Raw genomic sequence first — 57,671 nt, forward strand, 5'->3', positions numbered from 1 at the left:
CGCTTTCTACTTTTACCGGTCGTTTGATCATCGTCACTGGTTCAAACGGTAAGACGACCACAACGACTTTGCTTGGTCACATGCTTCAACATGATGACAAGCAGGGCCGTGTGGTGATTGCTGGTAACATTGGAACACCGGTCTGCCAGGTAGTGGGGGACATGACAGCAAAGGACACGCTTGTCCTTGAATTGTCATCCTTCCAATTAGTGGGAATTCCGCACATCGCAGCAGACATCGCGGTCATTACGAACGTCTTTGCCAACCACTTGGACTTCCACCAAAACCGTGAGAACTACTTGGCTGCCAAGGAACGTGTGGCGCTCGGTCAAAAGGCCGGCCAGACCTTGATCTTGAACGGTAATGGACCGGACACGCCGGCCATCGCAAAATTGACGGCTGGTACGGTTTTGACTTTTAACCCTGACGACGAAAAGGCCTACGCGCACGAAGACGCCGAAGGAAACGTCGTCTTGAACGGTAAAATCTTGATGCCTTTTGAAGACGTGAAGTTGGTCGGACGACCAAACTTGGAAAACGTCTTGGCAGCGACCGCAGCTGCAAATGTCGCCGGTTGTGACTTTGACGCCATGAAGGCCGTGCTCACAACCTTCGCCGGAGTCAAGCACCGACTCGAATTCTTGTTCAAAGAAGACGGCGTGATTTACTACAACGACTCAAAGGCCACGGACATCGAAGCAACGCAAGCAGCCTTGTCCGCCTTCAAGCAGGATGTGATTTTGCTTGCCGGAGGATTGGATCGTGGGGATGACCTGGACCGCTTGGTTCCGGACTTGAAGAATGTCATCCAAGTGATTGCCTTCGGGGAAACGACCGACAAAGTCGTGGCGATGGCAAAGGAAGCAAACGTGCCCGTTCAAGTTGTGAAGAACGTTGAGAAAGCCGCACCGGTTGCTGTTCAAATGGCCAAGCCTGGCCAAGTGGTACTGCTCTCACCAGCAGCCGCTTCCTGGGACCAGTACCCCAACTTTGAAATTCGTGGTGACAAGTACGTTGCCGCATTGAAACAAGCTTTAGGAAAGAAGGACTAAGTTCATGAAGGTTATCTTATCTGGTGGTGGAACGGGTGGACACATCTACCCAGCGTTGGCATTGGCCGACGTCATTAAGGAAAAGGAACCCGAAACAAAATTCTTGTACATCGGATCATTCCGCGGGGTCGAAAAGAATATCGTGCCGAAGACGGGGATGCCATTCAAGCAATTGGCCGTCCAAGGATTCGCCCGTTCACTTTCAATGACAAACTTCAAGACGGTTTGGTTGTTCATGAAGGCGGTTAAGGAAGCCAAGAAGATGATTGCTGACTTCCAACCAGACGTTGTGGTTGGAACCGGTGGTTATGTTTCTGGTGCCGTTTTGTATGCCGCCCAGAAGATGGGCATTCCAACGGTCATCCACGAACAAAACTCCGTTGCCGGAATCACGAACAAGTTCTTGGCAAAGGGTGCCACAAAGATTGGAATCGCCTTTGAAAACGCGCGTTCCTTCTTCCCGGCTGATAAGGTCGAAATGATTGGTAACCCACGCGCCCAAGAAGTGGCCAAGATGTCATCGGACTTCTCATGGACCACTTACGGTTTGTCAGACGACAAGAAGACCCTGCTCATCTTCGGTGGTTCACAGGGTGCACCAGCCATTAACTTGGCAACCTTGGAAGCCATTCCTGAATTCAATAAGCGCGACTACCAAGTGGTTTTGGTTGCCGGACCAAAGCGCATCGATAACTTCATGAAGATGTTGAAGGAACAGGGCAAAACGCTTGGTGACCACATCAAAGTGTTGCCGTACATCGACAACATGCCAGCCGTTATGCAAAAAGCTTCTGTCTTGGTATCTCGTGCCGGTGCCACGTCAATCGCTGAATTGACAGCCCTTGGTTTGCCTGCCATTTTGGTGCCATCACCATTTGTTACCGGCGACCACCAAACAAAAAACGCCAACTCACTCGTTGAAGTTGGTGCTGCCTTGTCCATCAAGGAACCTGAATTGAACGGGGAATCCTTGGTGAAGGCGGCCGACGCTTTGCTGTTGTCAGACGAACAAGCAGCCGTCATGGAAGGTCAGTCTAAAAAGGTCGGGATTCAAGAAGCCGGTGACCGTTTCTACAACTTGTTGAAGTCCGTCATCAAATAAGGGGAGTAACTCGTGCAAGAAGAGAACATGACAATGGAAAAGAGAAATCCGTTGACCAGTGCCTGGTGGGCCCTGGCTTTTTTTGCTGTTCTCGCCTTGCTTCTGCTCATCTGGCAGCCCTGGGTTAAGATTCAAAAGGTGAACGTTGATTCTGGTAACATCCCAACGGAAACCATCGAAGAACAGATGGGCGTGAAGAAGGGAAGTTTCCGCTATCAAGTCTTTGGTCAAAGCCGTTTCCTCTCAAACCGCGTGACGCATAAAAACGCGAAGGTGTCTCGAGTGACGATGAAGCTCTCGGGTGACACCTTGAATGTTACGGTTGCCGAAAAGATTAACGCCGGTTTCATTCAGGAAAAGGATAAGTGGTACCAACTGGATTCAAACGGAAACCGTCAACCGGTCAGTGAACCGGATGGTCGTGGCCCTGTTTATTCTGGTTTTAAATCCAATGAACGTGTGCGAAAAGTTGCCAAGGCCATCTCTTCTTTGGATCAGATCATCCGTCAAAATATTGGTGAGGTGATTTTTGCACCGGACGATAACAACGATGAGAAAATCATCCTGGTCATGAACGACGGAAACACGGTCTACGCCAGTCAAAAAACAATGGCCAACAAGATGAAGTATTACGCCGGAATTGCCCAGGCAATGGACAAGCCGGGAGTCATCGATTTGCAGGTTGGTTCATATTCTTACACGTATGGAAATAAATAGGTGATTTTTTCCAATTAATTCCATTGGAATCCTACCGGACAGGCGTCCAATATGTTAAGATTATCTTTAGGTTTAGTTTCAAAAATTTTATTTTTAAAGGGGACAAGTGCATGACCCAAAATGGCGTGATAGTTGGATTAGATATCGGCACAACCATGGTGAAAGTGGTTGTGGCACAAAATAACGGTGGCCGATTCAACGTCATTGCAACGGGCTCTGCCGCAGGAGCTGGTTTAAAGCGTGGCGTCATTGTTGATATCAATCAAACCGCAGCAGCAATTCAGCAGGCTGTTTCACAAGCAGCCGCCAAGGCCAACCTGTCAATTGACGAAGTTGTCGTTGGTTTGCCTGCCAACCAGGTGAATATCCAAAAGATTTCCGGTTTGGTTTCGATTGAAAATCAAAACAAACAAATTACTGGTCAAGACGTTGTGAACGTAACGAACCAGGCGTTGAATTCCCTTTCACTGGCCGACCAAACGCCGGTCGAATTCCTGCCTTCACAGTTCATCGTCGACGGCTTCGACGGCATCAAGGACCCAACCGATATGATTGGTGTTCGCCTCGAAGTTCAAGGGCTCGCTTACCTTGCACCAAACAAGGTGGTTTCAGGAATTAAGACGGCTGTTAAAAAGGCCGGCTTGACCATCAAAGCGATGGACCTTGCCCCAATGGCTTTAGCACCGGCTTTCTTGTCCGATGCCGAGCAAGACTTTGGTGCCATCTTGATTGATTTGGCCGGTGGCCAATCAACCGCTTCTGTCATTCATGACCACAAGGTCAAGTACATGACGGTCGACTACGAAGGTGGTGTGAACGTGACCAAGGATATTTCCACGGTCTTAGGAATCGCCAACCAAGAAGCCGAAGCGGTCAAAATCAAGTATGGTTCAGCTGATCCAGCCCAGGCGTCAGAAGAACAAATCTTCTACGTTGATGCGGTTGGCCTTTCAGAAAAGAAACCAGTTGACGAAAAGTACCTCGCTTCCATCATGGAAGCCCGTTACGATCAAATCTTTGATCGACTTGACCAACAGCTTGATGAAATCGGTGCCGATGATTTGCCTGGTGGCTACATCATTACCGGTGGTAATTCCGCTGTTCCTGGACTTTTGGCAAAGGCGCAAGAACACTTTGGTCAAAACGTCCACATTGCCCGTCCAAACCAAATCGGTTTGCGCCACCCATCCTTTGCACGAGCGTTGGCCTTTGCTTCTTACGAAGCTTTCCAAACGGACTTGCAAAAGACGGTGAAGGCTGTCTTGATGGGACAATTAAAAGAATTCAAGCAAGAACAAGCACAAACGTATCACCAACCTGAAAAGGGTGAAAACCTAATTGAAACAGAAGTTGATGACGGTGCTTATCTTGATGAAGAACAGCCACGTGAAGGTCTCTTTAAGAAGATGAAAACTTCTTTGACCTCATTATTTGCAGAAACAAACGACGAAGACTAACCATTCCAAAGGAGTATGTTCATGGACTTTACAATCGACGAAACGCAGGCATCAACCGGCGCGGTAATTAAGGTCATCGGTGTTGGTGGTGGTGGATCAAACGCCATTAACCACATGATTGAAGATGACATCCAAGGAGTGGACTTCATCGTGGCAAACACGGATGTTCAAGCCCTTGATAAGTCATCAGCCAAGCAAAAGATCCAAATCGGACCTAAGTTGACTGGTGGACTCGGAGCCGGATCAAACCCAGAACGTGGTGCGAAGGCTGCCGAAGAATCAACTGAAGAAATTGAAGGCGCTTTGAAGGGTGCCGACATGGTGATTATCACGGCCGGAATGGGTGGTGGAACTGGAAACGGTGCCGCACCGATTGTTGCTAAGATTGCCAAGGACATGGGAGCCTTGACGGTTGCCGTTGTTACCCGCCCATTTGCATGGGAAGGTCCAAAGCGTTCAAAGTACGCAACAGAAGGGTTGCAAGCTTTGTCTGAACAAGTGGATTCATTGGTTGTGATTACCAACGAACGCTTGAAGGACCAAATCGATTTGAAGTTGCCAATCATTGAAGCCTTCCGCGTTGTTGACGACGTGGTGGCACAAGGTGTTCGTGGAATTTCAGAATTGATTACAAACCCTGGATTCATCAACTTGGACTTCGCCGACGTGAAGACAGTGATGGAAGATGCTGGTCCAGCCCTCATGGGTGTTGGAACGGCCACAGGTGAATCACGTGCCGTTGACGCAACGCGTTCAGCTATCTCTTCACCATTGCTTGAAGTTGATATGACGGGTGCTTCAGAAGTGCTTTTGAACGTGACGGGTGGTGCAGACCTCTCCGTCTTCGAAGCACAATCTGCCGCTGACGTGATTAACCAAGAAGCTGGTCGTGACGTGAACGTTGTCTTCGGTACTTCCGTTGACATGGACATGAACGACGGTATTCGTGTGACGGTTATCGCCACTGGTTTGCAAGACGGTAAGAAGCAAGGCCCACGTCGCCAAGCTGAGCAAAAGGTTGAACAAGCCACACCAAAGACGGAAGGCGCTAACTCACAAGCTGGCCTCTTCTCACGTACGGAAGGTGAAGCAAAGCCTGCTGATTCTTCTTCAAAGAATGATCCATTCGCTGACTGGGACATCACAACAAAAGAAGAACCAAAGCAAGCCGAAGAAGAACAATTCGATGGCGTTCAAAAGCAAGCCTTTGACCCCGTTGAACCAATGAATCAAAACATTGACTTAGATTTGTCAACGGAAGATGACGACCAGCCACCTTTCTTTAAGAAGCGCTAAGAAGGAGTTTTCTCATGGCATTCGATAAGATTAAGACCCTCTTTTCAGGGGATGATGATTACTACGAAGACGAATACGAAGAAGTGCAAGAAGAACCAGCACAAGCCACTGCTCCAAAGCCTCACCAAATGACGGCTGTTAAGAAGCAAAAGCAAGAGGCTGCCCGTCCGCAAACGACGGCTACTTCACGTATCGCTTTGTTTGAACCAAAGGTATACGCGGACTCACGTGCCATCGCTTCTCAAGTCATTGAAGGTGATGCGGTTATCGTGAACTTCTCCCAGTTGGAAGAAGATCCTGCCCGTCGTATTCTTGATTACATTGGTGGTGCAGTTTACGCTGTGAACGGTTCAATGGAACGTATCGGTGAGAAGATTTTCTTGCTCACGCCCGATGCATACGAAGTTGCCGGTTCAATGAGCGAAAACTTGGACAACCAATCACGGTACTAAACTATGATGTTAAGCCCAATCATCACTATTCTGTTATATGCGATTCAGTTTTACACGTACGCATTACTCATCTTTGTCTTGATGTCTTGGGTACCACGGTTGTATTCAACCTGGTTCGGTCGTGAGCTTGGAAAGTTGATTCGCCCATATTTGAATCTCTTTTCTTTTATTAAGCCTCTCGGCTTCTTCGACTTTCGACCACTCGCGGCGTTGATTGTTCTTCAACTCATTGAAACTGGGTTGACGATGTTGGTTTCCTGATGGCTGAGTTATCCAAAGTCGGCCAACATTTTGATCAAGAAGAACAGCCCTTCGTTGCGAAAGCGCTCGATTGGATTGAACGGGCAAGCCAGGATTACACGCTTTGCCTCACACCATTTTTAAATCCCAGAGAACGGCACATCGTGTCGATTCTGCTTGGTGATCGAGAAGATGTGAAGGTGAGTGCTTCTGGCATTTTTGCCCGGGCAGAAAAAGAACGCTTGGTGATTGCACCATCCTTCATGGAAATCGGTGAAGCCGACTATGAAATGGTACTTCTGCAAGTCACCTTCGCTAAGAAGTTTGTAACGCTCCGGCATAAAGATTTGCTCGGAGCGCTTTTATCAGCAGGACTCGAAAGAACCGTCTTTGGTGATATCGTGACCGATGACAATAAAGGGCTCGCCCAAGTTGCCATTGATAAAAGGCAAGTTCCTTATGTAATGTCTCAGATTGATTCAATCGGTAAGGTAAAAGCCGACTGGACGGAAGTCCCTTTCGATGATGCGTTGATTAAGGAAGTGGAAGGAAAAGAAGAATTCTTGCTCCTTTCTTCCTTACGTTTGGACACGGTTGTCGCAACGGCTTTCAACCTCTCACGGCAAGAAGCAAAAGACTTGATTTTAAGCGGTTTTGTTGCCGTCAACTGGGCTTCATCCGACCGATTAGACCGAATCATTCGGAGCAAAGATGTGATTTCTGTCCGGAAAAAAGGACGAATTAGCCTCCAGAGCTTGGCAGGACACAGTAAAAGGGATAAAATAAAGGCAGTTTTTCAAATCATTCACCGTTGAGTAGAATGAAAGGGAAAGGAAGACAAGATACATGGCATTAACACCTGATGAAATTTTGAACCACGAATTCACTCGCAAGGGATCGCGTGCATACGTTGCCCGCGAGGTCGATTCATTCTTGGACGAAGTGAACAACGATTACCGTTCACTCATCGCTGACTACGAACAATTGCAAAAGCAATCACGCCAGCAACAAGAACGTATCAACGAATTGGAAGGTCAAAAGGACCAAGTGAACGAATCAATCATGTTCGCTCAATCCGCTGCTTCACGCCTCCGTTCTGAAACGGAAGAAGAAGTAAAGGCCCAATTGGACAAGGCAAACCAAGAAGCAAAGGACATCGTTGATGAAGCCCGTCAAAAGGCTGAATCCGAATCAAAGCGCTTGGCTCAAGAAAACGTTGACTTGATTGACGAACAAAACCGTTTGCGTGAAAAGGTTACGTCATTCAAGGAATCATTCCTTGACTTGATTGAACAACAAAAGGCACTCTTGTCAGAAGACAAGTTGTCAGAAGCTGTTCAAGCCTTGCCAGCATCAGAATTGTCACAAGGTGTTTTGGACGAAGCTGCAAAACAAGAGGATGGTGAAAAGGCTTCTTTGCCCACGGACTTGGATTCCGTCCCTGACTTTGCAAAGGGCCCAATCCAAAAGAAGGACAACCAGGAAGACGCTTCTGAAGCTGAAAAGCCTGAAGACCCAACGGTCGTTGTTTTCCCTGACTCAGAAAAGAAATAAGTAATTAAACAAAAGACAAGTCAAAACTTGGATATTTGAAGCGAGCCACGTCCGGTGTAAGGTGGTAAATCCCTGCAAGTTGCGGTATCACTTTTGTTAACCATCGGCTGAATCAAGTAGGCTGGTGCGGTTAAACCCGTTATCGTTTTTCGAGCACTGATTCACTTCAGTGGAAGAATAGGTGGTACCACGTTAATTCGTCCTGTTTACCCTTTTGGGTAAGCGGGACTTTTTTATTTAGTTGAAATTTTAGGAGAAGAAGATGAAGTACAAAGACACCCTAAACATAGGAAAAACAGACTTCCCAATGCGCGGTTCTTTGCCAAAGACGGAACCAGTTCGCGAAGCAACTTGGTTTGAAGAAGACCTCTACGGTCAACGTTTGGCTCAAAACGAACAAAAGCCTCACTTTAACTTGCACGACGGCCCTCCATACGCCAACGGTAACATTCACCTTGGTCACGCCTTGAACAAGATCACAAAGGATATCATCGTCCGTTTCAAGAACATGAACGGTTACTACGCACCATACGTTCCTGGTTGGGATACGCACGGTTTGCCAATCGAACAACAATTGACGAAGGCCGGACAAGACCGTAAGGCCATGCCAAAGGCTGAATGGCGTAACTTGGCCAAGGATTTTGCCTTAGAACAAGTTGCTAAGCAAAAGAAGGACTTCAAACGTCTTGGTGTCTTAGCTGACTGGGACCACCCATACATTACGTTGCAACCAGAATTCGAAGCTGCTCAATTGCGTGTCTTTGGTGACATGGCTAAGAAGGGTTACATTTTCAAGGGGGCCAAGCCGGTTTACTGGTCATGGTCATCTGAATCAGCCTTGGCCGAAGCCGAAATCGAATACCACGATTTAAAGTCAACATCACTCTTCTACGCCAACCAAGTGAAGGATGGAAAGGGTGTCTTGGACAACGACACTTACCTTGTTGTTTGGACGACGACACCGTTTACGGTGACCGCTTCACGTGGTGTCACGGTCGGGTCTGACTTTGACTACGCCGTCGTAAAGCCTGAAGGTTCTGACAAGAAGTACGTTGTTGCTAAGGAACTTTTGGAAAACATCGCCCCTAAGTTTGGTTGGGACAAGTATGAAATCCTTTCTGAACACAAGGGTTCTGAACTAGAAAACATTACGGCTTACCACCCATGGGACAAAGACGTTTCGGAATTGGTCATGGTCGGTGACCACGTAACCCTTGAATCCGGAACTGGTTTGGTTCACACGGCCCCTGGTTTTGGAGAAGACGATTACAACGTCTCAAAGGAGTACGGCCTTGAAATCGCCGTGACCGTTGACGAAAAGGGAATGATGACCAAGTCAGCTGGTCCTGACTTCGAAGGTCGTTTCTACGACGACATTGTCGGAACGGTTATCACGAAGTTGCAAGAGGCTGGTCTCTTCCTTGCAAAGGAAAAGATCACCCACTCCTACCCATTTGACTGGCGTACGAAGAAGCCAATCATCTGGCGTGCCGTTCCACAATGGTTCGCGTCAATCGATGACTTCCGTCAAGACATCTTGGACCAGTTGGACGATGTCAACTTCTACCCAGCTTGGGGTAAGAAGCGTTTGGGTAACATGATTGCCGGGCGTGGTGACTGGGTTATCTCACGTCAGCGTGTCTGGGGTGTGCCACTTCCAATCTTCTACGCCGAAGACGGCGAAGCTATTTTGGATGCCGACGTCATCGAACACGTGGCACAATTGGTTGAAAAGCATGGGTCTAACATCTGGTTTGAAAAGGATGCCAAGGACCTCTTGCCAGAAGGTTACACAAACGAACACTCACCAAACGGCATCTTCAAGAAGGAAGAAGACATCATGGATGTCTGGTTCGACTCTGGTTCATCATGGAACGGTGTGCTCCGCACCCGTCCACAGTTGGACTTCCCGGCCGACCTTTACTTGGAAGGATCCGACCAGTACCGTGGATGGTTTAACTCATCACTCATCACGTCTGTTGCCGTAACGGGACAAGCGCCATACAAGAACTTGCTCTCCCAAGGATTTACTTTGGACGGTAAGGGAAACAAGATGTCCAAGTCCCTTGGTAACACGATTTCACCAGCTGAAGTTGGTGACCAACTCGGTGTTGAAATCCTCCGTTTGTGGACGATTTCCGTTGATACGTCACAGGACATGCCGGTTTCTCAAGAAATCTTGAAGCAGGTGGCGGATTCTTACCGTAAGATCCGTAACACGATGCGTTTCTTGTTGGCCAACACGTCTGACTTCGATTACGAAAAGGACGCCGTGCCATTCGAAAATCGCGCTGCTCACGACCAGTACGCAACGGTTCTCTTAAACGACCTCGTTGCTGGTTTGGAAGACGCCTACGACAACTACCGCTTCAACGACGTTTACTCAAAGTTGATCAACTTCATCAACGTTGACTTGTCCGCCTTCTACTTGGACATCGCCAAGGACGTTGTCTACGTCGAAGCACCAAATTCTGAACTTCGCCGTTCAATGCAAACTGTCTTCTACGAGACGGTTACGGCTTTGACGAAGTTGATCTTGCCAGTCTTGCCACACACGGCCGAAGAAATCTGGTCATACTTGCCAGACGATTCAACGAAGTTCGCCTACTTGCAAGACATGCCTGAAGTAAAGACGATTGCTAACGCCGAAGACATCAAGGCAAAGTGGCAAACTGTCATGGCCATCCGTTCTGCTGCTAACAAGGCAATCGAAGGAGCACGTTCAGAAGACCTCATCGGAAAGAACGCCGAAGCAGCCATGACGATTTACTTGGATGCTGATCAGAAGAAGACATTGGAAGACTTGAACGTCGACTTGCGCTTGCTCTTGATGGTGTCACAGTTGACGATTGAAGACGCCGCAAAGGCACCTGCCGATGCGCGCCTCTTTGACGACATCGCCATGGTTGTCGAAAAGGCCCGCGGTGGCTTGTCACCACGTGACCGTCGCTACCACGAAGACTTGGGTGCCGACGCTGCCTTCCCTGAATTGGCTGCATACGAAGCAAAGATCGTTCGCGACTTTTACCCAGAAGCCTTGGAAGAAGGCTTTGAAAAGTAAAAAAATGATTTTGGTCTTAAGCTAAAGCGGTTAAAGGAGTCGGCCAAATGGGCCTGACTTCTGTCGTGATCGCGGTTTGCGCGGTTCGCTTTTGACTTTTGGAAAAAGCGCCGACAGGCCGAAGATTAATCAAAAATAAAAACCGTGTCAAGTAAAAAGGCTTGACATGGTTTTTGCTATCTGGCATACTATAACAAGTAAAGAAATTCGGAGGAAATTAATTATGTCTGTAAAGATTCGTTTGAAGCGCATGGGTGCTAAGAAGCGTCCTTACTACCGTGTTGTTATTGCTGACTCACGTTCACCACGTGATGGTCGCTTTATCGAAACTGTTGGTACGTACAACCCAGTTGCACAACCACAAGAAGTAAAGTTGGACGAAGAAAAGATCATGTCATGGTTGGCCAATGGTGCACAACCATCAGACACTGTTCGTAACTTGTTGTCTAACGCTGGTATCATGGCAAAGCACGCCGAAACGAAGTCAGGTAAGAAGCCTGCTTCAAAGAAGGCCGCAAAGCCAGCCAAGAAGGCTGCTGCTAAGCCAGCTGCTAAGAAGGAAGCCGCAGCTTCATCTTCAAAGCCAACGACTAAGAACACGGTCGCTGAAATCAAGGCTTACTTGGATGCCCAAGGAACGAAGTACACGTCATCAGCTAAGAAGGCTGACTTGTTGGACTTGGTATAAGCTAACTTTTAAAAACTACCCTTTGGGTAGTTTTTTTGTTTTGGCAAAGTCAGAGACGGAAGAGGCCCTTTTTTTAGTGGTTTAGACCAAGAGTCCTTTGCGTCATTTTACTCGGTTTTCGAATAAGAAAATTTGCTATAATAGGTGCTATGGATAAGACAAATTACTTTAAAATTGGAACCATTGTGAACACCCACGGTATCCGTGGTGAACTCAAGGTAAAGGCCATCACCGACTTTGCAGAGGAACGCTTTGCAAAGGGGGCCGTTATTTACCGGAAGGACAATTCCGGTTACATCAAAGAAAACATGGAAAAGGCCCGGATGCACAAGGGAATGTGGTTGATCACCTTTGCCGGTGTCACCAACATCAACGACGTGGAACCCTTTAAGGGACAAGACCTCTTTGTTTCAGAAGAAGATCGCGACGATTTGGAAGATGGTGAGTACTATTACTCCGAAATCATCGGCTGTGAAGTACAAGACGAAGAAGGCGAGGTAATCGGTACCGTGAAGGAAATCATGGAAACGGGTGCCAACGACGTTTGGATCGTCAAGCGCGCATCCGGCAAGGACGCCTTGATTCCAGTTATTCCTGACGTTGTCAAAGACGTGAACGTGGAAAAGCAAACCATCGTGATTGATGTATTAGAAGGGCTGTTAGATTAATGAAAATCGACGTACTCTCACTCTTCCCGGACATGTTTGCTCCAATGAAGCAATCCATCATCGGTAAGGCCATCGACAAGGGGACCTTGGACTTTGATGTCACAGACTTCCGGGATTACACAACAAACAAGCATAACAATGTCGACGACTACCCATTCGGTGGTGGTGCCGGCATGCTGCTTACGCCGCAGCCAATCTTTGACGCTATGGAAGCCGTCAAGGATAATTCCGCTGATGGCAGCACCGGCCACGTGGTTCTTTTGGACCCGGCCGGTAAGAAGTTCGACCACACGGATGCCGAACGCTTAGCCCAGTACGACCACTTAACTTTTATCTGTGGTCACTACGAAGGCTACGACGAACGCATTAAGACCTTGGTCGATGAAGAACTCTCACTTGGTGACTACGTGTTGACCGGTGGGGAGCTCGGGGCCATGGTGATGATTGATGCCACCGTGCGCTTTATGCCAGATGTTTTGGGAAACCGGGAATCAGCCTCTGGTGATTCCTTCCAGGACAACTTGCTCGAGTACCCGCAGTACACGCGTCCCGCCGACTTTCGTGGGATGAAGGTGCCGGATGTTTTAATCTCCGGTAACCACGGTAAAATTGCCGAATGGCGGATGAAGGAGTCTTTGCGTAAGACCTACCTTCGCCGTCCCGACTTATTAGAAGGCCGCCCTTTCTCAAAGGAAGAACGCGACCTGTTAGATGATATTAAGACTGAAGAAGCAGACGACAACGAATAGTTGCTTCTTCTTGGGGGATGAAAGATGGAATTAGAATTTTTAGGGACCGGATCCGGTCAGCCATCCAAATTTCGAAACGTGGCAAGCATTGCCATGAAGTTGCTTGACGAGCGAAACGCCGTCTGGCTTTTTGACGTTGGGGAAGCAACCCAGCACCAAATCTTGAAGACGACCATTCGTCCTCGAAAAATCGAAAAGATTTTCATCTCTCACTTACACGGTGACCACATCTTTGGTTTGCCTGGTTTGCTTTCTTCTCGTTCCTTTCAAGGAGCAGACAAGAACGAACCGTTGACCATATACGGACCAAAGGGCTTGAAGTCATTTGTGAACACCGCCTTGCGCGTTTCCGAAACGCACTTGTCCTATCCGATTCACTTCGTTGAGATTGAAGAGGGAACCATCTTTGAAGATGACACCTTCAAGGTGATTGCCGAACCCCTTCGCCACCGCATGGAGGCCTGGGGCTTTCGTGTCGAAGAAAAGCCACACGCCGGTGAGCTCTTGATCGACAAGGTCAAGGCTGACAACATTCCGGCCGGTCCTGTTTACGGTCAGTTGAAGGCCGGTCAAACAGTGACCTTGGACGATGGCCGCACAGTGAATGGAAAGGACTATCTCGGTCCCGCCCAACCCGGACGTGTCGTTGCGATCATCTTCGATACGATGCCAACCGAAGGCGCTAAGATTTTGGCAAAGGACGCCGACGTCTTGGTGCACGAATCCACTTACGGTATTTCAAAGGACGAAGGCAAGATGGCCCGCGCCCACGGTCACTCAACGACCCGTGACGCTGCCAAGCTCGCCAATGACATGGGCGTGAAGAAGCTGGTCTTGACCCATGTCTCCGCCCGTTACATTGGTCCGTTGTTAAAGAAGTTTATCACGGATGCGAACAAGCTCTTTTCAAACACCTATGTCGCCCGCGATATGGACGTCATCGATGTGCCGTTTACAAAGGAGTCACATGAGTAGAAAGTGGCAAGAACAAGCAAAGCCAGACGGTCAGAAGATTCAAGCGTTAAAGGACGCTTTGAACCTTGGCCCCGTAACGGCAGGCTTCTTGGTGCAAAAGGGCATTGATACGGTGAAGAAGGCGGAAGCCTTCTTACACCCAAGCTTTGACCAGTTGCACGATCCAGCTGACTTTTACCAAATGGACCAGGCGGTCGAACGAATCCAAGAGGGTGTTTTCTCTGGTGAAACTATTCTGGTTTACGGAGACTACGACGTCGACGGACTGACGTCCACGACAATCATGACCGAAGCGTTGACCTCCCTTGGTGCCGACGTGGTCCCATACATTCCAAACCGTTTTGAAGACGGGTACGGTCCCAACCAGGAAACGTACAAGCGCTTGATTGAAGAAACCGGCGCAACGCTGATCATCACCGTTGATAACGGGGTGTCTGGGAAGGAGCCAATTGCCTGGGCAAAGGAGCAGGGCGTTGACGTGGTTGTCACGGACCACCACGCGCTTCCTGAAGAATTACCCGATGCGGTTGCCGTCGTGCACCCCCGCCACCCGGAAGGAAACTACGGCTTTGATGACTTGTCAGGGGCCGGCGTTGCCTTCAAGGTAGCCCAGGCCGTCTTGCAGGACGGGATGCCCGCCGAAGATTTGACGGACCTGCCAACCGAGTTCTTTGACCTCGTGGCCATGGGAGCGATTGCCGACGTCGTGTCGTTGACCGACGAAAACCGCGCCTTTGTGACCTGGGGACTAAAGGAAATTGAAAACAATCCTCGCCCTGGAATCGCGGCCTTGCTGAAGTGCGCCAAGCACCAATCAGGGGACCGCATCCTTGCTGAAACCGTCGGCTTTAAGCTGGCACCCCGCCTGAACGCCATTGGCCGTTTGGGGGATGGAAGCCTTGGACTCAAGTTGCTCATGACAAAGGACCCAGAGGAAGCCAAGACCTTGGCCAAGCAGGTCGAAGAAATCAACGACCAACGTCGTGAGATTTCAGACAGGGTGTTTAAGGAAGCAAAGGCACAGGCCTTGGCCCCTGAAAACGCTGACCAACCCGTCCTCTTTGTGGCCGGTGAAAACTGGCACCAGGGAATCCTTGGAATCGTAGCGGCCCGTTTGACGGACATCGTTTCAAAGCCGGTGGTCGCCCTCACAAACGTGGATGGCCTCTACAAGGGCTCAGGACGTTCCTATGGCGATTTTGATCTCCATGCCTTCCTGGGAGACTTCCAAGACGATTACGCCTCCTATGGTGGCCATGCGGGCGCTCTCGGGATTGCCATCGAAGAAGGCAAGCTCGAGACGGTTCGCGCACGGGTTAAGGAAGCTGGTGCGGGTCTGACTTTTGAAGAGGAACCACTGGCAGTGAACTTGATGGTCGAGCCTTCGATGTTGACCAAGAACTTCTACGAACAGCTAGAAGTCTTGGAGCCGTTCGGTCAGGGCAACGAACAGCCAATCCTTGGCTTGAAGCACGCGGCCTTGACCGCGACCGGAACCATGGGGAAGGAAAAGCAGCACTTGAAGTTGGCCTTCAACGGGGGACAAGGTCCGGTTGAAGCCCTGGTTTTCAACAACGCCGATGTGGCGGCCGAAGGTGAGGGCCAGAAGCAGGCCGACATGGCCGGTAAGCTCGGTGTGAACACCTTTGCCGGACGGACGCGCCTGCAACTACTGCTAGAAGACGTGGCCTTCCCGAAAGCGGGTTCAGGCGCTGATAACGGGGCAGCACAAGAAACGAACGCGCCAAGCCCCCAAGCTGAAAAGTCTTCTGGCCAGGCCAATCAAAAAAAGGCCACGACCCAGGCTTTGAAAGCAGGTCAGGCCGAGTTCGCCCTGGTCTACAAGTACTTGTACGGACACCAGGAACTAAACCTCGTGGAAAACCTCAATCGGGTTTTGCAAGAGGTCAAAATTGAAGAACAGCAATTTAAATTAATGATTCAGGTCTTTTTGGACCTCGGATTTGTTAAAATGGAAGCTGGACACGTCTTATGTCTCAAGCAAGCGCAGAAAAAGGCCTTGTCTGAGTCAAAGACATACCAACGTTATTTTGCCGGTTAAACCGGTTAGAAGGAAACACTATGACTAAGATTGATTTACATGACTACGTGGCCTCCGTTCAGGATTATCCTGAACCAGGCGTGACTTTCCGTGATATCTCACCTTTGATGGGAGACGGGAAAGCCTACAAGGCAGCAATCGACCAAATCGTGGACTTCGCTGAACACTTGGACGTTGACCTCATTGCGGGGCCTGAATCACGCGGATTTATCGTGGGTTCACCACTGGCTTACTCAATGGGCGTTGGCTTCGTGCCAGCTCGTAAGGTTGGTAAGTTGCCGCGTAAGGCGGTTTCAGCCTCATATACTTTGGAGTATGGTGGCGTGAATACCTTGGAGATTCACGAAGACGCCATTAAGCCGGGGCAACGGGTGATGATCGTCGACGATTTGTTGGCAACGGGTGGAACGATTAACGCCACGCGTAAGATTATTGAAGAACTTGGTGGTGTGGTCGCAGGTGTGGCCTTCATCATCGAGTTGGAAGACTTGCATGGTCGCGAAAAGATCATGGAAGCAGGCGATGTGCCATTCTTGGCATTGATGGAATACTAATTTAAAAGGATTAAGCGTTTAGGGAGTCGGCATGGACAACATCATCACAACCGTTATTTTAATTAACTCGGTGTTGGCCATTTTGACCGTCTTCCGCGAACCGCGTGATATTGCTGCGACATGGGCATGGATACTACTGTTGATGTTCATCCCGGTCGGAGGCTTTATCCTGTACTCCTTTGCGGGAAGAAAGCTGCCACAACGGCGGCTTTTTGCGTATCAGGACCAGGATGCGTCGGAGATGGATGGCTTGATTCAGCAATTGGTTGGAAAGGGGCCTGGACCTTCCGTGGAAAAACGCGCTGACGCGCTTCCAAGGTCCGCACGGTCGTTAGTCACACTTTTCCAACGGATCAACCAGACGCCGCTCGCCACGAACAATAACGTGTCTGTGTATACGTCCGGCCAACGTTTCTTTGATGAGCTCAAGGAAACCCTGCGCAATGCCAAGGAAACGATTAACATCGAGTTCTACACCTTTTACGCGGATGAGCTCGGTTGCGAGATTCGAGACATCCTTGTCGAGAAGGCCAAAGAGGGCGTGGACGTTCATGTCCTGTACGACTCCTTAGGCTCCGTCGGGACGACGGGCCGTTTTTTCAAGCCCTTGCGTGAAGCCGGTGGACACGCCAGCTCCTTTCTTCACCGTCGCTTTAACCTCATTAACTTCCAGTTGAACTTCCGTGATCACCGCAAGATTGTGGTCGTTGACGGTCGCATCGGTTTCGTCGGTGGGTTCAACATCGGTGACCAGTACCTCGGTCGCAAGAAGAAGTTTGGTCACTGGCGCGACACGCACCTGAAGGTGTCTGGTTCTGCCGTTTACTACCTTCAGTCCCACTTCCTCTTGGACTGGAACGCGTCGGCTGTGAAGGAACCGATGAACGTCACCAGGCGCCTCTACTTCCCAGATTTGGATGAGCGCTTGCAGGGCGACACGGACATGCAAATCGTGACGTCCGGGCCCGATTCGGACGACGAGCAAATCAAGATGGGTTACATCCGCTTGATTCAGCTCGCTAAAAAGCGTTGCTGGATTCAGACGCCTTACCTAATTCCGGACGATTCCACGATTGATGCGCTTCGAATCGCCGCCAACTCTGGTGTCGACGTGCGCATCATGGTGCCCTGCATGCCGGACCACATGTTCGTCTACCGCGCCACGCAGTACTTTGCGTCGCAACTGGTAAAAGACGGCATCAAGGTCTATTACTACCAGAACGGTTTCCTCCACGCCAAGACGATGGTGGTGGACGACCAGCTGGCCTCGGTTGGATCCGCCAACTTTGATTTCCGTTCCTTCAAGTTGAACTTCGAGGTGAACGCCTTCTTGTACGACCAGAAGGTGACGGAAACGTTGGCCGAACGCTACGAACATGACATTCAGCAGTCGGTTCTACAAAGCGAGGAGAGCTTCCAAAAGCAATCGCGCTGGATGACCTTCCGCCAGTATGCGTCACGCTTGCTAGCACCAATTCTATAAAAGATTCAAATACTGCCGGCTTCCGCCGGAAAACAAAAAGACCCCCGCGACATGCGGAGGTCTTTTTTTAATCGCCTTACTTGGCGCTGTAGATGGCGTCTTTGAAAGAGTCGAAGTTGTGGTAGTTTTGGTTCAGCACGTCCGGTTGATGGTAGTCGGCGTTCCGCCAAAAGGTACTTGAGTTCGTCGCGCCAAATTCTTCCCCAATCACGATTAATTCAAAGGGGAGGCCGGAGGAGCGAAGTTGCTGCAGTATCTGCCAATCCACCTCGTTTTCGTTTGGCACCCAGGCCATCAAGAAAACGGGAAGGGCGTCTTTGTCACCGGCCTTGACCGCTGCGATTTCTTCTTCCACCTTGTCGTCAACGGACGCCTTGGTCACGGCTGTCCAGGGGGTTGCCAGCTCAATGTCTTGGCCCTCCCAGTCGAGCGTGTCAACGGGTTCGGCCTTGACGCCAATGGCCTGCAGACCGGCGGAAAGGGCGGCGTTTCCTGAACAAAGCTCAACGAGTGGTCGCCCGTTCAGATAGTCCTTTAAGTCGGCTAAAAAGTCCTGGTTTGGCAAGAACCAGATGCCGTGCTCGATCACCAATGTCTCACGTAGATCCGACATCACCTCGTCAAAGGGGAGCCATTCCGGGTGGTGCATCAGCTCGTCTGCCGAATAGTCGATTCGAGGCACAGGGTGCATGGGCAATTGGCGTTTCGCCAGCCCCGCGAGGATGCTTTTAATTGTGGTCGTTTTTTCCAAAATTTCTGATTGGGAAGCGTAGCGTTTTTGGAGGGCCAGTAAATCCTTACTCGTTATCATAAAAATTTCCCTTCTTGTCACTGTTTCGACACGGTCCTCTGGTAAAGTAGATACAAAAGCTTTTCTAGGAGTAGTATACCATGGCCTCATTTTCACTCACACAATCCAGCTGGGACCAGGCCTTAGGCGCCTTGCTTCCAGCCGATTACCAGTCCCGTGCCGACGCCTTCTTAGACCAAGTTTATTCCGAAGAAACGCCCACCTATCCCGAACGAGAAAACGTCTTCAAGGCCCTCCAAGCCTGTCCACTCGAAGACTGCGAAGTCATCATCTTAGGCCAAGATCCCTACCACCAACCCGGGCAAGCCCAAGGCCTTTCCTTTTCGGTCCCCGACGGCATGAAAACCCCGCCTTCCCTTCGTAACATCCTACAGGAGTTAGGCGATGACACTGGATCCATCAAACTCGGCCAGGACCTCACGCCCTGGGCAAAACAAGGCGTCCTCTTGTTGAACGCCGTTTTAACCGTCAAGGATTCTTCTGCCAACAGCCACAAGGGTCAAATCTGGGAAGAGCTCACCGACGCCGTCATCAAAGCGGCCACCGCTGATCCCCGCCCCAAGGTTTTCATCCTCTGGGGCAAGTCCGCCCAGGCCAAAAAGAAGTTCATCGATACTGGTAAAGACCTCGTTTTAGAGTCCGTTCACCCAAGTCCCTTGTCCGCCTACCGCGGCTTCTTTGGTTCCAAGCCCTTCACCGCGGCTAACGCATTCTTGGAGAAGCACGGACAACGCCCAATTGACTGGCTCAGATAGCACAAGAAGCACCCGCTTTTTGTTATAATTTTAGAGTACGAAAAAGACATTTTTATTGAGAAGGAGCCTGCACATGGCATTATTTGATGAATTGAAAAACAAGGTCGCCGGGAAGAACCTCCACTTGGTTTTCCCAGAAGGTGACGATGCCCGCGTCTTGAAGGCCGCCGTTCGCCTGGTTGACGATGGCTTGATTCAAGCCACGCTTCTCGGTGACGAAGAAGCCGTTGCCCAAGTGGCTAAGGCCGAAGGCGTTTCCTTGGATCAGCTCACGGTCGTGAATCCAGCGAAGATCGACGCCGACCAAAAGAAAGCAATGGTTGACGCCTTGGTTGAACGCCGCAATGGTAAGACTGACGAAGAAACGGCCGCCCAGTGGTTGCAAAACGTCAACTACTTCGGAACCATGATGGTTCAAATGGGCCAGGCTGACGGTATGGTTTCCGGTGCCGCCCACGCAACTGGTGACACGGTTCGTCCCGCCTTGCAATTAATCAAGACGGAACCGGGCTCAAAGCGCATCTCCGGTGCCTTCTTCTTGCAAAAGGGCGACCAGCGCTACGTCTTTGCTGACTGTGCCATCAACATCGAACTCGACGCCGAAACGATGGCGACGGTTGCTATCCAATCCGCGAAGACCGCCAAGGCCTTTGGCGTTGATCCTAAGATTGCCATGCTTTCCTTCTCCACGATGGGCTCTGCCAAGGGCGAAATGGTCGACAAGGTAGCAGAAGCGACCCGTTTGGCCAAGGAAATGGCACCCGAATTAGCGGATAACATCGACGGTGAATTGCAGTTCGATGCCGCCTTCGTGCCTTCCGTTGGGGAAGCCAAGGCGCCTGAATCAAAGGTGGCCGGTCACGCCAACGTCTTCGTCTTCCCAAGCCTGGAAGCCGGAAACATCGGTTACAAGATTGCCCAACGCTTGGGTGATTTCGAAGCCATGGGCCCAATCTTGCAAGGATTGGCCAAGCCCGTTTCGGATTTGTCACGTGGCTGCTCTGAAGAAGACGTTTACAAGGTCGCCATCATTACGGCGGTACAAGCCTTGGACATGAAGTAAGCTTCTGTCCTGTAACTGGCGCCTGATGAAGGTCATGAAAAAGTCAAAACCGGACCAGATTGTTTAACTCGACCTTTAAGACTTTGGCTTTTAGCCGCATAAAATTCTGAAACAAATCGCTGTTTTTTGCAGCGTTTAAAACCCGGACCCGATGAAAGGAGGCCCTTATGAACATCTTTTTAAATAATGGCCTTTATGATTCAAACTCCGGTGTCGAGCACGCACAGTTTTACCGCTTGCGTGCCCTTAAGGAGGCGGGCGAACCAGTGAAGTTGGTTTACTCCGCACTCCTTCCAAAACTCCATGAACACATGAAACTCTTTGACCTGGAAGAAGAACAGGTCATCAATCTCTTCGAATGGGCCATGGCCGATGATCCGGTCTCGTATTTACGAACGGGTCTGACTGGGAAAACCATCCAGCCCTACAAAAAAGACATCCTCAAGGATTTCACGCAGACGAACCGAACCGTTGTTGAAGTGGCAACGGGTGGCTACACCATCACGCGTCGCAAGGAAAAGGTCTACAACGAGGCCAAGAAGCTCTACATCGTGAGCGACGCCCAGGTTGAACTTTCCCGTGGCGACCGCAAGTTGAGCTGGTCCTACGACCGTTTCTTGGGTGAGAAGGTGATGACGGCCATCCACCTCGAGAATTTTTTTGGAAGCGACTACTACTTTCAAACTTTCGACGAACTCTTGGCGTTCTTCATGGGCGCCTTGGAAAGGGCCTTCGGTCCAGCCACTTACTTCTTAGACCGTGACCGCTCTTTTGATGAATACTTGGTGAAGCGCCAGAAACAGGGGGCGAAAAACAAACTCGTGTCCATCATTCACGCAAGTCACCGGGTCGAAAAGGTTGAAGGACGTCAAATTTACAACCAGTTCTACCAATTCGTCTTGGAGCACGCGCCGTACTACGATAAGATCGTGGTAGCGACTGCGCGTCAGGCGGCTGATTTGAAGAAAGACATTGCGGGCGCCTTTGATACCAAAACGGCGGAGCGCGTCGTTTCAAAAGTGCCGGTAGGCTTTGTGGACGAAAACGAGGGGACGACTCGTGAAATCACAGCGGCCGATAAAGTTGGTACAGCCGATGGGGCTAACGACAGGAACGCCCTTCGTCTCGTGACCGCTTCTCGTCTCCACGAGGAAAAGCACGTCGACCAGCTGGTGAACGCGGTGGATCGGCTGAAACAGGAAGGTCTCAGCGTGCACCTCACCATCTTTGGTCGAGGACCGCAGAAGGAAGATTTGCAGAAGCAAGTCGCTGATGCCGGCTTGCAAGATGCCGTTACCTTCGCCGGTGTCTCCAACGATTTGGAAAACGATTTGGCAGAAGAAGGGGCCTACAACGCTTATGTTTCCGCCTCCTATTCCGAGGGCTTTGGCCTGACCTATCTTGAGGCCTTGCACGCGGGTCTGCCCGTTCTGACCTACGCGAACGAGTACGGCGCTAAAGAACTCATCGACAGTGGAAAAAACGGCTACCTGATCGACTTTTCCACGGAAGAGACGAACGAAGCGCGCGAAAGAAACGTTTCGGGGATGGTCGAGGCGGTTCAAAAAGCGGTCGAAAACTTGCCGGCAATGTGCAAAGAAGCGAGAAAAAGCGTTGCCCGCTACGACCTGAAGCACGTTTCTGCTGACTGGAAAGACCTGTTGAACGACGTAAAGAAGGGGGACAATCATGCAAATTCAGTTGATTGATTCTCTGGACCACAACCGCCTACCGGCCGTTGCCTGGCAGATTGATCAGGTGAAAAAGGGCGTCTCCGACGAGCTCTTCATCGCCACGCCACACGAAAATTCGGTTGGCATCTGCGAGGAACTCGGGTTGCCCTTGGAGAAGGTCGTCGACATGGCGAGCCGTAAGCGCCTGTCGGAGATTCCGGCCGGGGATGGCTATTTCCTTGACGATTTAAAGGTGGCAAACGATGGCCAGCGCGTCTTTGAAAACGATGGGACGGTCAGTTTGGTGACTTGTGGTCGACGAATCGCGAGCGTTGTTTTGTTTTCCGGTTCCTCCTACTTGGTCCAGGCCGTTTCCTGGCTGAACCAAGCGGGTCAGGTGACGCGAAAAGACATCTACCAAAAGAACGGCCAGCTTTTTTGCAAGCAGTTCTACAATCGTGGCAGCTTACTTGAAAGCGACTATTTCTTTGGTGAAGAAAAAGCCGTTGTCAAAGACTATTACTACAACAACCGCCGCAACTTCTCCATCGTCTTTGGCGAGGAGTACCCAAGCTTTGAAGCGGGGCTGCAAGACTACTTGAGCGCAAGCGCCAGCACTGCCGAGGTTGTCGTCACCGATTCCAATCGTCTGAGCACCCTTGGTCAAAACATGGTGCTGGCATGCCCAGATGGCGTTTTTGATCAAAACGGAAAAGTGCTGCCAGACGTTTTGATGATGATGGAAAACGACCAGCACCCGGTGAAAACGATATGGGCGAGCGGGTCTGACTTAACCCGTTTAGCCAGTCAAAACCTACCCATGGATAAAATAAAGAAGCACGATTTTTAAGCCTGATACCCTTCAGGTGTACATAGAAGTAAAGAGAGAAACCGCATGGCTTTAACTGTAATGCCTTCCTGGGGCGATAATTACCAGGTTAAAAAAAGTGACAACGAACAAGCAATTGTCTCCCTCCTTCAGGAGCAAGAAGACCTCTTCTTGTTGATCACATCCTACCAACCAAAGCTTAAATCCAGCTTAAATCAGCAAAAGCTCGGTGGCACGCCTTACTGGACGGCCTTTGACGCCCTCCAACGCGTCACGTTAAAGGACAAGAAACCTTTACAGGTCGACCACCTCACTTGGCCTTCAAACGCCCACTTCATCCGCCTCTTCGACCGCATCGTCGTTTTGGCCGACAACCGTCTCTACGCCAACATCTTCTTCACCTACCCAATGGGTGATCAAATCGACCGCGTGGATTTGATGGAAAACAACGAATTGAAGCAACAGCTCACCATTGATGACCGTGGCTTTGTTTCCCGCGTCGCCCAGTTTGAAAACGGACAACCAAAGGAAATTTCCTACCTGAGCCAGGGTGGCTTCGTGGTCGCAAAGGAACACTTCAACACGGGCGTTGTCGAGGCGCTTTTGCCCGATGGGCAGGAAAAGACCTATTCATCCATGAACGCGCTCATCGACGAGCTCACGTTGGCCTACCTAAACGCCAAGCAAAACAACGAGCTCCTCGTCTTTGACTCCGACCAAAATTGGCGCGTGATCAAGCAGGCGAGCGTGGAAAACGTCGCCTACTGGCTGCCCGAAAGCAACGTGCCCGTTCAAAAGGCCGAACAACTGAAGGCCATGAAGAACGTGACGACCCTGTCTTCTGAGGATAACGGGGCAGCAGACATCCTGCTTTCACCATACGCGGTCGAGAAAAAGCCAGTCGCTCAACCAAAGGATCAGGAGTTGATTTACATCAACCTCGGGGACTTGGCTTTGCCAAAGCAGCAGGACCTTTTGCGTCAGGCCTTCCACATGGCTACGATGGCAGACGACCGCACCTTCATCTTCGAAGGGATGGACGCGAGCCTTGAACTCGCTGGCATGTTGAACAAGATGGTGCAGGAACGAAGCGAAGCCTTTGGCTGGGAAGAGGGACAAGACGCGGTTTTGAAAGCCCGTTTCGTCTTCTTGCAGGCACAAAGCAAAAAGGGTCGAAACAACTACCTGGCCACTTGTTCGGCCTACTGTGACCTTTCCGAATCCCCATCTTTGCAGGCGCTTGCCCAGGCAACGTCCTTTGCCTTGCCAACGCTGACAAAGGGCCAAAACTTCTATCAGCAGCAAGTTTACCTGAAACAAGATGACACGATGAGCTTCGAAGAGACCCTGCTTTCCTTGCTCAAAAAGGCCAAGGATGAAGGCTTCAAGGAAGAGCTCATTGCAAAGCGCGACCAGTTCACGCCTGAAAAACTCGAGGCAGCCTGGAACAACGCATTAAAGATTAAAACAACAGAAGCGGTTAACCGCTAACAGTAATCGAGGGAGTACCGATGGCAAAGACATTATCCGTCTTACAAATTGGATCAACAGACTGGACCGAAGAAGCAGCCGACAGTAACATCGACTGGCGTTTTTGGGACAAAAACGAACTGCCAGTCTTCTTAGCAAAGCAAAAGGACCCAGACGCACTCACGTCTTCATACGTCCTGTTAACAGACGAAGAAATTGACTCCAACCTCTTGGCTAAGCAAGTGCAGGCCTGGCCCGCACACCGGGTCTTATACACCGGGGATGCCACTCGCTTTTCACCAAAGATGCAAAACGCATTGGTGGAACGCTACGCCATTTCCTTGAAGGAAAAGGAGCCCACAGACGTCTTCTTCCGCATTGAACAAGATTTATTCTTGGGGCAGATTGGTTTTCCAACCCGTTTTTCAGAAGACCAGTTCATTCCACAAAACAACTACGCCCTGCACCAAAAGCGCACGGGTCGTTTTTGCTATGAAATCGAAGGGGACTTCGGTGATTCTTACCAGCAAATCGGAACGCTCCGGACATTCCCGGGTGACCTTTCTGCCGGTCAGGAGAACCTGCTTTACGCCGACTACGAAAAGGAAGGCGACGTTTCGCTGGCCTTCTCCTTCATCTTCTTTAAAAACGGCGGTCTACAACAGATGAAGTTGTTTGAAAACCCGGACAAGGAGCTGCTGCCGGCGGTGCGGGCACCAAAGGACTACCTGGACTACCAAATCCTCGTCTTGGCTAAGGGAAAGGGAAAGTTGACGCTGAAAAACTTGCATCAACGCCGTTCCCGCCACGGATTGGGACACTTCTTGCCAGGCGGTAAGCGCATGCTTACCACTGACGGTGAAGAGGTGCTTTCCTACTTCAACCCCGGAACGAAGAAGGGACCGCTCGTGGTTGCCTTTGCCGGTACACGCTTGCACGTGGAAGGCTTCGAAATGATGGGCAGCTTGAACGAGCTCGGCTACCCATACCTGCTCTTCACGGACACGAGAGCGCAGGGTGGGGCCTTCATGGTCGGCCAACAATCCTTTGAAAACTTAGTTGAAAGTCGGATCCGTGAGGCCCAGTTAATGGCCGGTCTCACGAGTGAAGAGACCATCTTCACTGGTTATTCCATGGGTTCTTACCCAGCCATGTACTACGCAAGTTTGTTAAACGCGGAGAAGCTCGTGATTGGAAAACCCATCATCAATTTGGGGAAGTTCACGGGACGCCCTGAATTTGCCCACCATGGCATGAATCACGACTGGACGCTTGACTTGCGCTACGTCTTAACGGGTCGTTTGGACGAAGAAGATAACCAATTCTTGGACCAGAAACTTTGGAAAAACTTCCAAGAAAATAACTTCCGTCCAAAGCAGGTTGCCTGCTTTGCCATGATTCACGACGAATACGACGGTTCTTCTTTGCCACAGCTTGAAGACTACTTCAAGGAAGTGGGCAGTCGCTACGACAAGCACGAAGAGGTTGGACACCACGAAGAAAAGGTGCCTGAAATGCTTGCCTACATCAAGAAGGCCATCAAGAAGCAAGCGAAGAAGGGAGTGAAGTAATGCAGTATCAAATTTACTGGCAACCACAAACCAAGCTCCACGAATTGCAGGGGGCCGTTGTGGACTTCGTGAAAGAAAACGAAGTGCGCTACCAAAACCACTTCCTGCCTTCTGGTCAGCCGATTGCTTCATGCTTTTCGGATAAGAACTACTTCTACGAACGGCAGATGGCCACGCTGCCAGAATTGGTCGAAGGAAAGGCCTACCACACGGTGCTTCGCTCGGAGAACTCAAAGACGATGCACGCCTACTTGGCCTGGGTCTTCTTTGACCAATCTGGTCAGACCATCAAGACCCTCTACCAGAACGGGCCAGAAATGACCTTGACGGTGCCAAGGGGGACACATTCCTACCGCCTCGATCTGCTCTCGGCTGGAAGCGGTGCCTTTACCTTCCAGGAAATCACGATTGCTCCAAAGGTTGATGGCATACTCGTTGATGGCGACCAGGCCGTCACAGAACACCTGATGGCCTACCTGGACATGCCAGAAACGCTGGCCTCAAAGACCCTTCGTGTCATCTTGACCGAGCCAGAACTCGATCGCATTAACTATCCGGTTAACGCTGTTCAGCCATCTCCGCAGGCCGTTTTGTACCTGGCAACGGACCTCGTTCACTGCCAGTCTTACTACGACGAAAAGGTCCTGGGCATCATTAACCAGTCCAAGAAGCAGGCGAAGGCCAAGTACGTGGAATTCGTCGGTTACGGCCCAATTTCTGCTTTGACGGCCTTGCTTTACCGTCGGGCGGTGAAAAACGCGACGGCCGTTTTACCGGAAGGGAAGAACTTGGAGCTCCCAGCAGGGCACCGCACGTTGTCTTATGGCCTCCAAGCCTTCTTGGATGATGTGCCTGGCAAAGTCGAGGAACTGCGCAGCGCCGATGACGAAGTCTTGGTTAACAAGGTGCTCGCCGACAACCCAAGTCCCTTGAAAGCGCCTGAAACCCGCGCTGACCTTCTGTCATCTCTGACCTACCTCGATTGGCCATTGTCAAAGAAGGAAGAAAAGGCCCGGGCAAAGGAAGCAAAGCGCGCGGTCAAGGCCGCTGAAAAAGAGGTCGACGAACAGGCGGTTATCGATCAGAGCGAGTATGAAACAAACGATGACGCCACCGTCTTTGAACGTCGCAAGCACATGAAGGAAATCCGTAAGCAGCAGGCCCAGAAGTTAGTGGACAAGAAGCAGCACACGGGCTCTTCCCAACAACGCCTCCAGGAATTCTTCGTGAAGAACCGTCACTAAAAAGCGATTCAAGCACAGTAAAAGCAGCTTGGTACGGGTCTGACTTATAGGCCTCATCATAAAAAAACAACATAAAAAAGCCATCCGTTTTGGATGGCTTTTTCTTTGCTTTTAAATTTAGAAGTAGGCCTTAACGAAGAGGTCGACTGAAAGGCCCATGGCCAACACGGCGATGATAATCTTCAAGATCTTTTCGGGGATGATGCGAACGATGTGTGGTCCGATCCAGCCACCGATGAAGAGGCCGATGCCCATTGGAATGACGAGACTCCAGTAGATGTGCGATGAGAACATGTAAATCACAGTAGCAATTAAGTTAGCACCACCGAGTGACAGGTTCTTCAAGGCGTTGTATGAAGAAAACGGCATCGTCGTCGTGGCTGAAAGGATGGCCAGGAGCAACACACCACCGGCGGCACCGAAGTAACCGCAGTACATGCCGACGAGCGTGATTCCGATGGAAACCACGACCCGGTAGACGGGTTTGTGATCATCGTCTTCGATGTTGTCTTTTCGGGTGAGGTCCATGTCGGAGTGCGGGTTCTTGTTCACCTGTGAGAGCAACAAGAGACCGGCGACCAACACGAAGAATGGGACGGCTTTTTCAAAAGTCGAAGCCGGTGCAGCCAACAGCAGCCAGGCACCGATGATCGAACCTCCAAGGGTGAAGGGGAGAATCTTAACCAGTTCCTTCTTGTGTTCACCCAGTTCCTTGTGGGAGGAAACCGTTGCGCCCAAACCAGTCATGACAAGCGCCGCCGTGTTCGTGACGTTTGCAAAGAGTGGTGGAATCCCGACCGCGAGCAAGGCGGGGTAGGAAACCAAGGAGGCGAGGCCGGCCGTCGTGGAGACGATTCCGGCTAAGATTCCAATTGGTAGTAGGAAGAGAAAGTGCTGCCAGTAATCTGCCATGATGAAAAATAAAATCCTTATCTGTTTAACTTATAATACTTCAAAACTAAATGTACTTTTTCTAGTATAAAACTGATAAGAGAGCGGCGCAAGGTGTAGTGATTAAAAGGAAAGAGGGCTGTTTGAAGTTGTCAGGGTGAGACGCCCGGCCAATTTTAGGTACAAAAAAACCAGACATCACTGTCTGGTCCGTGTTTTTATATGCCGCTGACAGGAATCGAACCTGCACGGAGAAATCTCCATACCGACCTGAACGGTACGCGTCTGCCAGTTCCGCCACAGCGGCTAAAAACAATAATTATTATATCGTTTGCCGAATGTTCTGACAAGGATAAGTTTCGGACCATCGGTTTTTGTTCGACTTTTCGATATAAAAACGAACAATATGTATAATTGTTCGCTAATATTATACAAAAACCGTTTGTTTGTACCTGTTCAAAGGAGAATATACCGGATATAATGAAATTGTTAGTAAATAAGGAGATTTTGCTATGCCAAACCCGAATCATACCCCTGCTGTTTCGAGAAGTACGCTTTATCAGGATGAACCCTTTAAAACTCGTCCGATTGAAAAGCTCCTTCTCACCCTCTTTTTGAGTGTAGGCTTTGTTACCTTACTCATCGCTGCTTTCTTTGACCAGAACATCACCAAAGCCGTGATGGACCGGTCGTCTGACTTCGGTCACTTCTTCCAAGTGTATGGAACGAAGGGGCCTAACATTGTGTTGTTCGTGGCCTTCCAGCTTCTTGCTTGGTATTCCTTCTTTAAGATGGGAGGCAAGGTGCTGAAGTTCTTCATGACCACTGGTTTCCTCGGCCTTTCCATGGGCCAGATACTCTTTGGTTTGAACGGGTACTTTGGTTACACCCTGGCCACGTTCATTAACGGAACAACGAAGCACGTACCTGATCCAAAGCCTGGTGCCTTCCTGTTTTCCCTCGCGGTCACGGCCGTGATTTCCGTTCTGTTCTACCTTGGCCTTCGAAACAAGAATGACGACGACCTCGAGTATTTAAAGAACGCAGCCATCGTCGGAATCGCTTTGTTCTTCGTGGTTTCCTTTGTCATTGGAGACCTCAAGTTGCACTGGGGACGCTGGCGTCCATTTGAAATGGACGGCAACTTCAGCCAGTTTACGCCTTGGTTCCATCCAAACGGTTCAAACGGCCACGTATCATTCCCGTCCGGTCACACGACCTCGGGTTGGATGATGCTGTACTTGCCGTTTTACTTCACGCGTGACAACCGTTTGTTCCAACGGATTTTTACAACGCTTGGTATCGTTTTGGCGATTACCATTGCCCTGAGCCGTGTGCGCTACGGTGCCCACTGGTTGTCTGACGTGACGGCGGCTAGCTTGATTGTTGGTTCGCTCGTCTTCATGGCGTCCCGCTTGTTGAAGGCACACTTCGTTGAAGAATAGAAGTGAAAACGTTGAATGAAAAGGCCCCCGGTTTGCCGGGGACTTTTTAATTTGTGCCAAAAAGGGCAAAGTCGGGCGATTTCCTAGCAATTGCGCCCTTACTTTGATACAATAAGTAAGATTTTTAATTTTAAGGAGAAGACACAATGTCAGGACACAGTAAATGGCATAACATTCAAGGTCGTAAAAACGCCCAAGATGCTAAGCGTGGAAAGATTTTCCAAAAGCTTGCGCACGACTTATATGTTGCAGCAAAGGCTGGCGGTGCTGATCCCGAAATGAACGCCTCACTTCGTTTGGTCGTTGATAAGGCGAAGGCTGCCAACATGCCAAAGGACAACATCCAACGTGCGTTGGATAAGGCGTCTGGTGCCGGTGGTCAAAAGTTCGAAGAAGTAACGTACGAAGGTTACGGAACGGCTGGAGTTGCCGTGTTGGTGGAAGCATCAACGGACAACATTAACCGTACGGTTTCATCTGTACGTAACTCATTCAAGCACTTCGGAGGTTCACTTGGAACTTCTGGTTCTGTGGCTTTCCAGTTCGACCGTAAGGGATACTTTGCGATCGACCGTGCTGAAAACCCAGATTTGGATGAAGACACGATTTTGGAAGCTGCTTTGGAAGCAGGGGCCGAAGACGTGCAAACTTCAGACGAAGCGTTTGAAATTTACACGGAACCTTCAGACTTCCAAGCAGTTGAAGCTGCGTTGACGGAAGCGGGCTACGACTTGGCCGAATCTGAAGTGACGATGATCGCTCAAAACCCAATGAGCATTTCTGATGAAGACCGCGAAAAGATTGATAAGTTGGTCGACGAATTGGAAGACAACGAAGACGTTTTGGCTGTTTACACGACGGCGGACTAATTTGTTAAAACAAAAAAGCAAAGCCCTTTTCGGGGCTTTGCTTTTTTTATGCCGTGAGGCTTATTTTTTAACGGCTTCTAATGACGCATCGACCAATGTGGCAAGCTTGTCTTCGTCACGCTTTGCGGGGTAGAGGTTAATTCGAACAAGCGGGCCAGCTTCTTTTGCGCCCGTTTCTTGCATTCGTTCTTCGAACTTGTCTAAGGCCAAGCAGTAGTAGCCCTCGTAGAAGTTGTCACCGGAACCAGCGATGCCGTAAACCAGGTTTTTGAGGTCCAAGTTCTTTAAGTCATCGAAGTAGTCCAAGCCCTCGTCTGGCAAAGAACCCTCGTCGTAGGTGTAAGGGACCAAGAAGGCGAGGTCTTTTTCTTGCAAGTCTTCTGGTTCGCTCTGTGACATTTCGGCCTTTTCGACTTCAACACCGGCTTCTTCGAGCTGTTTAACCAGAATGTCGGCAACCGCTTCGTTGTTTCCAGTGATTGTCGCAAAGACCACCGTGGCGGTTAAATTGGATGATGACATGTACTCGCTCCTTTAAGGCGTTTTCTCTATTATAGCAAGGAAGGCGGCAATTGTTGGCCTGGTTTGCCTCTGACTTTTATAAAAGCCATGTCATTAAGGGTGGTTTTTTTAGAACGACTGCCCTATAATAGGGACAAATAACAAGGGGGATGAACCATGGCATTATCACAAAAGCAAGTTGAAGCCTTGCAAAACGTATACGATCACGGCATCTTGGACCACGACGACGTTGCCCGTGAGGCCTTGGCCCAAGTCTTGAAAGACGCAAAGTAAGCAATTGCCAGCGCTTTTAAAACTGTGCTATAATTAATCTAATAAATTGCTGATGAGGACAACTTGGTTAACGAAACCTCTAAAGAGAGCTAACGGCTGGTGAGAGTTAGTGTGGACGTTAACAGAGACTACCTCTGAATGGCTTGGAAGTAAGGAATGAAACCAGGCCCGGGTAACACCGTTAAACGTTTAAGAGTCTGAGTTTATCTCAGAGAATCTGGGTGGTACCACGGTCAAACGTCCCTTGTGCTTTTTTAAGCACGAGGGGCGTTTTTCTTTTTCGTCGCTGCAGCAAGGGCTTTGACCCCTGCACAAAAGGCGCCCAATCTTATCGTTTTTCACGTTTGAATCATTAGCAAGAGAGAAAAGAAAGAAGGCAAGGAATATGGCTGAAATTACATTAACTTTCCCTGATGGGGCCAAGAAGTCCTTTGAAGAAGGCGTCAAGCCAATCGAAGTGGCATCTTCAATTGCCAAGTCATTGGCAAAGAAGTCCGTTTCCGCTAAGGTGAACGGGCAGTACGTTGGGATGCACGATTCCATCACCGAATCCGGTGACTTTGAATTAATCACAAAATCTGACGAAGAAGGCTTGAAGTTGTTGAACCACTCAGCAGCTCACTTGCTCGCCCAAGCCATGCGTCGTTTGCCAAAGTTTGCAAACGTGCACTTCGGTGTTGGACCTGCCATCGAAAACGGTTTCTACTACGACACGGATAACGGTGCCGGGAACCAAGTTTCAGTGGAAGACTTTCCTGAAATCGAAGCGATGATGAAGAAGATTGTGAAGGAAGACTTGCCAATCTTGTCACACGAAGTTTCCCGTGACGAACCTTTGGAAATGTTCAAAGACGATCCTTACAAGATTGAACTCATCAACGACTTGCCGGCAGACGAAAAGATTTCCGTTGCTGTTCAAGGTGAACACGTCGAATTGGACCGTGGTGGTTTGGTACCATCAACTGGTTTGATCAAGCACTTCAAGTTGGTTTCTGTTGCCGGTTCATACTGGCGCGGTAACTCAGACAACAACGTCATGCAACGTATCTACGGAACGGCATGGTGGACTGCAGAGGACTTGGATGCTGACTTGAAGCGCCGTGCTGAAATGAAGGAACGCGACCACCGTAACATTGGTCGTGACTTGGACTTGTTCTTCACGAGCCAAAAGGTTGGTTCCGGATTGCCTGTTTGGTTGCCAAACGGTGCCACAATCCGTCGCCAAGTCGAACGCTACATCGTGGACAAGGAATTGGCCAACGACTACTTGCACGTTTACACGCCAGTCCTTTCAAACTTGAACATGTACAAGACTTCTGGTCACTGGGATCACTACCGTGAAGACATGTTCCCACCAATGGACATGGGTGACGGGGAATTCTTGGAACTTCGTCCAATGAACTGTCCTTCACACATTTCCGTTTACCAACACAAGCCACGTTCATACCGTGACTTGCCACTTCGTATCGCGGAACTTGGTATGATGCACCGTTACGAGAAGTCCGGTGCGTTGACGGGCCTTTCACGTGTTCGTGAAATGACGTTGAACGACGGTCACACGTTCGTTGCACCTGACCAGTTGGAAGAAGAATTTAAGTCCATCTTGAAGATGACGATGGGTGTTTACAAGGACTTTGACATCACGGACTACCGTTTCCGTTTGTCATACCGTGACCCTGAAAACACGTCAAAGTACTTCGACGATGACGAAATGTGGGAAAAGTCCCAGGCACAGTTGAAGCGTGCCATGGATGACATGGGCTTGGACTACTTCGAAGCACCTGGTGAAGCCGCCTTCTACGGTCCTAAGTTGGACATCCAAACGAAGACGGCCCTGGGTGGTGAAGAAACGCTCTCAACCATTCAGTTGGACTTCTTGTTGCCTGAACGCTTCAACTTGACTTACGTCGGTGAAGACGGACAAGACAACCACCGTCCAGTGATGTTGCACCGTGGTATCGTTGGTACCATGGAACGCTTCACGGCTTACTTGATTGAAATCTACAAGGGTGCCTTCCCAACTTGGTTGGCACCGTTGCAAGTACAAATTATTCCAGTTAACGCCGAAGCCCACGGCCCATACGCTAAGAAGATTCAAAAGCAATTGGCCGAAGCTGGGTTGCGTGCTAACGTGGATACTCGTTCTGCAAAGATGGGTTACTTAATCCGTGATGCGCAAACGAAGAAGACGCCATACACGCTTGTCTTGGGTGATCAAGAAGCGGATAATGGCACGGTAACGGTTCGTCGTTACGGAGAACAAGAGACAACTTCAATGTCACAAGATGAATTCAAGCAATTAGTCTTGGATGATGTTGCCCGCTACTCTCGTCCTGACGAAGAACAAGCATAATTTGAAAAACGAATGAAGGCAGCTAGACAACTTGACTAGCTGTCTTCTGTTATAAAGAATCAAGGGGAATAATATGTCAAAGGAAAACCAAACAGTTGACGAACCCAAGGCTTCAAAGGGCTTGCAAAATCGTCATATCCAACTGATTGCCATCGGTGGAACGATTGGTACCGGACTCTTCATGGGAGCTGGTAATTCCATTCATTACGCCGGTCCGGCCATCTTGTTGGTTTACGCCATCATCGGATTCATGATGTTTGTCATGATGCGTGCCATGGGTGAAATGCTCTACCAAGACCCAACGAAGCCAACCTTTATCGCCTACATGACGAAGTACCTCGGAAACCGTGTCGGTTTCTTTGCCCGGTGGACCTACTGGGTGACGCTGATTTTCTTCGGAATGGCCGAATTAACCGCCATCGGAAAGTACGTGCAGTTCTGGTTCCCATCGATGCCGGAATGGGCCATTCAAATCATCTTCTTGGTCGTGTTGGCCGGGGTTAACCTGATTGCCGTTTCACTCTTCGGGGAAATGGAATTCTGGTTCTCAATGATTAAGATCGTGGCCATCTTGGCTTTGATCGTGACTGGTTTGATGATGGCCTTTGGCCACTTCGAAACACCAATTGGTCACGTGGAATTCGGAAACTTCTTCGGACACTTCAGTTTGCTTCCAAATGGTTTGGGTAACTTCGTGAACGCCTTCCAGATGGTCATGTTTGCCTTCGTTGGAATGGAATTCATCGGAATGACGATTGCAGAAACAAAGGAACCACGTAAGATTTTGCCAAAGGCAATCAACCAGATTCCTTTCCGTGTGCTCTTCTTCTACTTGGGTGCTTTGTTCGTTATCATGACGATTTACCCATGGAAGCAGATTCCTGCCCACCAATCACCATTTGTTATGGTCTTTGAATTGGTTGGCTTGAAGGGTGCCGCAGCCATCATCAACTTCGTTGTTTTGACGGCTGCCGCTTCATCATTCAACTCCATCCTGTTCTCAACGGGACGTAACTTCTACTCATTGGCAAAGGAATCACGCGCTAAGTTCTTGAAGCCATTTGCAAAGCAGTCAAAGCGTAACTTGCCGGCAAACGCCATCTTGTTCTCTGCTTTGATTTCAATGGCTTCACCAGTCTTTTCATCAATTCCACAAATCTCTGACGCCTTCGTCTTTGTGACGTCAGCGGCAACGGACATGTTCTTGATGATTTACATCATGATTTTGTGGACCTACTGGCAGTACCGAAAGTCATCGGACTACATGCCAGACGGCTTCTTGGTGAAGGCGCCAAAGCTTGTTGTCCCAATGGCAGCAATCTTCTTCGTCTTTGTTTACGTGACGTTGTTCTTCAACGAAGGATCTGTGATTCCAGCCATTGGTTCAACGGTTTGGTTGGTGGTTTTCGGACTGATTTCATACTTCCAACCAAAGGAAAACGTCCTCGAAAAGTAAGCCTAAGCCTGACCGGGTTTGACTTATGAATCTAACACATACAATATTGGAGACCTCTTTTGGCAACTTTAATTAACTTTATTTTGCACATTGACGCACACATCGCGAACTTGGTTCAACACTTCGGTGCTTGGACGTACTTGATTTTGTTCGCCATTATCCTGGTTGAAACGGGTGCCATCGTGCTGCCTTTCCTTCCAGGAGACTCATTGCTTTTTGCGGCCGGTGCCATTTCAATGACGCCAGCTGGACAAGCTGCGGGATTGAACCACTGGGTGTTCATGGTATTCTTCTTCGTCGCCGCAATGACCGGTGATTTGACGAACTACTTGATCGCACGGAAGGGTGGACGTCCGCTCTTGGAAAAGAAGCCTTTCTCAGTCTTGATTAAGGGACAGCACATCGAAGACGCCGAGGCCTTCTTTAAGAAGCACGGAGGGGTTGCAGTGATCATGGGACGTTACATCCCAATCATCCGTACCTTCGTGCCGTTCGTGGCAGGGCTTTCAGCGTTCAACTTCCGCCGCTTCGTGGAATACACGACGATTGCTGCGTTCTCATGGTCATTTTTGATGACGGGAGCGGGTGCACTCTTCGGAAACATCCCGTTTGTGGCAGAACACTTCTCAGCGATTATTTTGGGAATCGTCTTCGTGACGTTGTTGCCATCCATTATCGCGGTGTTGAAGACCGTTTTGAAAAAGAAGAAATAAATCATAGAAAAACGCGCTTGGCATAACATCATGCCAAGCGCTTTTCTTTTGAGCAAACTTGTTCGATGGAACGCTGCTTGTTACTGTGAGTCAAAAAAGTTTAAAAGGGTGATGCCTGCTTTTATGCTCTAAAATCACGCAATGCCGTTCTTTGTTTTATAAATACGCGCAAGTCAGTTATAATGGGTGAAATGCCTTAGATTGTACAGGTATTGGAATTCATTCCAAACAGAGCGTTTATCCATCTACGGCTCTGCATAAAAACAAAGAGGAGAAATACCATGATGAATTTGATCCTAGCAACTGATGCTTACAAGTTGACGCACCACTTGCAGTATCCACAAAACATCAACAAGCTTTACTCATACGGGGAAGCGCGTGTTGGTGGAAAGTTCCCAACCGTTTCTTGGTTCGGACTCTCGATGATCTTGCACGACTACTTCAACACGCCCGTGACAACGGAAATGATTGACGAAGCCGAAAAGGTCGCCGAAGAAACCTTTGGAACAAAGGCCTACTTTAACCGTTCCGTTTGGGAAAAGGTCCGTGACTTGGGCCACTTCCCAGTTCGCATCAAGGCCTTGCCAGAAGGGCTGGAAGTGCCAACCGGAACCGCGCTTTTCACCATCGAGTCGACAGAAGACTGGTTCGCCACGTCTTTGAACGCACTCGAAGTGATGCTGATGCACGTTTGGTACCCAACAACGATTGCCACAAACTCGCTTTACATTAAGAAACGTCTTCTGCCACTCGTTGAAAAGGCAGGAACGACTGACGCTTTGCCACTGATGGTCAACGACTTTGGTCTCCGTGGGGCCACGTCACTTGAGTCTGGTCAACGCGGAGGGGCAGCGCACTTGCTTCACTTCCGTGGATCCGATAACCTGGCTGCCTCCACGTACTTTGAACGCGTCTATGGCATCCCAGGACGTGGACAATCCATCTGGGCAACGGAACACTCTGTCGCAACCGCTTATGGTTCAGGACAAGGGGAGTTTGATTACTTAAACGCCCAGTTGGATCGCACACCAGACGAAGTACCCGTTTCAATTGTGATTGATTCCTACGATACCTTTAACTTTGTTCGCCACGTTGTGGGTTCAAAAGAAATGGTTGAACGCATTAAGAACCGTCCCGGACGCGTTGTCCTCCGGCCCGATTCCGGTGATCCAATCACCATGGACTTGGCCGTCTTGGACATCTTGGCCGAAATCTTTGGAACCGAAGTCAACGAAAAGGGCTACAAGGTTTTGAAGCATAACGTTGGTTTGATTCAAGGGGACGGTATGAAGGCCGACACCATCATCAAGCTTTACGAAGCTTTGATTGAACGTGGTTGGTCAACGGACAACTTGGTGGTTGGTTCCGGTGGTGGCCTTCTTCAAGAAGGCTTTACCCGCGATACGGAACGCTTTGCCATCAAGGCGGCCTACGCCCACACGAACGAGGGAGAAGACCTGGACATCAAGAAGCAGCCAAAGACGGATCCAACAAAGGCGTCGAAGTCTGGTTTGCTTAAGGTCATCGTCGATGAAGCTGGTCGCTTGCAAACGGTCCCACAGGGAACCCCTGGTAAGGATCTTTTGGAAACCGTTTACGAAAACGGAAAGATCACGCCGGTTGATGGTCAAACCATTCTTGACCGCGCCAATAACAACCTAAAAGAAAAAGACAATCTCGGCCGAGTAAACAGCTAAGTTGCCGCCATTACAGCGCTTTTTAATGCAAATGTAATAAAAAGCGTTGTTCCGGCTTTCTTATCTGTGGTAGAGTTGAAGTAGATAGGAGGCTTTATGTCTGAATGTACTTCGCTCGAATTTTTAGTAGACCAAGTAACAGCTAAGGCCCTTTTTTGCTCAAAAACAGCTTTCGATTAATTTCGGGGGCTGTTTTTTATTTATTTTAGGAGGTTTTTTATGCTGAAAGCAGAACGTGCTCATGACCTAGGTCCTGACTTTGTGACCCGGTTAAATTTGCAAGATCCACACGACTTAAAGCCAGTATCTGGTGGGGATGTCAACTGGGCCTTTTCGATTTATTCCGGAAACAAACGCTACTTCTTGAAGGTGCAACCAAATCAAGATAAGCATTACTTTGATTCAGAGGTTGCTTCTCTTAAAGCCTTGGGCCATTCTGTGACGGTGCCAAAAGTAATTAAGCAAGGGGAGAACCGCGGCTTTGCTTACCTACTTTTGTCATGGGTCTCAAACGGTCCGGCCAACCAAGGTGACTTAGGACGTGCTCTGGCTGTCTTGCACCAGGAAAAGGGTGAAAAGTGTGGCTTTGACCTGTCAAACGAATACGACGCCGTTCCAAAGGATAACACTTGGACGGATTCATGGGCGGAATTCTTTGTTCACCGTCGTCTTGAACCATTAATGCAACAAGCAATCAAGAAGGGCTTTTGGTTAACACAGCGTGGTGATCACTTCGATAACTTGAAGAAGACCATCTTAAACGATGAACACGCCAAAAACGTAAAGCCATCACTCTTGCACGGTGACCTATGGGCGGGAAACTTTATGTTTGATGAAAAGGGTCAACCCGTCTTTATCGACCCAAACGCCTTCTACGGAGACCGTGAATATGACCTTGTCGTTTCAAAGGTATTTCCTGGATTTGGTAAGGCTTTCTACGAAGCCTATGAAAAGGCATACCCATTGGAAGAAGGCTATGAAGACCGGTTTAATTGGTATGAGTTCTACTACATCTTGATGCACTTCGTTCGCTTTGGTGACATCTACGCCCCACGTCTGAACCGTTTGCTCTTGCAGTTCTAAGTGTTTTTTTAAATAAGCGAGTTGACAGGCCCAAGCCAGCTCGCTATACTCTTAGCATTGATGTTAGGAGATTTCGGATGAATACGAATACGAAGAACCAAAAATTTGTGGCAACGACTATTTTCGTTGCCATCATCTTGTTGCAGTCGGCCGTGCCATTCTTAGGATACGTTCCGCTGGGAGCTTTCTTTGTTGGTGCCTCAGCCGTTATTTTGCCGGCAACCGTTTCGTTGGCAGCGATTGTCTTGGGCGCAAAGCCGGGGATGATCGTGGCCTTTTTCTGGGCATCCTTTTCTTTTGTTCGAGCCTTGTTGCACCCCGGTACATTTGGGGCCTTGCTCTTTTCAAATCCAGTGATTGCCTACGTGCCCCGGATTTTAGTCGGGTTGATTATCGGACTTGTAGCGAAACGTTTCCTCCAAAACAAAACGTCTAGCCTACGTCTCTTTTCACTCGGGGCCATGTCCGCCTTGATTAATACCGCTTTCGCCATTCTATTCGCTTGGTTGTCGCTTACGATTTTGCCAACAAACGCCTATGGGATTCCAAGTCACAACTTGCTCTTCTGGCTCGTTTCTGTTCTGGCCTTTAACTTCGTTTTTGAAGTGGTGATGAACGGCTTGATTGTCATGGCCGTGGGCCGTGTGCTCGTAAAAAAGAATGATTAACAGTGCGAAAAAGCCATCCATTTCGGATGGCTTTTTTTATTTGGGGCTTTTGCGTGACCTAAACGACATGAAAGGTTGAAAAAGATTGACGAAGGTGTTGAAGAAGGTGATAGTGAAGGTGTAAATGGGGGAGTTGCTGCATGGAAAGGAGAAATCGATGCAGCAAGTAAGGGAAGTGCTTCCCGTGTTGGTTGAACTGGCACAAATTGTTAACCCCTTGGGGATTTTTATTGCCCTAGTGGTTTATCACAAAAACGTGTGTGATCGAGAGGAGGATAAGAAAAGAGAACGGGTATTGCAGTCGATTCTATTCTTGGAGAAGTTTGAGAGCGATTGGCGACAAGAAATAAAGCGATTAAATGACATGTATCTTGCCGAAATTAGGAAAAAGAAACAAGCGCTGTATGGCGATAAATCCAAAGAAAGGATTCATCAACATCAAATAGACGAGGCTGAAAAAGAAATCTATTGGCACGTCGAGGAAAAATTACAGATGAAAAAATATTTTAATAAGTTAGAGTATTTATCTCTGTATCTCAATTACCGAGTCGTTGATATTGAAATCGTCCTGCCGATTATTGAAAAGCAGATCATGGCCTTTGCAGAAACCAGTTTTGAGATGAAAATAAAGGAAAATGATGAAACTGACTATGTACAATTAAAAAAATTAATCGCGACACTAAAGAAAAAAGAGGAGAACAAACATGAACGATCAAGAAAGATTTGAAAGAGATTTAGAAGAGCTTAGGCGTGAAACGGCTATTTTACGAGCTAGAAACGAAAAGGAGGAGAAGGAAAAAGGGCCCGATGGTTATTATTGGGATGCCGTTCGAGAATTTTCCGGTATTATTCTTCGATAACAAAAAAGCCCTTATCCACGATGGACAAGGGCTTTTGCATTATGCGCCAACCCAGACTCGAACTGGGAGCAAAGACTTAGGAGGTCCCCGTTTTATCCTGTTAAACTATAGGCGCAAACTCACATTATTATAACGAAATTCGACCTTGAAAACAATTTTGAAAGATTGTCAGTTTACCTTTCATTAAAATCAACTTAAAATGACGGAACCTTTACGCTTTATTAAGGTTCTTGAAACAAAGATAAGCTTTATCTTTGCTATACTAATTTAGTAAGATAATTAGTTTAAAAAGGTATAAACCCGGCTTTTTTCGGGATAAGATTAAGAAGAATTATTATGAATTTTAAGTGGCCATTTAAAAAGAAGGAACCGTACTCCCTTGGAAACCTGCCAACCTATACCCGGCATCAGGTGAACGAACCAAAGAAGCGTCCGGTGAACTTGAAAATTCTTGCCGGCATTTTGCTTTTCTTGTTGGTTTCTTCATCCGCTTTTGCTGGTGTTGCCTTCTTTGAAAATCGCGATCAAGTTGTGGCAAGTAAGAACAAGGCGGATGGGGAACCGTTGAAGCTGAAAACGTCAGCTCGAAACGCCTTGGTGATTGACGCTCAAACCGGTCAGATCCTTGGTTCAAAGAACCCTGACCAAAAGATTGGAATTGCTTCCCAGAGTAAGATGCTCACCGCCTATGCGACCCTGCAGGGAATTGATGACGGTAAGTTTGAGTGGTCGACGCCAGTTAAGATTACGAAGTCTTCTGACTGGTCTTCCAAAGACATTGATACTTATGCCCACTTGGATATTCACGAAGGCGAAACGTTGACGGTGAAGGAACTCTTCAACGCCATGTTCCTGGCTTCGGCTAACGATGCTTCCTTGGCATTGGCCGATTACGTGAAGAACAAGGACGAAAGCCAGCAGGAATTCTTGCAACGTTGGGCAAAGAAGCTGGACTTGGATGATTCAACTTGGTATAACGCCGCTGGTCAGGTGAACGAAGACGCCTTCGACTATGAAGTAAAGTCCGCTAAGAAGAAGGCGGAAAACATGGCAACGCCACGTGACTTGGCCATTTTGGCTTACCGTATCTTGCAGGACTATCCTGACATCCGTGGTTACTACGAGAAACTTGGTTTGGTTTACTCACCAAACGGTGATACGACAAAGACAAAGATCAAGTTAGCCGAAGGTGGTAAGTACAGCCGCGAAATCAAGGACAAGTTGAACAATCCAAAGGGCCTGACTTTTGAAGGAATGAAGACGGGATCGACACCTGATACGGGTGGTGCCTTGACTGGCTTGATTAAAGACAAGGACGGTCACGAGTTCATCACCGTTGTTTCCGGTGCCGGAAAGTATACGGATTCATTTGAACGCTACCAGATTACGACTGACATCGTGAACCAGGTCGAAGACAACTTTAAAAACGAAGTGGTTAATGAAAAGAGCAAGGTTCCGGGTCAAGGATTAGCAAAGAACGCCTGGGCCGAATCTGGTTACAGCCACTTGGTCGCAAAGGAAAAGCGTAGCTACTGGATGAAGAAGTCCGAAAAGGGCAAGTTGACCTTTGAAACGGTTAAGCGGGCCAACACGGACGAAGTGGATGATGATGCCATTGTGAAGTACGTTGGCCCTAACTTAAAGGCTGACTACTTAAAGGGAATTACAGCGTCCGACTACAAAATCCCATTGACCAACCAAGAAAGTGAAATCCCCGCGGATGAAAATCTATTCTTGAAGCATTGGTTGATGTTTTGGAAGTAAGAGCAAATAAAAAAAGCGGAGCCATCTGGCTCCGCTTTTTGTTTTTATAAAATTACTTTGAAGCGGCTTCTTCAGCACGGTTCTTCAATTCTGAAAGTTGTGAATCCAATGAGTCGGCAGCTTCGTTCTTCTTAGCAGTTGCTTCTTTCTTCACTGCGTTGAACTTTTCCTTACCGGCTTCGCCCAAGTCAGATGCCTTTTGCTTACCGTATGAAACGAAGTCTTGGCCCTTGGCCTTACCAGTTTCAACCATGTCTCCTGCCTTGTCCTTCCAGTCGGCGACGCGGTCGTCGTCCTTCAACAAGAGGTAGGCCAATGCGGCGTTACCAAACAATGATGCACCTAGCAAAAAGTTCTTCATATGAGACACACTCCTTTTCAATTCGTGTTTTGCTTTAACGTTATATCTATTATGGGAGTCACTGTGGGAAAAGTCAACGTGATAAAGGCAAAAAGGCGGGCGGGTCAGGGCTCAAAACTTTCTCTAAAATGATATAATAAAGCAAGTTAAAGTTTTAGAAGGAGTCATTCATGATTAGTTTGAAGTCACCACGTGAAATTGAAGCCATGCGCAAGTCCGGAGCCATTATCGCCGGCATGCACCACATGCTTCGCGATTTAATTAAGCCCGGTCTGGATACTTGGGAAATTGAAACCAAGTGTAAGGCCTACATCGAAGACCACGGTGGTGTTCCTTTGCAAATCGGTTTCGAAGGCTTCAAGTATGCCGTGACGGTCTCTGTTAACAGCGAAGTGGCCCACGGATTGCCTCGTAAGGGCTTGAAGTTGAAGAACGGTGACTTAGTTAAAGTTGATACGGTTGTCGGCTTGGACGGCGCCGTTTCTGACTCTGCTTGGTCATATGCCGTTGGTGAAGTTTCACCAGAAGTTAAGAAGCTCATGGAAGTGGCCAAGAAGGGACTCTACCTTGGAATCGACCAAGCGGTTGTCGGTAACCGTGTTGGTGACATCGGTGCTGCCATCGACAAGTACGTTTCCGATGAAATGGGTTATGGAAATGTCCGTCAATACATCGGTCACGGTGTCGGTCCAACGATGCACGAAGATCCACAAATCCCTCACTTCGGTAAAGCCGGACACGGTTTGCGCTTGAAGGAAGGAATGACCATCACCATCGAACCAATGGTGAACATGGGCGGCTGGGAAGTTGAAACAGACGAAACCCCAGAAGACGGTTGGACGGTTCGTACAATCGACGGTTCATGGTCTGCTCAGTACGAACACACGTTGGCCATCACAAAGGATGGTCCAAAGATCTTGACTTCTCAAGATCCAGAAGAAGACGCAAAGTATTTGTAAGAACGTAGGAGTTAAAAGCTCCCATTAAGAGGTAACGATGGCACTTCCAGAAGCTTTCATCGCAAAATATCAAGACCTACTTCAAGAAGAAAGTGGGCCTTTTTTTGATTCTTTGTCAGGTCAAGTGGACAAGGGCTTTCGCATCAACCCGCTGAAGGCTGACCAGAACCCAGTGAACTTGGACTTGAGTAAGCCCATTGCTTGGTCGAAGTTTGGCTACTTCGGTCAGGTCGATGGAAAGGGCGTGGATCACACGACTGGTCTCGTTTATTCTCAGGAACCATCGGCGCAGTTTGTAGCCGAAGTGCTGGACGCCAAGCCGGGCGAACGCGTGTTAGATCTCGCCGCCGCACCGGGTGGAAAGTCCACGCAGTTGGCTGGTCAGATGATGGGCCAAGGCTTGCTTTGGACCAACGAAATCTTCTTTGGCCGCGCCAAGATTTTGTCTGAAAACATTGAACGCTTTGGTGTTTCAAACGCCATCGTGTCCTCAGCTGACTCCAAGGATTTGGCAAAGATGTTGCCAACATTCTTTGACAAGGTGCTCTTGGATGCGCCCTGTTCTGGTGAGGGAATGTTTCGAAAGGACCCTGACGCCATGACTTACTGGTCAGAAGGCTACCCAGCCGAGTGTGCCGAGCGCACCGAGGGCATCTTGGACAACGCGGTCAAGATGTTAAAGCCTGGTGGGACTTTGGTATGCTCCACTTGTACCTTTGCGCCGGAAGAAGACGAGAAGATGATGACCTGGTTGCTTGCGACCTATCCGGAGTTTGAGCTTTTGCCGATTGATAAAGTCGAGGGCTCGGGCATCAAAGACGGGCGTCCTGAATGGACGGACGGGGATGAGGACATCAAAAAGACCGCACGTCTTTGGCCACAAGACCTTCCTGGAGAAGGCCACTTCGTGGCAAAGCTTCGTAAAAAAGATGACGCGGAAATGGGTAAGGCTGTTAAGGAAGCTAAGTACGCTAAGTTTGGAAGCGAGGAAGAAAGCCTGTTAAAGGACTTCTTAGCTGAGACGGTACCAGGCTTGGACGCACCGATGGACCGTATGGTTCGCTTCGGGGACCGCGTGTTCTTGATGCCTGAAGGCTGCCCAGCCTTTAGCAGCACCAAGGTTAAGATCCTCCGCGCTGGATTGGCACTCGGAACCTTCAAAAAAAAGCGTTTTGAGCCCGACCACGCGTTGGCGCTTGCCATTCATCCAGAACAAGCCAAGCAGGTGTACGCCCTTGACCTCGACAGCGAGTGGGCGTCATACATTCATGGCGAGGCACTCACCAAAAAGCTCGACCTAAAAAAAGGGTTCGTGCTCATCACCGCTGGCGGCAACGGCGTCGGTTGGGCGAAGTACGTTAACGGGCAATTGAAGAACTTTTATCCAAAGGGACTGCGCTTCTAAGCCGTTTTACACGGTTAAAGCAGTTGGTATGGCGTTTGAAGCGGCCCGAAGGGGCGCGTTTTCAAATAAGCCAAGCCCGCAGTCTCGGTTCGAATTCATTCACACTAAAGGAGAATCACATGGCTTTTTCATCCACATTCACCATCAAAAACGTTGGGACTTACTCCATCAGTCCTTCCATCAAGAAGTTCACGCTAATCGATCTCGGCTTCACCCAAAACAACGCCGGGGCCTTCATTTTGAAGCGTTTCCTTCAACCCGATAAGCTCATCGACCAAGCCATTTCATTGAAGATCACCTTCAAGCAGGACCTCTCCGGTGCCAAAGCCGACATCGTCGGCATGGCCGGTGGCCCCGTTTCAATCGGCAAGCAAGACGACGCTTCCCAAATGGAAGAAATCTTGGCCTTCCACCTGAAGGAACTCGTTGAACGAAACGTATTGGAGCAAACTGTATGACAACTTTTTACTTCGTTCGCCACGGACAAACCGAATGGAACCTCGAAAAGCGTTTTCAAGGGGCCCACGGTGATTCACCGCTCCTGCAGACGTCATACGACGACATGAAGAAGGTCGCGGGATTTTTGTCCGACAAGCAGATTAGCCGCGTTTACGCCTCTCCTTTGAAGCGTGCTCGCGTGACCGCTGCCGAGATTCAAAAGGAGCTTCCAGGCAATCCCGAACTCTCGTTGCACTCGAACATCATCGAAGTTGGTCTTGGCGACTGGGAAGGTGAGCTCAAGGCAGACGTCATGAAGAACTATCCCGAAGCCTACGACACCTACCGCAACCACCTCGAAAAGTTCGAGGGGCAGGGCTTCCATGGTGAGGGGTATACCAAGGCCGTTGCCCGATTCCAGCGTTTCATCAACGAAGTGGCCGAAAACCACCCGAACGACGCCATTCTCATGGTTGCCCACGGCTTAATCTTGACCTTCGGAATGTCTTCACTTTTGGGCGTTCCACGCGAGGAGATTCGCTCCCTTGGCGGCCTTTCCAACACGTCCACGACCACGATTGAAAAGAAGCCTGGCGAAGACTTCAGGTTGATCAAGTGGAACGAAACGGATTACTTGAATAAGGAACAGGACGCCAGCACAACGATTTAGGTTGATGGCGAAATCAAGGCATCGCGTGCGGTTTTGACTTGGTCATCAATGTTGCCACTTTTATTGGCTACCGATGGAAAAGTCTGTTCCGGACCGGACCTTTTCCACAATAAAGGATTATAAAAACTGGGAATTTCCCCAGTGTACATAGCAGTTTACTGAGCAGATTCAGTCGATTCTGTTTAATAGCAAAGCACATAGAATGAAGCAGAGTGTATGGCAAAGACGATTTCTGAGGACAATCAAGTAACGGGAACGCTGAAGAACGTGATTTTTTCAGCGTCGGATTCCTATTTCAAGATTCTTTCCGTCGAAGTAAAAGACGACGATTTCGACTGGGATGACGACGAGCTCATCGTGACGGGAACCTTTGCCTCCGTGAAGCCTGGCTCCACTTATGCCTTCTTCGGGCAACTCGTGACACACCCACGCTACGGGCAACAGTTCCAGGCCGCACGCTACGAAAACCAGGTCGCAACCGATGAGAAGGGGCTCGTTGACTTCTTCTCATCCGGTGACTTTTCCGGAATTGGTAAGAAGACCGCGGAAAAAATCGTGGACGCCCTTGGTGAAGACGCCCTGGACAAAATCCTTGCGGATCCAAGTTGCCTCACGGGTCTCGTGAAGCCAAACGTGGCTGAAAACTTGGTGAAGACGCTGAAGGAAAACATGGGCCTCGAACGGCTCTTTGCGCTCGGGCACCAGGTGGGCTTGTCCGCCGACCTCGCCGGAAAGCTTTACGATCAATACGGGGAAGAAGCACAGAGCATTCTGCGCGAAAAGCCATACCGACTGGTTTACGACTTCGACGGCCTGCCATTTAAGAAGATTGACGCCATCGCCCGGAACGCGGGCTTTGACGTGAACGCGCCCGAACGGATTCAGGCCGGTGTTTACTCTGCCATTCAAGGTGCCTGCTTCTCTGGTGGGCACACCTTTTTGACGGTTGAGCAGGCCATGCAAGCCGCCCGAAATACCCTGAAAACGGCCGAGATCGGTGACGGGGATGAAGTGATCAACGGGGCACTCGGTGCCCTGGTGGCACAAAAGCGCCTGAGTTACCACGAAGACGGCTACCAGCCAAAGGACTTGGCCGAAGACGAGAAGATTGTTGCGGACAAGGTAGCGGAGTTGCTGAAGCAGAAGTCACCGGTGAAGGCGACGCAAATGGCGATTGATGAAGCCTTTGTCGTGGCCGACGGGCTGACTCTGGATGAGATTCAAGAACAGGCTGTCAAAGAAGGATTGTCCGCACCACTCTTTGTGTTGACCGGTGGACCCGGAACGGGAAAGACCACGGTCACAAAGACCTTGATTAAGACCTGGGAAAAGATGGTGAAACAGCAGGCGCGTTCTGAGAGCCGGGACCAAGATTGGGTGAAGGAACAGCGTGTGCGCCTTGCTTCACCAACCGGTCGTGCCGCAAAGCGCATGACGGAGATTACGGGTTACGAAGCGACGACGATTCACCGCTTGCTCGGAATCTCGGACGGGGATGACGCGGAATTCGATGCGGAAAATCCACTGTCTGGCGGCTTGCTCATCATCGATGAGGCGTCCATGTTGGACATTGATTTGGCGGCGGCGCTTTTCCAAGCCATCCCAAAGAACATGCACGTGGTCTTGGTCGGGGATGCCGACCAGTTGCCATCCGTGGGGCCGGGAAACGTGCTCTATGATTTGATTCACGCAAAGACGGTGAAGCACGTGGCCCTGAAACGGATTTATCGCCAGCGAAAGGGCTCGTCAATTTCATCGTTGGCCCAGTCGATTAACGCGGGGGCGCTGCCAGCGGACTTCATGGACAAGAAGCCCGATCGATCGACTTTCCTAACCACGTCAGCCCAGGTGCCTTCTGCAGTTGGTCAGGTGCTGAAGTCGGCCATTAAGAAAGGCTTCACCGCGGACCAGGTCCAGGTGCTTGCGCCAATGTACAAGAGTGCGGCGGGTGTGAAAGCCTTGAACCAGATTGCCCAGGACCTGTTTAACCCGGTCGAACCAGGGCAAAAGACGCTGCAGTACGGCGATAACGTGTTCCGTTTGGGTGATAAGGTGCTCCAGCTTGAAAACGATAGTGAGCGAGACATCTACAACGGGGACATGGGTGAAATCGTGGCCGTGCACAACAAGGCCGATAAGGGCGTGGCGGCCGACGCTTTGGTCGTGGACTTTGCGGGCCAGGAAGTGTGGTACACGTCAAAGACGTTGAACCAACTGACACTGGCGTACGCGACGTCGATTCACAAGGCGCAGGGTAACGAGTTTAAGCTTGTGATTTTGGTGCTGGCTTCGCAGTTTAAGATTATGCTGAATCAGAATTTGGTGTACACGGCGATCACCCGTGCCAAGGAGGCGCTCGTGATGGTCGGGGACTACGACGCCTACGACTTTGCTGCGACCCACGCGGTGCCGGTGCGCCAGACGCGCTTGCCGGAACTGTTGGGTGGTGAGAAGGCGGTGGCGGCCACTGCGACAACGGGCTCCGCCCAAACGGCCCCTGCGGGGCCTCACCCCGCCATGCCAACAGCTAAAACGGCCACGCCAACGGCTGACAAGCAAACGACGGCACGTCAGGCAGTGCAAGCAGCGGCTGCCCCATCACAGGGCCAGCCTCAAACTCCACCAACAGCAACAGCGGCTGCCCCATCACAGGGTCAGCCTCAAGCCGCAAAAGACACGCAAACGGCTCCAGCCACCCCCGCCCTTCCCGAAGGTATCCTAACCAAGGACCACCTCGAGCTGGGCAACATCGATCCGATGGTGGGGATGGAAGAGCTCACGCCTTATGATTTTATGCCGGATGAGGGCTAAATCGGCGCGCTTCAATAATGGGGCCGCTTAAGTCAAAGAAAAGTGAGCGATTTTAACAAAGCTCACGCCTTATGATTTTATGCCCCAATAGCCCTCAATCTTTTGTATAATGAAAGCAGTATAGCGAGTGGGTGCTTGCTTGGCATGGAAGCTTAAACCACGGTCGACTTTTCCTAGAAAAAGGGGCCGCCGGCGTGAAACAACAAGCACGTCCGGGTTTGACTTTTAAAGCCACAGCCACCACAAACACTCAACCGATAATTAGAATTCAGGAGCCATTATGACTGCCAATCCAGAATTTCGTCTTTTTGATTTAGGAATGAACCCCGAGTTCACGCAAAAGATTGCGGACCAGCTCGGTGTGCCAGTTTCACCCGTTGACGTGAAGCAATTTGCTGACCACGAAATCTACGAACGCATCGTTGAATCCGTTCGTGGAATCGACGTTTACGTCGTGGCCCCAATCGCGGATCCGGTGAACGACAGCTTCATGAAGTTGATGATTTTCATCGACGCTGCCAAGCGCACGTCTGCTAAGTCCATCAACGTGGTCGTACCATACATGGGTTACGCCCGTTCCGACCGCAAGACGCGCTCACGTGAACCAATCTCAGCCCGTTTGGTGGCCAACATGTTGCAGTCACAACGCGTGAAGCGCGTGATGACGATGGACCTCCACACGCCGCAGGTGCAGGGATTCTTTGACATCCCAGTCGACCACTTGATCGCCATGCCCGCCCAAGTTGACTTCTTGGAAAAAGAGGGCACGGTTGGCGAAGACGTTGTCTGCGTTGCCTCCGGTCCATCAACGTTGAAGTTGGTTCGCCGCTTGGCCGAAGAAATCGGTGCCCACTGGGCCATCATCGATTCCGACCGTGATCCAAACACCGAAGCCCGCGTGACGGGGAAGGTGGAAGGGCTCCACGCCATCATCGTGTCTGACATGATTGATACCGGTCAGACGACCATCAAGGCCGCTTCTGCGGTTAAGAAGGCCGGCGCCTCATCCATTGACGCCTTGACCACGCACCCCGTTTTGTCAGGGGACACGGCCCAAAAGTTGCAGGAATCGGACTTGGACCGCGTAATTGTGACCGACACAATCAATGTGCCAGAACGTAAGAACTTTGATGAGTTGCAGACGATTTCGGTCGCCCACCTCTTTGCCGCTGGTATCCAGCGCGTGATTGAACACCGCTCAATGGCGGACGTCTTGAAGTCGAATGGAACACGAAAGGAAGGATAAATGAACGCATCATTTCACCTTCTTTTTTCACCCGAATGGTCGGTACTTGATGACCAAGCGGGGATGATCACTTCCCAGTACGGGGCGTACTTGGCCTTTGAGTCAAAGCACGCGGGTCAATTGACCTTGCACTTGCATGACGCCTATCCGGACTTGACCTGGACGTTGACCGTCGATGGTCAGGATAAGGAAACGGTGCTTGCAAACGAGGACACCGTGGCCGTGCAGCTACCAGCAGGCGCGCACAGCTACGTGCTGACGCTGAACCAGTGGGCGACCGGACAAGTTGCCTTCTGGCGGACCGGTCTCATCGTAAAAGACCTGAGCTGGTCTGGTGAGAGCGAGTTGGAACCCACCCTGCCACGCGATGACGGCAAGGGTGACGTGGAAGATGGCGCCACGCCTTACATCACCTTCGTTGGGGATTCCATTGTGGCGGGGGAGTGCATGGTTGGCTCTGCCCACGATGAGCACCAACCAACGCAGTCGTTTCCAGCTCTGGTCGCCAGTGCAATGAAGCAACCGTTGAACCGCATTGCATACGGCGGTACGGGGCTTACCACGGCTGCCCCTTTCCAGGAGCCAAAGGCGATTGACGCCTTGTGGCGAGTGGGAGAGGACGTGCCACGACGGCGAGTGCACACGAACAAGGTTGTGGTGGCATACGGTTTGAATGACGGGAATTACGGGGCGGACGCCTCTGATTTCGCATTCGGACTGCGGGTCTACTTGCTGGAACTAGTCAAGCGCTTCCACGGGGCTGACTTTTACCTGCTCACGCCGTGGACCGGTGCTTTTTCGGAAATCTTTGAAGCAGAAGCGGCGCGCTTTGACTGCTTCAAGGTCATCGAGACGAAGGACTGGGACATCCAGACGAGGCCGCACCACCCTGATCCAAAGGACCACCAAAAGATTGCAAATGAATTATTGACGTACCTGAAGGAGGAAAACTAGATGGTTTACCAAGCAGCAGAAGATCGTTACGAAAAGCTTCCATACCGCCGAGTGTCAGACTCAGGTTTGATTGTGCCGGCCGTGTCATTCGGCCTCTGGCGAAACCTCGGGGATACGATGCCTTTGGAAAACTCACGAAAGGTGATGTTGAAGGCCTTCGATTCAGGAATTTTCTCATTTGATAACGCCTTTAACTACGGGCCAAACAACGGAACGGCGGAAGAGACTTTCGGACAGGTTTATAAGTCTGATTTGAAGCCTTACCGTAACGAATTGGTGATTACGACGAAGGCCGGTTACCACATGTGGCCGGGACCTTTGGGTGAGTTCTCTGGGCGCAAGACGTTGATTAACGCCTTGGATACGTCACTTGAGAAGATGAACCTTGATTACGTGGACATCTTCTACGCGCACCGTTACGATCCAAACACGAACTTGGAAGAAACGGCCCGGGCCTTGGACCACTTGGTGAAGCAGGGAAAGGCGCTCTACGTTGGGGTGTCAAACTACAACGCGGAACAGACGAAGGCGATTGCTGAGATCTTTAAGGACTTGGGAACGCCTTTCATCGGTAACCAGGTGTCATACAACATGTTGAACCAGCAGGAAAAGGAATCTGGAATGTTGGACATTTTGGATGAGCACCACGCGGGATTGTTCGCATACGGACCGTTGGCGGAAGGCTTGTTGACCGACCGTTACTTGGACGGCATTCCGGATAACTTTCCAATCCACAAGACGAACGGCTTCCTCTTTGATCAGGGAAAGGACGTGTTGGTGGAAAAGCTGAACGCGTTGAATGACTTGGCAAAGGGCCGAAACCAGACGATTTCTCAGATGTCATTGGCTTGGTTGTTGCAAGACAAACGAGTGGCATCTGTGGTGATTGGAACGTCATCGGTGGACCACTTGGAGGACAACTTGGAATTTACGAAGAACTTGGACTTCACGGCCGACGAAATGGCTCAGATTGAAAAGATTATTAAGGGCTAAAGCCCAAAACAAAAAAGACCGCTCCCTAATCGGAGCGGTCTTTTTTTCACAACGAAGCGATGCACTGCCAGTCCTCACCAGCCAGCAAGGAGTTTGGCGACGACCCGAGGTCGGCTGTTGGCACCTCACGGCCCAATTTGGCGTAGTATTCCTTCCATTCTGGTAACACCGTGCCGTTCGGGCCAAAGGCGAGGGGCGTTTCTTTAAAGATGTCCTCACCCTTAAAGGAAGCCGTGACCAACTGTGAACAGTAGAATCCAGGATCTTCTTGAAAGAAGCCGTGGTTGTAGGGCTTTCCCACCTGAGCGCGGGCAAAAGATAACACAGAAACGATGTCCTTGAAATCCTTTTGGTAGCGGTAGACGTCGATTCGGCCGCGATGCTCTGAAAGGAAATTATCAAAAGTGCCGGTAACAACCCCGTCGTCACCGGTGGCTTCAATCACGTAGATCGCCGCGCTTTCTTCCTTTTCTTCTACATCGACCATTGCAACGTGACTGTAGGTGACATCCTGGCCAGCCCGCTTGGTTGACTCGGCAATTGATTGGTCTAGCCCATCATCGTCGGAACGTACAAAGAGCAGGTTCCCTTTTAAAAGTGATAACATCAGTCCTTTCTCCTTACCAATAAGAATAGCAGAAAATCCGCCTAGACCAGTTGTTAATTTTTGGCCCAGTTCCTCTAGCGGCAAGGGGAAAAAGAGGGTACAATTGATAGATGTGAACAAAGTTGACTAATCTAGATTAATGGAGAGTCTCAAATGGAAAAAAAGCTTACTTGGCGCCAGAACTTACTAATGGTGTCCCTGATCTTCGGAATGTTTTTCGGAGCAGGAAACTTAATTTTCCCAATTCACTTGGGACAAATTGCCGGGGCTGCTTGGGGAAAAGCAACCTTCGGATTTATTTTATCAGCGGTCTTGCTTCCGCTGTTGGCCTTAGTGGCCTTGGGTGTGACGCGGTCGAAGTCCGTGTTTGACCTCATCAAGCCCTTGGGCGAAAAGACGTCCATCGTGTTTGTTGTGATTTTGCACTTGTGCTTGGGACCACTTGTTGTTGCCCCACGTACCGCAACGGTGGCTTACTCGTTTTCACTTGAAAACTGGTTGCCGGCGGGTGCACAGCAAATCGGTTTGGCTATTTTCTCATTCTTTTACTTCATCTTGGTCTACTGGGCCTGCTTGAAGGCGGACAGCATTACGTCCGTAATTGGAAAGTACTTGAACCCAGCCTTCCTGGTTTTGCTTGCGGTTGTCTTCATCTTGGCCCTTGTATGGCCAATGGGTGACTTGCACCAGCACGTGCAAAGCGCTTATCAGTCAAGCCCCTTGTTGTCTTCAGCCATTGAAGGATATAACACGGTCGATGCCTTGGCTTCCCTTGTGCTGGGGGTTGCCATTGTGCACGCCATTGAAAACATGGGTTACAAGAAGCCAGCTCACGTGGCGAAGATCATCGTGAAGACGGGAACCTGGGCCTTGATTGGCTTGTCACTCGTTTACGTTGGCTTGATTCTCTTGGGAACGTCATCCCTTGGAAAGGTTGACCCATCCATTAACGGGGCGATTGCCTTGACGCAGATTATGACGAACTACTTTGGTTCGTTTGGGCACTACTTCTTGGCTGTGATGGGACCAATTGCCGTGTTTACGACGGCGATGGGGGAATCATCATCGTTGGCCCACGATTACCACCGGGCATTCCCAAAGGTTTCGTATGAAAAGTTCTTGGCCTTCGCTGTGATTTTGGCCTTCTTGGTCGCCTTGCTCGGCTTGGACAAAATCATCGAATGGGCGGAACCCGTGCTCATGATCATGTACCCAGTGGCCATCGTTTTGGTTTTCTTGAACCTCGTGTCGCCATGGATTGGACGTAAGCGTCCGCTCTTTAACTGGATGATTGGACTGACGTTGATTGGTTCAATCGGTGACGGTTTGACGCAGGTGCCATTTGCAAAGATGCTCGGCGGATTCGTTTCCTACACGCAAAACGGTGTGACGACGGTTGGTTGGTACCAGGCGCACTTGCCGCTCGCCAGCCAAGGATTCTCATGGACGCTCTTCGCTTTGGCGGGATTGATCATTGGTTCAATCCACTGCATGGTAACGAAGCCTGCCTCGGTTGATGAAAAGGGCATTGCTTAAGATTTGGATTTGAAAAATTTTAAGAAAACGGCGGCTTCCGCCGCCTTCAAAACGCCTAACTTATAATGAACAATTTCTTAAATAAGATATAGAAAAAGCGCTACAGTTTCTTATACTGTAGCGCTTTTTTTGTATTGCTTTTTCAGTTGAAATTACTTTGCGTCAGCTTCGTTCAAGATGCGGTAAGCCAATGATTCGGACATGATCAAATCAGTCAAGAAGTTTCCGCGCAAGGCACCGATGGCTGCCTGGGACTTTGACTTTGAACGAATCACTCCGATTCGCTTGTTAACTGACAAAATCGTGTTCATTGGCAAACCAACCGTCTTATCGGAATCCGCGTTCAAGATTTTCCCGTTGATGTCGTATGGGCGCCCAAAGATCATTCCGGCAATTTCACCCAAGCGAACGTCAGGGAAGAGACGGTTCAAGTTTTGGTTCCAAATGGCGATGGATTCAAGTGATTGAATGGTACCAAGACCAGTCAACAACGTATCCATGTCCTTTGCAACATCAAGGGTGTTCTTGATTGAAACGGCTTCGTACAAACCGTTTCGAACATTGTCATCTGACAAGTAGAGGGGAGCTGGCAAGGTTAAGAACTCACCAGAAACCTTTTTGGCTGCACGTTCAACGATGCGGACGGAACCGGCCGTTGAGTTGTACTTCATGTTTTCACCAACGAACTGGGTGAACTTGATGTGTTCCAATGGGTTTGACGTGATGGCGTCAATCAAGGCGTACATCGTTTCTCCCCAGGTCATTCCAACAACGTGCGTGTCCTTTTCAAGGTGCTTCACAACGAAGTTAGCGGCGTAGTTTGAAAGTAATTCTTCGGTGGCCGTTGCCGTGGCATCATCTTGAATGATGTAGCAGGCCGTCTTTGGGAACTTTTCTTTAAAGACTTGTTCCAATTGAGAATTACGGGAGGCCGTTGACGCGATTTCGATTTTAACAATTCCAGTTTTTACGGATTCGGTCAAGTACTTATTAATTAAGTAGCGAGAGACTTGGTACTTCTCAGAAATCTCTCCGAAAGACATCTTATTTAGGTAGTAGTCCTCGGCGATTTGAGCAAGCAAGCTTGGATCAGTCGTTGGCATAATAATCCTCTTTATATATATTTGTTTTCTGATGAATATTTATGTAACAAAATATTACAGAATGATAAGAATAGTCTACACATTTTTCTATATTTTTGCAATATATATAGTAAATTTTCGATTTATATTACTAATTTAGAAATCGCAAATCTTTTAAAAAATTAAAAAAGAAGTAAAAAGTAACTGTTTTTACAAAAATATCAACGATAATTCTTTACTTCACAAGCGAAATCTTTTACAATGTACTTGTATCTTTTATCAGCAAATAAAAGGAGGCCATTAATGGTTGATATGAACGAAGTGCAACAAATGCACGAAGAACACACTGGTGTTTTGGAAGTTAACGGAACTTTCGATATTAAGACACCATCTGATTTAGGTAAGGCATACACGCCTGGTGTTGCTGGTTTGGCTAAGGATATCGAAGCAAACCCAGCCGACAAGGCAAAGTACACGATGTCAGGTAAGTTGATTCCAGTGATCACGGACGGTTCTGCTGTCTTGGGTCTTGGAAACGTCGGACCTGGTGCCGGTTTGCCAATCGTCGAAGGAAAGGCCTTGATTTACAAGTCCTTTGCTGGCGTTGATGCCATTCCAATGGCATTGAACCAAGAATCAATCGATGACATCGTGACGACGATTAAGACGATGTCACCATCCTTTGCTGGTATTCACTTGGAAGACATCGCGGCTCCACGTGTCTTCGAAATCGAACGCCGCTTGTCAGAAGAATTAGACATGCCTGTCTACCACGATGACCAAACTGGAACGGCCATCGTTGTATTGGCAGGTTTGATCAACGCCGCTAAGGTTGCTGGTAAGGAATTGAAGGACTTGAAGGTCGTTATTAACGGTATCGGTGCTTCAGGTGTTGCCACTGCTAAGTTGCTTTTGGCCGCAGGAATTAAGCACCAAACACTCGTTGATATCAACGGTGTTGTTCGTCCTGACGACGAAGGTTACAACAGCTTCCAACGTGAATTGGCCGACTCAGTTGACCAAGTTCCTGGAAAGACTTTGGATGACGTAATCGAAGGGGCTGACGCCTTCATCGGTTTGTCAGACGCCAAGGTATTGTCACAAGACCAAGTAAAGAAGATGGCTGATAACCCAATCGTCTTCGCATTGGCTAACCCAGTTCCTGAAATTGACCCAGACGAAGCAAAGGCTGCTGGTGCAGCTGTTACGGCCACTGGTTCATCACAATGGCCTAACCAAGTGAACAACGTCTTGGTCTTCCCAGGATTGTTCAAGGGACTTTTGGCTTCAGGTTTGAAGCACGTTGACATGGACCTCCAAGTGAACGTTGCACACGGACTTGCCAACCTCGTTGATGATGTTAACGCCGACAAGATCGTGCCAGGCGTATTCGAAGACGGTGTTGTTGAAGCGGTAACGAACGCAGTATTGGACTACGCAAAGAAGGCTTAATTAAACATGGCTGAAACGATTCAAGAACTCTACCTCCACAACCCAATGATTAAAAAACGTTGGGAGAACTTCTTGAAGGACCGTGGTATCACGGTGTTTGCTGATCAGGAAGTTGACACGATTGATCAGACAATTGGACTTTTTGATGAACAGGACAACCTGGTTGGAACTGGTTCCATCGCGGGTAAGACCATCAAGTACATCGCCGTTTCTGACGATGGCTCAGGTGAGTCTGGTTCACGCTTTAATCAACTGGTTTCAGCCTTGGAGATGAAGCTGGCAGAAGCCGGTCATTTTCAAATCTTTGTCTTTACAAAGCCCCAGTACGAAACGAGTTTTCAGCACGTCGGCTTTAACACCTTGGCAAAAACTGATTACGGTCTGATTCTTGAAAAGGGAACGCCAAACATTGACACCTACCGCAAGGGCTTGCCCCAAAAACCGGAAGGTGCCAAGAGTACGGTGGCCATCGTGATGAACGCCAATCCCTTTACGAAGGGACACCGGTACTTGGTTGAAAAGGCAGCAAAGGAAAACGACTGCGTGTACGTCTTTGTTGTGAACCAAGACGTATCACTCTTTACCACACAAGAAAGAACGCAGCTGGTTGAAGAAGGAACGAAGGACTGGGATAACGTGCTTGTCGCCAACGGTGGTGACTACATGGTTTCTTATTTGTCTTTCCCCGCTTACTTCATTAAAGACCAAGACAACGCCATCAAGTACCAAACCGCTTTGGATGCTTCTTTGTTTAAGAACCAGTTGGCAAAGCCACTAGGTATCCAAACGCGTTATCTCGGGACGGAACCAACGTCTCACACTACTAATCTTTATAACGAAACGCTCAAAACCATCCTGCCACCTGAAGTAGATGTAAAAGAAATTCCACGTCTAACTGCCGGTAGCGGGCAGAATGTGGTTTCGGCAAGAGAGGTCCGGGCTTTGATTAAGGACGGTTCCATTGAGCCTTTGGCACAGTATGTGCCTGAGACAACGGCGAACTTTATCAAAGAAAACCTTGACTTGTTGCAGAAGCG

The 57,671-nt window shown here is 49.5% G+C and carries 52 protein-coding genes, 2 tRNA genes and 1 other annotated feature (2 of these 55 only partly in view); of the genes, 46 read left to right on the plus strand and 8 right to left on the minus strand.

Translation table 11 applies throughout. From position 1 onward, the window contains the following. The 17 genes from murD to cls form a co-directional block, all read left to right on the plus strand. Positions 1-1,052: the 3' portion of a UDP-N-acetylmuramoyl-L-alanine--D-glutamate ligase gene (murD, locus tag G6R29_RS02155; protein ID WP_213808720.1), read on the plus strand. The gene continues 310 nt to the left of window position 1, outside the view; the window shows 1,052 of its 1,362 coding nt (coding positions 311-1,362); its start codon lies beyond the left edge, outside the window; the stop codon is at positions 1,050-1,052. A gap of 4 nt (positions 1,053-1,056) precedes the next feature. Further along, a complete protein-coding gene (murG, locus tag G6R29_RS02160) occupies positions 1,057-2,154 on the plus strand; it encodes an undecaprenyldiphospho-muramoylpentapeptide beta-N-acetylglucosaminyltransferase (RefSeq protein ID WP_213808721.1) in 1,098 nt (365 codons plus the stop codon). 12 nt (positions 2,155-2,166) lie between these two features. Next, a complete protein-coding gene (locus tag G6R29_RS06620; RefSeq protein ID WP_213808722.1) occupies positions 2,167-2,871 on the plus strand; it encodes a cell division protein FtsQ/DivIB in 705 nt (234 codons plus the stop codon). 110 nt (positions 2,872-2,981) lie between these two features. Further along, positions 2,982-4,328, plus strand: coding sequence for a cell division protein FtsA (ftsA, locus tag G6R29_RS02170; RefSeq protein ID WP_213808723.1), 1,347 nt, complete (start codon positions 2,982-2,984; stop codon positions 4,326-4,328). A gap of 21 nt (positions 4,329-4,349) precedes the next feature. Then, positions 4,350-5,624 carry a cell division protein FtsZ gene (gene ftsZ, locus G6R29_RS02175; RefSeq protein ID WP_213808724.1) on the plus strand — a complete coding sequence of 425 codons (1,275 nt, stop codon included), beginning with the start codon at positions 4,350-4,352 and terminating at the stop codon, positions 5,622-5,624. 14 nt (positions 5,625-5,638) lie between these two features. Continuing rightward, on the plus strand, positions 5,639-6,076 hold the full coding sequence (locus tag G6R29_RS02180) for a cell division protein SepF (protein ID WP_213808725.1): 438 nt from the start codon (positions 5,639-5,641) through the stop codon (positions 6,074-6,076). Between the two features lie 3 nt (positions 6,077-6,079). Further along, positions 6,080-6,337, plus strand: coding sequence for a YggT family protein (locus tag G6R29_RS02185; RefSeq protein ID WP_213808726.1), 258 nt, complete (start codon positions 6,080-6,082; stop codon positions 6,335-6,337). After that, complete coding sequence (locus tag G6R29_RS02190; protein WP_213808727.1) at positions 6,337-7,131, plus strand: YlmH family RNA-binding protein; 795 nt, start codon at positions 6,337-6,339, stop codon at positions 7,129-7,131. The genes G6R29_RS02185 and G6R29_RS02190 overlap by 1 nt, the downstream gene beginning before the upstream one ends. Before the next feature lie 31 nt (positions 7,132-7,162). Then, complete coding sequence (locus tag G6R29_RS02195; protein WP_213808728.1) at positions 7,163-7,870, plus strand: DivIVA domain-containing protein; 708 nt, start codon at positions 7,163-7,165, stop codon at positions 7,868-7,870. Positions 7,871-8,132: 262 nt separating this feature from the next. After that, positions 8,133-10,931 carry an isoleucine--tRNA ligase gene (gene ileS, locus G6R29_RS02200; protein WP_213808729.1) on the plus strand — a complete coding sequence of 933 codons (2,799 nt, stop codon included), beginning with the start codon at positions 8,133-8,135 and terminating at the stop codon, positions 10,929-10,931. Positions 10,932-11,154: 223 nt separating this feature from the next. After that, positions 11,155-11,619, plus strand: a complete 465-nt coding sequence (rpsP, locus tag G6R29_RS02205; protein ID WP_213808730.1) for a 30S ribosomal protein S16 — start codon at positions 11,155-11,157, stop codon at positions 11,617-11,619. Positions 11,620-11,768: 149 nt separating this feature from the next. Next, on the plus strand, positions 11,769-12,287 hold the full coding sequence (rimM, locus tag G6R29_RS02210) for a ribosome maturation factor RimM (RefSeq protein WP_213808731.1): 519 nt from the start codon (positions 11,769-11,771) through the stop codon (positions 12,285-12,287). Beyond that, positions 12,287-13,036, plus strand: coding sequence for a tRNA (guanosine(37)-N1)-methyltransferase TrmD (trmD, locus tag G6R29_RS02215; protein WP_213808732.1), 750 nt, complete (start codon positions 12,287-12,289; stop codon positions 13,034-13,036). Before rimM ends, trmD begins: the two co-directional genes overlap by 1 nt. Positions 13,037-13,060: 24 nt before the next feature. After that, positions 13,061-14,011, plus strand: coding sequence for a ribonuclease Z (gene rnz, locus G6R29_RS02220; protein WP_213808733.1), 951 nt, complete (start codon positions 13,061-13,063; stop codon positions 14,009-14,011). Then, on the plus strand, positions 14,004-16,073 hold the full coding sequence (recJ, locus tag G6R29_RS02225) for a single-stranded-DNA-specific exonuclease RecJ (protein WP_213808734.1): 2,070 nt from the start codon (positions 14,004-14,006) through the stop codon (positions 16,071-16,073). The genes rnz and recJ overlap by 8 nt, the downstream gene beginning before the upstream one ends. Before the next feature lie 20 nt (positions 16,074-16,093). After that, a complete protein-coding gene (locus G6R29_RS02230; RefSeq protein WP_213808735.1) occupies positions 16,094-16,627 on the plus strand; it encodes an adenine phosphoribosyltransferase in 534 nt (177 codons plus the stop codon). A gap of 31 nt (positions 16,628-16,658) precedes the next feature. Further along, complete coding sequence (gene cls / locus G6R29_RS02235; protein ID WP_213808736.1) at positions 16,659-18,110, plus strand: cardiolipin synthase; 1,452 nt, start codon at positions 16,659-16,661, stop codon at positions 18,108-18,110. 76 nt (positions 18,111-18,186) lie between these two features. On the opposite strand, the gene G6R29_RS02240 is transcribed toward cls, so the two are convergent. Beyond that, entirely contained in the window at positions 18,187-18,921 is a 735-nt protein-coding gene (locus tag G6R29_RS02240; RefSeq protein WP_213808737.1) for a hypothetical protein, read from the minus strand. An 80-nt stretch (positions 18,922-19,001) separates the two neighbouring features. Between G6R29_RS02240 and G6R29_RS02245 the strand changes: the two genes are divergently transcribed. From G6R29_RS02245 to asp3, 7 genes are all read left to right on the plus strand, one after another. After that, complete coding sequence (locus G6R29_RS02245; protein ID WP_213808738.1) at positions 19,002-19,676, plus strand: uracil-DNA glycosylase; 675 nt, start codon at positions 19,002-19,004, stop codon at positions 19,674-19,676. A gap of 73 nt (positions 19,677-19,749) precedes the next feature. Continuing rightward, entirely contained in the window at positions 19,750-20,739 is a 990-nt protein-coding gene (pta, locus tag G6R29_RS02250; RefSeq protein WP_213808739.1) for a phosphate acetyltransferase, read from the plus strand. Between the two features lie 167 nt (positions 20,740-20,906). Beyond that, positions 20,907-22,448: a glycosyltransferase gene (locus G6R29_RS02255; RefSeq protein ID WP_213808740.1), complete on the plus strand. Its 1,542-nt coding sequence runs from the start codon at positions 20,907-20,909 to the stop codon at positions 22,446-22,448. Then, positions 22,429-23,262, plus strand: a complete 834-nt coding sequence (locus tag G6R29_RS02260) for a hypothetical protein (protein ID WP_213808741.1) — start codon at positions 22,429-22,431, stop codon at positions 23,260-23,262. The genes G6R29_RS02255 and G6R29_RS02260 overlap by 20 nt, the downstream gene beginning before the upstream one ends. Positions 23,263-23,307: 45 nt before the next feature. Continuing rightward, positions 23,308-24,732 (plus strand): accessory Sec system glycosyltransferase Asp1, encoded by a 1,425-nt coding sequence (gene asp1 / locus G6R29_RS02265; RefSeq protein WP_213808742.1) that lies wholly within the window; start codon positions 23,308-23,310, stop codon positions 24,730-24,732. Positions 24,733-24,752: 20 nt separating this feature from the next. After that, positions 24,753-26,282 carry an accessory Sec system protein Asp2 gene (gene asp2 / locus G6R29_RS02270; RefSeq protein WP_213808743.1) on the plus strand — a complete coding sequence of 510 codons (1,530 nt, stop codon included), beginning with the start codon at positions 24,753-24,755 and terminating at the stop codon, positions 26,280-26,282. After that, a complete protein-coding gene (gene asp3 / locus G6R29_RS02275; RefSeq protein ID WP_213808744.1) occupies positions 26,282-27,526 on the plus strand; it encodes an accessory Sec system protein Asp3 in 1,245 nt (414 codons plus the stop codon). The genes asp2 and asp3 overlap by 1 nt, the downstream gene beginning before the upstream one ends. A gap of 117 nt (positions 27,527-27,643) precedes the next feature. Here the strand turns inward: asp3 and G6R29_RS02280 are convergent, their stop codons facing one another. After that, complete coding sequence (locus G6R29_RS02280) at positions 27,644-28,438, minus strand: sulfite exporter TauE/SafE family protein (RefSeq protein WP_213808745.1); 795 nt, start codon at positions 28,436-28,438, stop codon at positions 27,644-27,646. Between the two features lie 202 nt (positions 28,439-28,640). Next, positions 28,641-28,724 (minus strand) — tRNA-Leu (locus G6R29_RS02285). A gap of 205 nt (positions 28,725-28,929) precedes the next feature. Between G6R29_RS02285 and G6R29_RS02290 the strand changes: the two genes are divergently transcribed. Next, positions 28,930-29,862: a phosphatase PAP2 family protein gene (locus G6R29_RS02290; RefSeq protein ID WP_213808746.1), complete on the plus strand. Its 933-nt coding sequence runs from the start codon at positions 28,930-28,932 to the stop codon at positions 29,860-29,862. Positions 29,863-30,008: 146 nt separating this feature from the next. Further along, positions 30,009-30,731 carry a YebC/PmpR family DNA-binding transcriptional regulator gene (locus G6R29_RS02295; RefSeq protein ID WP_213808747.1) on the plus strand — a complete coding sequence of 241 codons (723 nt, stop codon included), beginning with the start codon at positions 30,009-30,011 and terminating at the stop codon, positions 30,729-30,731. Positions 30,732-30,791: 60 nt separating this feature from the next. On the opposite strand, the gene G6R29_RS02300 is transcribed toward G6R29_RS02295, so the two are convergent. Next, the gene (locus G6R29_RS02300) at positions 30,792-31,253 is read right to left on the minus strand and encodes a flavodoxin domain-containing protein (protein ID WP_213808748.1); all 462 of its coding nucleotides are present in this window, start codon (positions 31,251-31,253) and stop codon (positions 30,792-30,794) included. A gap of 313 nt (positions 31,254-31,566) precedes the next feature. After that, positions 31,567-31,774, plus strand: a binding site (T-box leader). 137 nt (positions 31,775-31,911) lie between these two features. Here G6R29_RS02300 and thrS point away from each other — a divergent pair. The 8 genes from thrS (at position 31,912) to G6R29_RS02340 (ending at position 40,356) form a co-directional block, all read left to right on the plus strand. Further along, a complete protein-coding gene (gene thrS / locus G6R29_RS02305) occupies positions 31,912-33,879 on the plus strand; it encodes a threonine--tRNA ligase (protein WP_213808749.1) in 1,968 nt (655 codons plus the stop codon). Positions 33,880-33,952: 73 nt separating this feature from the next. Continuing rightward, positions 33,953-35,335, plus strand: coding sequence for an amino acid permease (locus G6R29_RS02310; protein WP_213808750.1), 1,383 nt, complete (start codon positions 33,953-33,955; stop codon positions 35,333-35,335). A gap of 59 nt (positions 35,336-35,394) precedes the next feature. Further along, on the plus strand, positions 35,395-36,048 hold the full coding sequence (locus G6R29_RS02315; protein WP_213808751.1) for a VTT domain-containing protein: 654 nt from the start codon (positions 35,395-35,397) through the stop codon (positions 36,046-36,048). 281 nt (positions 36,049-36,329) lie between these two features. Beyond that, positions 36,330-37,745: a nicotinate phosphoribosyltransferase gene (locus G6R29_RS02320; RefSeq protein ID WP_213808752.1), complete on the plus strand. Its 1,416-nt coding sequence runs from the start codon at positions 36,330-36,332 to the stop codon at positions 37,743-37,745. Between the two features lie 219 nt (positions 37,746-37,964). Further along, complete coding sequence (locus G6R29_RS02325; RefSeq protein WP_213808753.1) at positions 37,965-38,828, plus strand: fructosamine kinase family protein; 864 nt, start codon at positions 37,965-37,967, stop codon at positions 38,826-38,828. Positions 38,829-38,905: 77 nt separating this feature from the next. Continuing rightward, positions 38,906-39,496, plus strand: a complete 591-nt coding sequence (locus G6R29_RS02330) for an ECF transporter S component (protein ID WP_213808754.1) — start codon at positions 38,906-38,908, stop codon at positions 39,494-39,496. A gap of 157 nt (positions 39,497-39,653) precedes the next feature. Continuing rightward, on the plus strand, positions 39,654-40,223 hold the full coding sequence (locus G6R29_RS02335; RefSeq protein ID WP_213808755.1) for a hypothetical protein: 570 nt from the start codon (positions 39,654-39,656) through the stop codon (positions 40,221-40,223). After that, on the plus strand, positions 40,201-40,356 hold the full coding sequence (locus G6R29_RS02340) for a hypothetical protein (RefSeq protein WP_213808756.1): 156 nt from the start codon (positions 40,201-40,203) through the stop codon (positions 40,354-40,356). Before G6R29_RS02335 ends, G6R29_RS02340 begins: the two co-directional genes overlap by 23 nt. Positions 40,357-40,398: 42 nt before the next feature. Here the strand turns inward: G6R29_RS02340 and G6R29_RS02345 are convergent. Further along, a tRNA-Arg gene (locus tag G6R29_RS02345) sits at positions 40,399-40,471 on the minus strand. 221 nt (positions 40,472-40,692) lie between these two features. Here G6R29_RS02345 and G6R29_RS02350 point away from each other — a divergent pair. Beyond that, entirely contained in the window at positions 40,693-42,120 is a 1,428-nt protein-coding gene (locus tag G6R29_RS02350; protein ID WP_213808757.1) for a D-alanyl-D-alanine carboxypeptidase family protein, read from the plus strand. 52 nt (positions 42,121-42,172) lie between these two features. On the opposite strand, the gene G6R29_RS02355 is transcribed toward G6R29_RS02350, so the two are convergent. Then, positions 42,173-42,481: a hypothetical protein gene (locus G6R29_RS02355; protein ID WP_213808758.1), complete on the minus strand. Its 309-nt coding sequence runs from the start codon at positions 42,479-42,481 to the stop codon at positions 42,173-42,175. A gap of 170 nt (positions 42,482-42,651) precedes the next feature. Between G6R29_RS02355 and map the strand changes: the two genes are divergently transcribed. The 8 genes from map (at position 42,652) to G6R29_RS02395 (ending at position 51,957) form a co-directional block, all read left to right on the plus strand. Further along, a complete protein-coding gene (gene map / locus G6R29_RS02360) occupies positions 42,652-43,440 on the plus strand; it encodes a type I methionyl aminopeptidase (protein ID WP_213808759.1) in 789 nt (262 codons plus the stop codon). A gap of 37 nt (positions 43,441-43,477) precedes the next feature. Then, a complete protein-coding gene (locus G6R29_RS02365) occupies positions 43,478-44,845 on the plus strand; it encodes an RsmF rRNA methyltransferase first C-terminal domain-containing protein (protein ID WP_213808760.1) in 1,368 nt (455 codons plus the stop codon). Positions 44,846-44,964: 119 nt separating this feature from the next. After that, positions 44,965-45,303 carry a cysteine desulfurase gene (locus G6R29_RS02370; RefSeq protein ID WP_213808761.1) on the plus strand — a complete coding sequence of 113 codons (339 nt, stop codon included), beginning with the start codon at positions 44,965-44,967 and terminating at the stop codon, positions 45,301-45,303. After that, positions 45,300-45,953 (plus strand): histidine phosphatase family protein, encoded by a 654-nt coding sequence (locus tag G6R29_RS02375; RefSeq protein ID WP_213808762.1) that lies wholly within the window; start codon positions 45,300-45,302, stop codon positions 45,951-45,953. The genes G6R29_RS02370 and G6R29_RS02375 overlap by 4 nt, the downstream gene beginning before the upstream one ends. A gap of 216 nt (positions 45,954-46,169) precedes the next feature. Next, positions 46,170-48,764, plus strand: coding sequence for an SF1B family DNA helicase RecD2 (recD2, locus tag G6R29_RS02380; RefSeq protein ID WP_213808763.1), 2,595 nt, complete (start codon positions 46,170-46,172; stop codon positions 48,762-48,764). A gap of 280 nt (positions 48,765-49,044) precedes the next feature. Further along, on the plus strand, positions 49,045-50,010 hold the full coding sequence (locus tag G6R29_RS02385; RefSeq protein ID WP_213808764.1) for a ribose-phosphate diphosphokinase: 966 nt from the start codon (positions 49,045-49,047) through the stop codon (positions 50,008-50,010). Beyond that, complete coding sequence (locus G6R29_RS02390; protein WP_213808765.1) at positions 50,011-50,964, plus strand: SGNH/GDSL hydrolase family protein; 954 nt, start codon at positions 50,011-50,013, stop codon at positions 50,962-50,964. After that, a complete protein-coding gene (locus tag G6R29_RS02395) occupies positions 50,965-51,957 on the plus strand; it encodes an aldo/keto reductase (RefSeq protein ID WP_213808766.1) in 993 nt (330 codons plus the stop codon). 46 nt (positions 51,958-52,003) lie between these two features. On the opposite strand, the gene G6R29_RS02400 is transcribed toward G6R29_RS02395, so the two are convergent. Next, complete coding sequence (locus G6R29_RS02400) at positions 52,004-52,564, minus strand: YiiX/YebB-like N1pC/P60 family cysteine hydrolase (RefSeq protein WP_213808767.1); 561 nt, start codon at positions 52,562-52,564, stop codon at positions 52,004-52,006. A gap of 153 nt (positions 52,565-52,717) precedes the next feature. On the opposite strand from G6R29_RS02400, the gene brnQ reads away from it, so the two are divergent. Then, positions 52,718-54,100: a branched-chain amino acid transport system II carrier protein gene (gene brnQ, locus G6R29_RS02405; protein ID WP_213808768.1), complete on the plus strand. Its 1,383-nt coding sequence runs from the start codon at positions 52,718-52,720 to the stop codon at positions 54,098-54,100. Between the two features lie 152 nt (positions 54,101-54,252). On the opposite strand, the gene G6R29_RS02410 is transcribed toward brnQ, so the two are convergent. Continuing rightward, complete coding sequence (locus G6R29_RS02410) at positions 54,253-55,203, minus strand: sugar-binding transcriptional regulator (RefSeq protein WP_213808769.1); 951 nt, start codon at positions 55,201-55,203, stop codon at positions 54,253-54,255. Positions 55,204-55,485: 282 nt separating this feature from the next. Between G6R29_RS02410 and G6R29_RS02415 the strand changes: the two genes are divergently transcribed. Next, positions 55,486-56,634 carry an NAD(P)-dependent malic enzyme gene (locus G6R29_RS02415; RefSeq protein ID WP_213808770.1) on the plus strand — a complete coding sequence of 383 codons (1,149 nt, stop codon included), beginning with the start codon at positions 55,486-55,488 and terminating at the stop codon, positions 56,632-56,634. 6 nt (positions 56,635-56,640) lie between these two features. Further along, a protein-coding gene (gene citC, locus G6R29_RS02420; RefSeq protein WP_213808771.1) for a [citrate (pro-3S)-lyase] ligase crosses the window boundary here: on the plus strand, positions 56,641-57,671 show its 5' portion. The gene runs 34 nt beyond the window's last position; 1,031 of the gene's 1,065 nt are visible here — the first part of the coding sequence; the start codon lies at positions 56,641-56,643; its stop codon lies off the right edge, out of view.

The organism is Fructobacillus broussonetiae, from assembly GCF_018437275.1.
GTDB lineage: Bacteria > Bacillota > Bacilli > Lactobacillales > Lactobacillaceae > Fructobacillus > Fructobacillus broussonetiae.

Excerpts from the sequence above, each read along its gene's own strand:
- murG (WP_213808721.1), top strand. The coding sequence starts at position 1,057 with ATGAAGGTTATCTTATCTGGTGGTGGAACGGGTGGACACATCTACCCA.
- ftsA (WP_213808723.1), top strand. The coding sequence starts at position 2,982 with ATGACCCAAAATGGCGTGATAGTTGGATTAGATATCGGCACAACCATG.
- ftsZ (WP_213808724.1), top strand. The coding sequence starts at position 4,350 with ATGGACTTTACAATCGACGAAACGCAGGCATCAACCGGCGCGGTAATT.
- G6R29_RS02180 (WP_213808725.1), top strand. The coding sequence starts at position 5,639 with ATGGCATTCGATAAGATTAAGACCCTCTTTTCAGGGGATGATGATTAC.
- G6R29_RS02185 (WP_213808726.1), top strand. The coding sequence starts at position 6,080 with ATGATGTTAAGCCCAATCATCACTATTCTGTTATATGCGATTCAGTTT.
- G6R29_RS02190 (WP_213808727.1), top strand. The coding sequence starts at position 6,337 with ATGGCTGAGTTATCCAAAGTCGGCCAACATTTTGATCAAGAAGAACAG.
- G6R29_RS02195 (WP_213808728.1), top strand. The coding sequence starts at position 7,163 with ATGGCATTAACACCTGATGAAATTTTGAACCACGAATTCACTCGCAAG.
- ileS (WP_213808729.1), top strand. The coding sequence starts at position 8,133 with ATGAAGTACAAAGACACCCTAAACATAGGAAAAACAGACTTCCCAATG.
- rpsP (WP_213808730.1), top strand. The coding sequence starts at position 11,155 with ATGTCTGTAAAGATTCGTTTGAAGCGCATGGGTGCTAAGAAGCGTCCT.
- rimM (WP_213808731.1), top strand. The coding sequence starts at position 11,769 with ATGGATAAGACAAATTACTTTAAAATTGGAACCATTGTGAACACCCAC.
- trmD (WP_213808732.1), top strand. The coding sequence starts at position 12,287 with ATGAAAATCGACGTACTCTCACTCTTCCCGGACATGTTTGCTCCAATG.
- rnz (WP_213808733.1), top strand. The coding sequence starts at position 13,061 with ATGGAATTAGAATTTTTAGGGACCGGATCCGGTCAGCCATCCAAATTT.
- recJ (WP_213808734.1), top strand. The coding sequence starts at position 14,004 with ATGAGTAGAAAGTGGCAAGAACAAGCAAAGCCAGACGGTCAGAAGATT.
- G6R29_RS02230 (WP_213808735.1), top strand. The coding sequence starts at position 16,094 with ATGACTAAGATTGATTTACATGACTACGTGGCCTCCGTTCAGGATTAT.
- cls (WP_213808736.1), top strand. The coding sequence starts at position 16,659 with ATGGACAACATCATCACAACCGTTATTTTAATTAACTCGGTGTTGGCC.
- G6R29_RS02240 (WP_213808737.1), bottom strand. The coding sequence starts at position 18,921 with ATGATAACGAGTAAGGATTTACTGGCCCTCCAAAAACGCTACGCTTCC.
- G6R29_RS02245 (WP_213808738.1), top strand. The coding sequence starts at position 19,002 with ATGGCCTCATTTTCACTCACACAATCCAGCTGGGACCAGGCCTTAGGC.
- pta (WP_213808739.1), top strand. The coding sequence starts at position 19,750 with ATGGCATTATTTGATGAATTGAAAAACAAGGTCGCCGGGAAGAACCTC.
- G6R29_RS02255 (WP_213808740.1), top strand. The coding sequence starts at position 20,907 with ATGAACATCTTTTTAAATAATGGCCTTTATGATTCAAACTCCGGTGTC.
- G6R29_RS02260 (WP_213808741.1), top strand. The coding sequence starts at position 22,429 with ATGCAAATTCAGTTGATTGATTCTCTGGACCACAACCGCCTACCGGCC.
- asp1 (WP_213808742.1), top strand. The coding sequence starts at position 23,308 with ATGGCTTTAACTGTAATGCCTTCCTGGGGCGATAATTACCAGGTTAAA.
- asp2 (WP_213808743.1), top strand. The coding sequence starts at position 24,753 with ATGGCAAAGACATTATCCGTCTTACAAATTGGATCAACAGACTGGACC.
- asp3 (WP_213808744.1), top strand. The coding sequence starts at position 26,282 with ATGCAGTATCAAATTTACTGGCAACCACAAACCAAGCTCCACGAATTG.
- G6R29_RS02280 (WP_213808745.1), bottom strand. The coding sequence starts at position 28,438 with ATGGCAGATTACTGGCAGCACTTTCTCTTCCTACTACCAATTGGAATC.
- G6R29_RS02290 (WP_213808746.1), top strand. The coding sequence starts at position 28,930 with ATGCCAAACCCGAATCATACCCCTGCTGTTTCGAGAAGTACGCTTTAT.
- G6R29_RS02295 (WP_213808747.1), top strand. The coding sequence starts at position 30,009 with ATGTCAGGACACAGTAAATGGCATAACATTCAAGGTCGTAAAAACGCC.
- G6R29_RS02300 (WP_213808748.1), bottom strand. The coding sequence starts at position 31,253 with ATGTCATCATCCAATTTAACCGCCACGGTGGTCTTTGCGACAATCACT.
- thrS (WP_213808749.1), top strand. The coding sequence starts at position 31,912 with ATGGCTGAAATTACATTAACTTTCCCTGATGGGGCCAAGAAGTCCTTT.
- G6R29_RS02310 (WP_213808750.1), top strand. The coding sequence starts at position 33,953 with ATGTCAAAGGAAAACCAAACAGTTGACGAACCCAAGGCTTCAAAGGGC.
- G6R29_RS02320 (WP_213808752.1), top strand. The coding sequence starts at position 36,330 with ATGATGAATTTGATCCTAGCAACTGATGCTTACAAGTTGACGCACCAC.
- G6R29_RS02325 (WP_213808753.1), top strand. The coding sequence starts at position 37,965 with ATGCTGAAAGCAGAACGTGCTCATGACCTAGGTCCTGACTTTGTGACC.
- G6R29_RS02330 (WP_213808754.1), top strand. The coding sequence starts at position 38,906 with ATGAATACGAATACGAAGAACCAAAAATTTGTGGCAACGACTATTTTC.
- G6R29_RS02335 (WP_213808755.1), top strand. The coding sequence starts at position 39,654 with ATGCAGCAAGTAAGGGAAGTGCTTCCCGTGTTGGTTGAACTGGCACAA.
- G6R29_RS02340 (WP_213808756.1), top strand. The coding sequence starts at position 40,201 with ATGAACGATCAAGAAAGATTTGAAAGAGATTTAGAAGAGCTTAGGCGT.
- G6R29_RS02350 (WP_213808757.1), top strand. The coding sequence starts at position 40,693 with ATGAATTTTAAGTGGCCATTTAAAAAGAAGGAACCGTACTCCCTTGGA.
- G6R29_RS02355 (WP_213808758.1), bottom strand. The coding sequence starts at position 42,481 with ATGAAGAACTTTTTGCTAGGTGCATCATTGTTTGGTAACGCCGCATTG.
- map (WP_213808759.1), top strand. The coding sequence starts at position 42,652 with ATGATTAGTTTGAAGTCACCACGTGAAATTGAAGCCATGCGCAAGTCC.
- G6R29_RS02365 (WP_213808760.1), top strand. The coding sequence starts at position 43,478 with ATGGCACTTCCAGAAGCTTTCATCGCAAAATATCAAGACCTACTTCAA.
- G6R29_RS02370 (WP_213808761.1), top strand. The coding sequence starts at position 44,965 with ATGGCTTTTTCATCCACATTCACCATCAAAAACGTTGGGACTTACTCC.
- G6R29_RS02375 (WP_213808762.1), top strand. The coding sequence starts at position 45,300 with ATGACAACTTTTTACTTCGTTCGCCACGGACAAACCGAATGGAACCTC.
- recD2 (WP_213808763.1), top strand. The coding sequence starts at position 46,170 with ATGGCAAAGACGATTTCTGAGGACAATCAAGTAACGGGAACGCTGAAG.
- G6R29_RS02385 (WP_213808764.1), top strand. The coding sequence starts at position 49,045 with ATGACTGCCAATCCAGAATTTCGTCTTTTTGATTTAGGAATGAACCCC.
- G6R29_RS02390 (WP_213808765.1), top strand. The coding sequence starts at position 50,011 with ATGAACGCATCATTTCACCTTCTTTTTTCACCCGAATGGTCGGTACTT.
- G6R29_RS02395 (WP_213808766.1), top strand. The coding sequence starts at position 50,965 with ATGGTTTACCAAGCAGCAGAAGATCGTTACGAAAAGCTTCCATACCGC.
- G6R29_RS02400 (WP_213808767.1), bottom strand. The coding sequence starts at position 52,564 with ATGTTATCACTTTTAAAAGGGAACCTGCTCTTTGTACGTTCCGACGAT.
- brnQ (WP_213808768.1), top strand. The coding sequence starts at position 52,718 with ATGGAAAAAAAGCTTACTTGGCGCCAGAACTTACTAATGGTGTCCCTG.
- G6R29_RS02410 (WP_213808769.1), bottom strand. The coding sequence starts at position 55,203 with ATGCCAACGACTGATCCAAGCTTGCTTGCTCAAATCGCCGAGGACTAC.
- G6R29_RS02415 (WP_213808770.1), top strand. The coding sequence starts at position 55,486 with ATGGTTGATATGAACGAAGTGCAACAAATGCACGAAGAACACACTGGT.